Origin of the sequence: Clostridium sp. NSJ-49 (genome assembly GCF_014287725.1) — a bacterium.
GTDB lineage: Bacteria > Bacillota > Clostridia > Clostridiales > Clostridiaceae > Clostridium > Clostridium disporicum_B.
The window spans coordinates 1-55274 of sequence record NZ_JACOOP010000024.1; the positions used below are offsets into that span (position 1 = coordinate 1).

Here is a 55274-nt window from a genome sequence, read left to right on the forward strand (position 1 = left end):
AGAAATGGTATATTATTGCATGAAAAGAAAATAGCGTAAAGGTATATTTTTACAGAGAATAGGAGGCTTATAACCTCCTATTTGTCGTGTCAAAAAACTTGTTCATTTAGAAATAATTTCATATAAATATATGAATAAAAAATAAAAAGACCGTCTACTGAAATGATTTTAAAAATCATTTCAGAGACAGCCCCTTTTTCTATTCTATAGAGAGAAATTCTTTATAAAAATTAAATTTTGCTTTTAGTAATTTATCAGAGTATCTACCATTTCTAGGGGTAAGGTCTTTGTATTTATTCAATAATAATTCAGCTCTTTTCTTTTTGGCTGAAATGATTAAGTAAGGATAAATATCTGAAATGAGATTTAATGCTGCATTATATTTAATAGTATAAGTATAGCAATTTTGATGTTTCTCAGGGTTATAATTCTTTTTATTTATAATAGTGCCTTTTCCTACGATTAATTTAATCCACTTTAATAGTTCTAAAGTAGTAGAAGCTATGGATACACAAGGAGAAGGATATTCATTTGAATGAAATTTTTGAAGCATTATGCACTTTCACCATCAATAATTCCTGCTATATATACTTTTTCTATTTCGGTCATAATACACCTTCAAAATAGAGCTTATATGAAAAGTATAACCAATATTAATAAAAATTATGGATATATAATATGGCTTGTCTCTACCGTGAAACCCACTAAGATCTAAATTGATTTTAATGGGTTATTTATATTGTTTTGAGATTTAGATATAGTAATATATAATTAAAGGATAAAGCTAATAAGGAAGTATGAAAAACTTATGAAGAAACGTGAAATAAAGTATCCAATAGAATTAGTAGTTTCATTATTGTGTGATAAATGGAAATTTATAATCTTGTGTAAGTTAAGAAAAGGTACAAAGAGGTTTGGTGAACTTCAAAATGAAATTGGTAATATAAGTGCAAAAGTTTTAACATCACAATTAAAAGAATTAGAAAGAAATAGATTTATAAAAAGAGAAGTTTACTCAGAAGAAGTACCAATAAAAGTAGAATATTCGCTAACAGAATTAGGTCAAAGCTTATATCCAATAATGAAATCTATGTTTGATTGGGGAATGAAAAATAAAGATAAATTTACAGAAGAATATAATATTATTATTGATGAAAACTTGAAATTTTCAAAGTAATAAGAAATTAATCCGTATCATTAAAAGTTTTATACGGATTAAATTTTAAGCTAAGAATATTTCAGGACTTTTTTCATTGTGAGCAAAATTAGTAATAAGCATATTCTGCATATTTTTATAAGGTTCTGAATTCATTACTTTAGCAGTTAATGGACATCTCTTAACACAGCTATTGCACTTTATACATTTAGAAATATCAATAGTTCTGCAGTCTGAAAAGTCTATAGCACTAGTTGGACAGTGCTTTGCACATATACCACAAGTAACACATTTTTCATTAGTTTCAGGAGCAAATGGCATAGGTGGAATATTCTTTTCTACATATGGTATGCTTCCAGGTAGGGTTAAAGAATTTAAATCTGATAATGAATTAATTTCTTTTAATCTTTTTATAATTTCACATCCAAAATCGGAAGCAGTTTTTAAATCTTCAGCATGTGGTCTTCCAGTAGCTAATTTACTTGTTGATGAATGTTCTGTAATAAAGGTAGCTGCACCTAATCCTATAAATCCCTTTGAGGTAAAAATATCATATTGTTCTAATAAGGCATCTTCATAATCTCTGTTACCATAAGTAGTTATAAACACCCCTAGTGTATTGTTAGCAGTAATCGTATCTATATAATTATGTAGTAATCTTGGAAATCTTCCAGCATAAGTTGGCATACCTATTATAACTAAATCATTACTGGAAAAAGTTATGCTATTAGTTCTGTTTTGTGGTAATGTTATATCAAATTCCTCATAGTTTGAATCAATAGATTCAGCTATAGCTTTAACAATTTTTTTAGTTCCACTAGTAGGACTAAAATATAATATTTTTAAATTTTTATCCATATAAATCATTCTTTCTATTTTGATAAAGTTACTATATCAAATAGGTGGAATATTAACAATAATGCACTTTTCAGTAAGTTACTTACTAAAAGGTAAGTAAGCTATTAGTCAATTTTTTTAATGTTTCTTCAGATAATTACTATATATAGCCATTACAAAATAAACTTACAATGAATGTAAAAGTAAGTTATAATAAAAGCCAATTATTTAGTTATTTACAAAAATGAATAAATTATTAGAATAAGGATAAAGTATTGACAAATAAATTCAAAATATATAACTATTATAGTATCTAAAAACATGGGAGGATGCTCATAGAGATGAAGATAGCAGTATGTGAGGATAAAGCTAAAGAAATTGATTTTCTTAATATTAAAATTAAAAAATGGGCAAAAGAAAAAAATATTGACATATCAATTGATAACTTTACAACAGCAGAATTATTTTTGTTTGAATGGTCTGATTATGATAAATATGACATAATATTTTTAGATATAAAATTAAGTAAGATGTCAGGAATCGAGTTATCAAATATAATAAGAGAAAAAAATAATAAGGTTGATATTGTATTCGTAACAGGATTTTTTAAATATGCATTACACGGATATAGAGTTGGTGCATTACAATATCTAATAAAGCCTATAGAAAGTTCTGATTTATATTTCTGTTTGGACAAGTCCCTAAATAGAATAACTAATGAATTTAAAGAATCTATACTTATTTTAGAGACAACTAAAAAACTATTAAATTAGATTATAATGATATAAATTATTGTATAATGTTCTCACCTTATATAGATATTCATACAAATTCAGAGAAAATAACATTAAGAAAGAAAATAAGTGAAATAGAAAAGATATTACCTAGTGAATATTTTATAAGATGCCATAGATCGTACATAGTAAATGTAAAGTACATAAAGGCAATAATAAAAAATAACGTATTGCTAGTAAGTGGTTTAAAAATACCAATAAGTAGAGGAAAGTATAAAGAGGTAAATGACGCTTTTATAAATTATATATGTCAATAAAGCTTGAGGTAATTATATGATTGATTTGTTTGTAATGGAAGTAATTGGTGACTTTATAAATGTTCTTATTATGATGTATTTTTTTAATAGGGTTATGCCACCTAAAAATAAAAGATATGGTCAAGTATGTACAATAATTATGATAATTATTTATACATTAATACCATCCAATTACACCAATAACGTAATTTTTAATATACACGGAAATGGAATATTTTTATTTATTTTTGGTTATTATATTTTACTATTAATATACCCTATTCTATTTAGGAAAGGGAGAATGGCAGAAAAATTTTTTTTATCATCAGTTTATATTACTATTATGTTAATAATTTCTTTTATAGTATTAATAGCAGTTGCAGAAATATTCAATACAACTATAGCTGAAATAGCTTTTTACGCTAATTATAAGAAAAGTATAGCAATATTTATTAATAGATTTATTCAATTTATATGTATTAGTATATTGTCAAATAATATAGGTTTTATAAAATATATAAAAAATAAAACTTTATATGTAGGAGGAACTATTTTAGTTTTTCACCATATATTAATATTTATAAAGGAAAGAGACTTAGTTGAAAGATTAGATAGAATAAATATAAATATTATAATAATCGTGTTTAGTTTATGTATAATTCAAATATTATTAATATATGTTTTAAATACATTCTCAAAAGAAACTGAGGAGAAGTTTTTGCTAAAAATGGAATTGGATCGTAAGATACATGATGAAGAAATTATAAATATGTATACAAGAATGATAAGATGGAAGCATGATGCTAGAAATCATATAAGTATGATTTTAGGATTATTAGAAGCAGGTACAAAGGAAGAAGTTATTTCATATATAAATGAAATAACTAGTAATATTACTAAGCTTGATAAAAATATGTATTCAAATAATATAGCTATAAATTCTATATTAATGAGTAAAATGAAAATGGCAGAAGAAAAAAATATAAAGGTAAATTTAAATCTGAAAATAGATTCAGAAATAAAAATTTCTAATGTAGATATATGTATTATTATGGGAAATATGCTAGATAATTCTATAGAAGCTTGTAATGTTATTGAGGGAGATAAATTTATAGATTTAAAAATAGCTTCTGAAATGAATAGATTAGTAGTTAAGATAAGTAATAATACTAATGGATATGTCAATGAAGTAAATGGTAGATTCTTAACTACGAAGCATAGTAATATGAATGGTATTGGTCTAATTCAAATTGATAAAGTTGTTAAAAAATATAATGGATATATTAATAGAAAACATGAAAATAATATATTTACTACATATCTAATGGTTTAATATAAAATTTAATTATAACATATTAAGGGATACTGATTTTAAACAGTATCCTTTTATTTTCTTATAGTTAAATTATTTAATAATACAATTTAGATACAAAAAGAGTAATTTAGTGACAAACTGAAAATAAATTAAAATAAATGAAGTAAAATAAATGAATTAAAACAATTAATATGACAATATTTTATATGAAAAATTAATGAATAGAAAACATATAAGTTTATTTGATATATTAATTAAAATATTAATCTAAATTAAAGTAGATTTAACAGTGAGAGGTTCTAATGTATGCGATATTAAAAATGTTAATTATATTTATTTTATTAAATATTTTCATGCCTATAAAATCAGTTAGAGCAATATTAAATGAGGCGAAATTTGAAAATATATCTATTGATGAAGGGCTTTCAAATGAAAATGTAACTTCAATATTTCAAGATAGTAGAGGTTATATGTGGATAGGAACAAAAGATGGGCTTAATAGATATGATGGGCAAATAATAAAAATATATAACTGTAATGCTAAGAATGAAAATACTTTGAGCTCCACTTACATAATGGATATAGAAGAAGATATTTATGGGAATATATGGATAGCTACTGATAATGGATTGGATTTTTTGATGGCTGATACAGGTGTCATTGTAAGAATGAAGGATAGAAAAGATAAGTATAACTTAGGGGAGTTAAGTATAACATCACTAATAAAGAGTAAATATGACGAAAATATTATGTGGGTAGGAACGGAAAATGGCTTAATGAAAATAGATGTTAGAAATAACTCAATTCAAGCTTTTTATCATGACCCAAATGATTTAAACTCATTAACAAATTCATCAATAACTTGTTTAGAAGAGGGGGAGAATATTTTATGGGTTGGAACTAAACAAGGGTTAAATATAATAGATAAAGATTTAAAAGTAAAAAGTAATAGAAGTAATAGTAGTAAAGATAAATTATTTATTTCAAATATGAGTATGGATAAAGATGGTAATTTATGGTTATCTACAAAAGAAGGTATTTTTATTTATAATCTAAAAGAAGAGAGAAGAGATTATATATATATAATTGATAGTGATAGTATTAAAGAATACAATATCACTAAAAATGCTATAAATAACATTTATGAATTTGGTGGTAAGAAGGTTAAATTCTACAATAACTATATTTTTAATGATAGTAATAATAACATATGGATATCTACTAGTAATGGTGTGATAAGATATTCAAGTGAGAACGAGAAATTTGATATATTAAAAAAAGATGAAATATCTAAAAATTCAATTAGTAGTAATATTATAACCTGCATTTATGAAGATTTTAATGGTACAATATGGATTGGAACGGATAAGGGAGTTAACATATTAAATGAAAATATTATATTTAAAAGTGTCAATAAATATGATAACAATGCAGTAGCTATGTTAAGGCACAATGATTATATATGGGTAGGTACTAAATTTCATGGTATATATATCTATGATTATAAGACTAGCGAACTAGTAAATATTTTATATGAAGAAGAAAATTTTAATTTAAAGGATAGATATATAAGATCTATGTTTGAAATTAATAATAAATATATTGTTGTTGTTACCAATAAAGAGTTAATATACTTTGATACCGATGAAAATTCTTATAGTGAAATACTTATTGGAGATGATTATTATTCAGAATTGAGCTATATGTATAGTGATTGGGAGGATATCTGGATAGCAACAACAACGGATTTTTACTCTTACAATATAAGTTCTGGAGAAAAGATATATTATAGCGAAAATATAAAAGAGTTTGGGATAAATCCAGGAAACATAAAATATATACTTCAAGATAATAAAGATGAAGATATTATTTGGTTAGGTGGAGTTAATATTGGGTTAATAAAATACCATAAAAAAAATGGTGTTATGGACAAATATGTAAGAGAAACTTTAAATGAGAATTCGTTAATAAATGATTATATAAATTGTATGGTATTTGACTCTAGTGATAACTTATGGATAGGCACCAATATAGGATTAAGCAAATTTAATTTAAAAACAAATGAATTTACTTCGTATACTACAGCTGAAGGATTAACTAATAACTTTATTAACTCTATTTTAGTTGATGATAATGGTGATATTTGGATAAGTACTAATAAAGGATTAAATAAATTTGATATAGAAGAAGAAGTTTTTACAAATTTCATAAAAATGGATGGTTTACATGGATATCAATTCAATTTAAAGTCAAGTTTAAAACTTGACTGTGGATATATAATGTTTGCTAGTACAGAAGGAATTACATATTTTAATCCAAGTGAGTTAAAAGAGTATAAAACATATAATAATGAAGTTATAATTGGAGATATATATGTTGGTAAAAATAAAGTTGTATATGATGGAGATGAATTAATTTTAGAGCATAATTACAAAAATTTATACATTAGTTATTTTTTACCAAACTACGAAAGGATAAATAGTATAACTTATGAATATATGCTTGAAGGGTTCGATTCAGATTGGATATATATTGATTCACGAAATCAGTTAGATTTTAAATATCTAGAATCAGGAAATTATACTTTAAAAATACGAGCTAGAGATGGACAAGGTGAAAAGACAAAGGAAACAAGTATTAAAATAAGAGTAAAAAATCCAATATGGAAAACCCAGTTAGCGTATATGATATATATATCTATAGTAATAGCATTGTTCATTTATATATTTAATTATGTTAAGATACTACGTCATTTGGTTAATCAAAAAACTATTAAGTTAAATAAACAATTAGAACAAAATAAAATATTAAGCCAGAAAATAATAGATAATGAAAAATTCAAAAATAATTATTTTATTAATTTATCTCATGAACTAAGAACACCAATAAATGTGATAAATTCAACAGTTCAATTGATAAATTCAATAAATGTAAATAAGGGTATAACATATGAAAAACTTAATCAATACATGGAGATAATAGGGAAAAATTGCAATAATTTATTGGAAATTATAAATGATATTATAGATAGTTCTAAGATAGAAACCGGAAAGTATAAAATTAATAAGAAAAACTATGATATAGTATATATAGTTGAAGAGACTGCACTGAACATGAGAAAATTTATAGAAGATAAAGGGATATCTCTTATAATTGATCCAGAAATTGAGGAAAAAATTATTTCTTGCGATGAAACTGAAATAGAAAGATACATAATTAATTTATTAGGAAATGCAGTAAAATTTACTCAAGAAGGCGGAGAGATTAGAGTATATATTAAAGAGGTTGAAAATAATATTGAGATAACTATAGAAGATACTGGAATAGGAATATCAAAAGAGGATCAAGAATTTATATTTAAAAGATTTGAACAAGTAGAAGGTACAAAAGTTACAAAAGTAAGTAGCAGTGGAATTGGACTTACTCTTGTTAAATATATAATAGAGCTTCATGGTGGATATATTAGACTTGAAAGTGAGATTAATAAAGGCAGTAGATTTACTATAGGGCTTCCAGACATAGTAGAAAAATTAGAAGATAACTAAAGAAAAATAAGCATTAGGAAATATTAAGAAAAATGTTGTAGAAATTACAGATAGATTAAAATGAGAGGCAGATTTATCTACGATTAGACAAAGTAATTGTTAGTGAAGATGCAACTAATGATATTGAAGAATTAGATGGAATTTACTAAATAGAACCGTACAGAGTTTTCTGTATGGTTCTATTTGGTATTAAAAGAAAAATATTTAATATTTAGATTGATAAGTAACAGATTAGGTTTAATAAAATAATTATTTAGGATATAATATAGCTAGAATATATAGGAAAAGGAGTAAGTTATATGGGTATTAAGATAGTAACAGATAGTACATCATATATACCTCAAGAGTATATTAAAAAATATGATATAAAAATAGTTTCTTTAAATGTTGTTATGAATGGAGATAGTAGAAGAGAAGTTGATATAGATAATAAATATTTTTATAAAGAAATGAATGAATCTAAAGAGATTCCAAAATCATCTCAACCTATCCCACAAGAAATGTTAGAAATTTTTAAAGGTATAGTAGAAGAGGGAGACTCTGTAGTTGGTATATTTTTGTCATCGAAAATGAGTGGAACATATTCTACTGCAAATATGGTAAAAGAGATGGTATTAGAAGAATATCCTAATGCTAATATACAGATACTTGATTCAAAAACTAACTGCATGCAAATGGGATTTGCTGCTATAGAAGCAGCTAAAGCTTCTAATGAAGGAAAAAGTATGGATGAAGTAATAGCTATAGCAGAATATGTATTTAATAATAGTAGATTCTTATTTACACCAGAAACTTTAGAGTATTTAAAGAAAGGTGGAAGAATAGGGGGAGCGGCTGCTCTATTTGGTAATATACTTCAAATAAAACCCATACTTACAGTAGTTGATGGAGAAACTTCTGTTTTTAAGAAAGTTAGAACTAGAAAGAAAACAATAGAAGAAATTGTAACTACTGTTTTAAATGATATAGAATCAAAAGGATTAGGTGACATTATCGTTCATCACATAAATTGTGAAGAAGAAGGGCTTAAGCTAGCTAAGATTCTAGAAGAAAAATTATGTAGAAAAGTGAGTATACAATCTATTGGACCAGTTATTGGGCTTCACGTAGGGCCAGGAAGTATAGGAATTGCATACTATACTAAAGAATAATAAAATAAATATATAAATTAAATTTAGAAAAAATTACTTTAAAAAAGATTCTCTAACATTTTTGTTAGGGAATCTTTTTAGTTTTGAATTATATATAGAGAATTTATATAAATTAATAATCTTTAGAAGTAAGATTATATAAATCTTACATATTGTAAATATTAATATTGATTGAATTTATTATTAAGGAGACGTATGTATGAATTTTAATATGGATAGGTTTAGATATGAATTTACTAGGAATCAAGCAAGTAATGAAGAAATATATGCAACTATATTAGAAGGGATGAATGTACATGGGTCTAACTTTATAATATTAATGTGTGCAATAATTATTGCTTCTATAGGTTTAAATATGAATTCAGTAGCAGTGATAATAGGAGCTATGCTTATATCACCATTGATGGGATCGATAATAGGTATAGGATATGGCGTTGGTACATACAATACTAAGCTTTTGAAAACAGCATTTAGAGTACTATCTATTTCTATTATTATAAGTGTAGTTACATCTACTGTATATTTTAGTATAACTCCTATAACTACTGCAGGTAGTGAAATTTTAGCTAGAACAAGTCCTACAATATGGGATGTAATAATTGCTTTTGTCGGTGGTGTGGCTGGAATGATAGGTTTGACACGGAATAAGCCAAGTAATGTTATACCAGGAGTTGCTATAGCAACTGCTCTTATGCCACCATTATGTACGGCTGGTTATGGTATAGCAACAAAGCAATTGAATATTTTTTTAGGTGCTGGATATTTATTTTTTATTAATGGATTTTTTATAGCTATATCAACATTTGTAGTTACAAAAGCATTAAAACTTACTACTAAGAGTAATATAGATTATGAAAAAGAAAGTAAAGTAAGAAGATTTATACTTATATCATCTATTATAGTGATGATACCTAGCATGGTTTCTGCAATTTGGATGATTACAAAAACTATAGATGAAAAAGATTTGAATGATTTTATAAGTAATGAGCTAAAAAATCAATATGTATTAAGTAAAAATATAGATTATAAAAATAATATTATTACATTAGTTACAGTTGGAGATAGTATAAATAGTACTGAGTTGAATTTTTTAAATGAAAAAATGGTTGATTATGGATTAAAAAATAAAAAGCTTATACTTAAGCAAGAAGGCATTAATATGTCAAATCTAGAACAGTATATAGATAGTATAAAAAATAATCAAAGGTATATTACGTCCAATAATACGGACACTAATAATAAAGAGAAGATTAATAGAAATGCTATATTTAATGAACTTAAATCTATATATCCAGAAATTAATAAATTATATTTAGGATATATATATGGTGAAAATGACGAAGAAAATAATATAGAAATACTTATAATATATAGCGATGTTGAAGATTTTAGTAAAAATATTGGAAATATTGAAAATTGGTTTAAAACTAGAATTAATTCGAATAATGCCAAAGTTTATATTGAAGGTAAAACTAGTTAGTTTATATTAAATTTTTGTAAATATTATATTTATAAAAATTATAATAGATTATAGGAAATGTATACCTCATAAATTATATAATATGGTTTAATGTAGGCCTCGTGTTATGCGAAGGTCTATTTTATTGAAAATAAATTATAGTATTAAAACTATTATATTAATATGATAAGTTTAAAATTTATCTAAAATTAAACAAAAGAAACAATTTAAAGATTAGTTTGCTTATATTAAGTTTCACTATGAAATAATTGTAATAATAGGGAATTTAGAATTAGTAATCACTAAAGTGGGGAGGTATTAAATGTATTTGTTGAATCAATTTTGGGCACCAAGAAAGGTATATAATCCTTGTGGAATGTTTACATATGGGCATATAGTATTACTACTAATAGCTATGCTTATATTAAGCATTTTACTATTAAATTCAAGGAAAATAACTAAATCACAAATTAAAAATCTAACAAAAGTATTATCGGTATTTATCACAATATTAGAAGCGATTAAAATTTATTTTAATTTTTACCATGGATATACTTGGATAAATGCGTGGTTTCCTATGTCATATTGTTCTTTATTTATATATGCATTATGGCTAAGTGGATATGGAAAAGGAAAGTACAAAAAGATGGGAGAAGTTTTTATTGCAGGAGTAGCTATAGTAGCAAGTGGGACATATTTATTAATACCTTCTACGTCATTGACAATGTATCCTATGTGGCATTACTTATGCATGTATAGTATGTTATTTCATACTTTAATGGTTTATATGGGAATATTATATCTTTGGAAAAAAGAAATAAAATTAGATATAAAAGGGTATAGAATGTATTCTATATTTTTCTTAGCTTTTTCAACTATAGCAATTATATTAAATAATGTTTTTAAAAGTAATTTGATGTTTCTAAAAAAGCCATCTACTATTCCAGTTCCTTTACTTCATACATTATATAATAATACTAAGTGGGGATATACTTTTTTAGTTTTTAGTGTATATCTGTTTATACCTTATGGTGTAACAAGTTATTTAAGCAGAGCTATAAAAAAGGCTAAATTAAATAGACAGAATGACTGTGATAAAGAAGTGATTAAATTAAGTTAATAGTAAAAAACAGTTTAGTTGCACACTCAATATTATGATGATATATTAGTATAGTTATGCAAAAAAAGATAATTGTAAAAAATTTGAAAGTTGATAAAGGGGCAACAAGAATAAAGCTAAGAACTTTCTTGAAAAAGTATGCAAAGATATAGATAAACAAAAGAGGAGGAGAAGTATGTCTAAGGAAAATGATGTATTAGGGACAGAATCTATAGGGAAATTATTAATAAAGTATTCAATACCAGCTATTATTGGTATGATGGTAAATGCTCTTTATAATGTTGTTGATAGAATGTTTATAGGAAATATACCAGGGGTTGGACCAATGGCTATAACAGGGCTAGGTGTTACATTACCAATAATGACTATACTAGTTGCTTTTGGTACCCTTATAGGAGTAGGGGCAACTACTAAGGTTTCAATAAAGTTAGGTGAAGGAAAAAGAGATGATGCAGAAAAAATTATAGGAAATTCTTTCACATTAACGATAATACTTAGTATTATAATCACATTATTTGGATTGTTGTTTTTAAATAATATATTAACTATATTTGGTGCAAGTGAAAATACTATTGTATATGCAAGAGATTATATGATTGTAATTTTAGCAGGTACAATATTCAATATGTTTTCAAGTATATTTGGTAACATAGTAAGAGGTGATGGTAACCCTAAGCTTTCAGCTATTATTATGTCAGTAGGATGTATTACTAATATAATATTAGATGCGGTATTTATATTTGTATTTAATATGGGAATACAAGGAGCTGCAATTGCAACTGTAATAGCGCAAGCAATTTCAACAGTATTAGGAATGATTTATTACTTAGGTGGTAAATCTAATGTAAGGTTTAAAAAAGAAAATTTAAAATTATATAAAGCTAGTGTTGCTGGAATTTTAATAATTGGAGTATCTCCTTTTGCAATGCAATTAGCAACTAGTGTAGTTCAACTTATATATAATTTCTCATTAAAAACATATGGTGGGGATTTAGCGATAGGAGCTATGGCAACTGTAAACTCAATAAGCATGATATTCGTAATGCCAGCTTTCGGATTTGTACAAGCTATGCAACCTATAGTTGGATATAACTATGGAGCTAAGAGATATGATAGAGCTAGAAAAACATTAAAAATAAGTTTAATTGCTGCTACGTTTGTATTTGTAATGGGATTTTTATTAACTCAATTTGCACCAGAAATGTTAGTAGGAGTATTTAATAAAGCCCCTGAATTAATGGGATTAACAATAAATGGACTAAGAAAATATACGCTTGCAATGCCAGTTATAGGTATATCAATAGTTGGAACTTATTATATCCAATCAACAGGAAAAGCAAAGATGTCTATGCTGTTAAGTTTATTAAGACAAGTAATAATCTTAATACCTTTAATTACAATATTGCCTAGATTCTTTGGAGTAAATGGTGCTTGGTTTGCACAGCCTATTGCTGATATTATAGCAGCAGTTGCAACTGGAGTAGTTTTATTTAACGAAGTTAGAAAATATTCCAAAATTAAAGACGATGAACTAAGTGAAGAAGTAAAAATTGCATAATAAAAATCGACTACATCAAAGTTAAGTCAATTTTGATGTAGTCTTTTTGCAATAACCTTTAACTATAAAATATTAACAAATAATATAAGTGGATAAGAAAAAATAAGACTGATATAATATTGCAGAGAATGTTTATTTAAAGGAGTCACCAGATGAAATTTTATTTAGCACCAATGGAAGGTATAACAGTACATATATATAGAAACTCATTTGAAAAGTATTTTGGAGGTATTGATAAGTACTTTACTCCATTTATAGTTCCTAATAATAGTAAGAGTTTAAAGACAAAGGAATTGAGAGATCTTTTACCTGAAAATAATAGAGGATTAAATATAGTACCTCAAATACTTACCAATGACGCAGAAGGTTTTATTACTACAGCTAGAAAGTTACAGCAATTAGGATATGATGAAATTAATTTAAATTTAGGTTGTCCAGCAGGTACAGTTGTAGGAAAAAATAGAGGTTCAGGATTTTTAGCATTAAAGGATGATCTTGATAGATTTTTAGATGAAATATATAAAATAGATGATATGAAGATTTCTATAAAAACTAGACTTGGTAAGAATTCGCCAGATGAATTTTATGATATTATAAATATTTATAATAAATATCCTTTAGAAGAGCTTATAGTACATGCAAGAACAAGGGATGATTTTTATGGAAATAAGCCAAACTTTGAGGTGTTTAAACACGGTGTTGACGTAAGTAAAGCACCTATATGTTACAATGGGGATATTTTTAAAGTAGAAGACTATGATAAATTTGTAAAAGATTTTCCAAATGTAAATAATATAATGATTGGAAGAGGTTTACTAGCAAATCCAGGCTTAGTTAATGAGATAAAAGGAATGGCCGGTGTTGACAAAAAGATATTAAAAGAGTTTCATGATGAAGTATTCAATACATATAGAGAGGTATTCCAAGAAGATAAAAATGCTATGTATAGAATGAAGGAAGTATGGGGATATATGATTTATATGTTCTCAGATAATAAAAAATATGCTAAGAAGATTAAAAAAGCTCAAAAAGTATCAGATTATAATCATGCAGTTGAAAGTTTATTTGCAGAACAAGAAATAGTAAATGGAGCTGGATTCTTTAGGGATTAATATTAATCAGAAAAACCGAGTTAGTATAATTAGTGAATATATACCTAACTTGGTTCTTTTTTATTTAGGAATTTTAATTACTTTTTCTTAGAACAACTTTTGGGAAGTATAATTTATTTAATAATTCTATTATAATAAATTATGTTTTACTAATAATATTAAAATTGGAGTTAAGATATATGGATAATAAAATAAATATCTCGAAAATATCAGGTTACGATAAGTTTAAATGTATTGCAGATAAATGTAAATTTACATGTTGTGAGGGTTGGGATATTTCAATAGATTCAACTACTTATGATAAGTGGAGGAGTATAAATGATAAAAATCTTTTTAGCAATGTTAAAATAAACAAATGCAGAGGTCAAAAAGACTATTTAATAGATAAAGAAACTAATGAAGTATGTCCATTTCTAGATAATAGAGGATTATGCAACATAGTGAAAAATAATGGCGATGAGTATTTATCTTTAACATGTCGCACTTTCCCAAGAATATATAATGAGTTTGAAAATATAACGGAGATATCATTATCATGTTCATGTCCAGAAGTGGTTGAAATTATTAATAATATTCCTGGAGAAATAGACATGGTTACTGAAAGTGATATTGAAGTAACTGAAGAATTATTAGAGCTTAAAATTAGAAAAAATATTATTAATATAATAAATAAAGAAAATATATCATTAGATAAGAAACTTATTATAAGTTTTCAAATGTTATTAAATATTTTAGATAATGAAGAAATTACAGAAGATATACTGCTAAATGAGTTTAAAAGATTTGAAGATAATAAATATATAAATGAGCTTGTAAGTATTTATAAGCAAATAAATTTAAATAAATATGAATCAATTGAAGAGCTAAATAATTTATTTTTAGATATTATAGAAAATTATAAAGATGTTTCAGGATTGGAAGTTCTTTTAAGAGATATTTCTGATTATGCAGAAGAAGTTGATTTAGAAGAGGTTACTGAGAATTGGAGTAAATTTAAAAAGAAGTTTGAGGAACATAATAGAATAATAAAGAATTGTATAATTGCTAAGGTGTTAAGTAGTTGTATTAGTGATGATGTTGAAGAATTAGCACTTTCTCTTGAAATGATAATAATAGAATATTTATTAGTTAGATATGCTGTATTTTTAAAATATTCTATAACAGAAGGTAATGATATAAATACTAGTGATATTAAAGATTACATTGTATGTTTTTCAAGAGTTATAGGAAATAATTCTGATTCAGTTATAGAGTTTTTTGAAGAGGGATTTGGTGATCCTATTTTAGAAATTGGATATTTATGTTTAATAAGTTTATTTTAAAAATAAGGCAGTATCTAAATTTTTAGATACTGCTATTTTAGTATTTAGATATTTATGTTTGCTTATATTTAAGTGGTGATACGCCAACATGCTTTTTAAATAACTTACTAAAGTAATAGTAATCTTTATATCCTACTTTTTCAGCTACTTCCGAAAGCTTTATATCATCATTTTTAAGGAGAGATTTAGCTTCTGTTATACGTTTTTTAGTTATATATTCTACTAGGCTTTCACCAATAATTTTCTTAAATGTAGAACTCAAATGACAGCTATTAATATAAAAATGAGATGATAAGTAATCTAAGTTTATATTATCAGAATAATAATTTTGGTCTATATATTCTTTAACTTTTATTATAGTTTTTGATGATATTGAATTTTTAGTATTCCTAGTTGTAGACTTTTCTTTTGATAATCTGTCATAACAATTATAACAATAGCTTTTAATAGAATTTAAATCTTTACTAGTATATAATAAATTAGTTATAAGATGGTCAAGATTTATTGGAGATAAATATTCACCATTACCTTCTAAAAAGACATCTTCTATAGATGATAAAAAACAATTCACTAATAATTTAAGAGCATATATGTCTTTAATATCACTGACTTTATCTATATAAAATTCAAAAGTATTTACTAAATTATTTGATGTGTTAGAACGAGCTAATAGCTCAAAGTCAAGCTTAAGGGTATTTGGAAGTGTACAAGCTTTATATTTGATATCATTAAAAGTAAATATTGAAAATTTATCAAAAAAAATCTTAGCAGGAAATAGTGTAATACATTCAAAGAAAGAATCTTTTAATTTTTTTATATCTTTGGAGTCTTTATTAAAATAGCAATATGATAATATTTTGTTTTCAATAAGAGAGTTAAATCTAGCTTTTATATTATCCGAATATATGCAGTTAACAAGTAATATTTTATTTTTTTTAGAAAGACCATATATAACATCAAAAGTTTCAAAATTTTTTTCTAAAAAGCTATATAGTTTGTTTAGATAAGATTCATGAAATAATTCTACTGATATAAAAATATAGTTATTATCAGTGATAGTAAGTGGAGAATTTTTTATGTCTAGATCATTATAAATAGAATCTACTATATATTGATATTTGGATTTTTCCTCTAATTCATGGATAGCCACTAAATTCTGATCTGACTTTTCTATTAATGATATACACTTTTCTATAGCATTATATAGATCAGATTTTTTTACAGGTTTAAGTAAATACTCGACGGTGTTATATTTAATAGCTTGTCTAGCATATTCGAACTTTTCAAAACCGGAAAGAAATATTATGTTAGTTTTATATAATTCAGATCTTAAGGTTTGAAGAAGTTCAATACCTGTAATCTTAGGCATATGTATATCAATTATTGCAATATCAATAGAATTGGTTCTAATAATTTCTAGTGCTTCTAATCCATCAGAAGCCTCATAAATATTGTTAAATTTAAATGTACTATCTTTTAAGTATTTTAAAAGCTTTGCTCTAATAAGATATTCATCATCAACTAAAAGTATATTCATCGCTGTATACCTCCTTTTTTATTGCTGGTATTACTATAGTAATAGTAGTTCCAATGTTTTTTTGACTTTTTATATTAAAAATACAGTTATTATGATAAAACAACTTTAAACGCTCTATGGTATTTTTTACGGCAAATCCACCTTTTGCCGAAGAGGAGATGTTACCAGTAATTACTTTTTGTAATTCATCTTCTGTCATTCCTATACCAGTATCCTTGATAGTAATTTTAAGTTCCTTATTAAAAGATTCAATACAAATAATTACTTTGCCTGTATCATCATAATTTTTTAGGCCGTGATATATGGCATTTTCTACTAAAGGTTGAATTAAAAGTTTTGGACAAGAGAACTGTTCTAAGTTATAATCACTAAGTATTTCATAATCAAAAACATCATAGTATCGTAACTTCATGATTTTTAAGTAACTTTCTGTTAGAGAAAGCTCGTCCTTTATTGAAATAATGTTATTCCCTTTGCTTAATGCCCCTCGATAGAAAGTAGAAAGGTTTAAAATCATATCTACAGCTTCATCATTCCTTTCAAGTTCAACTAAAGCTGAAATATTTTCTAGTGAATTATATAAAAAGTGTGGTTTTATTTGTAATTGAATTAATTCAAATTCAAATTCTTTCTTTTTTATTTGTTCAAGGGTTATTGTATCTAGCAGGTTTTTTATGTAAAATATTAGATCATTAAATTTTTTTGAAAGTAATCCTATTTCATCATCAGATAAAATATCTATCTCTGTTGACCAATTGCCTTTTTCAACTTGATTTATAGCTAAAGATAAGTTGTTAATTGGCTGTATAATTGATTTAGCAATAGTCTTAGAAAGAACATAAGATAATAATAAAGCTATTAAGGATAAAATAATTAGAGATAAAATAAGTGCTTCTTTATTTTTAATTAAATCTTTTAAGTATATATCAGCAACTATGTTCCAATCTAAGTTACTATGATATAGCATAAGAGTTAATTTATCCTCTTTTCTATTTTCTATTATTTTTATAGGATCATTTGAAGTAGCAAATTCTAAATTTTTTCTAAGTTTAAAAATGTTATCAGAAACTTCATTTTGATTAGAAGATGAAGTAATTACTCCATCGTTATTAATGAGAAAAAAATTAATGAATTTATTATATTTAGTGTTAGTATAATTTGCTGACAAAGTACTTTCATCAACAAAGACTTCTAAGTAACCAATTAGTTTTCCGGTATTCATATTAAATATCTGTTTTATTGTATATAGATAAGGATTTCCTGCTATGTTTGAAATTCCACCATACCATTTATTAAACTCCATATTATAATTAGCAAAGCTAATAAGTTTACTGTTTGTCTGAAAAGTAAAGTTATTTGTAGAGTGTAGTATGACTCCAGATATAACAGATTCTTTATACATACTATTATCTATAGCTCTTTGAACTTTTAACACATCTTTAGGGGTAGGATAAATGTTGTTTACACTGGAATTAGTTAGTATATTTTGAACATCTGAATCAATAATAATTCCAGTTGAACTTGATTCAGCAGAATTTAAGACCAAGTCAGTTTGATTCGCTATAAGTTCTAATGTATCTAACTCTCTAGAGATAGAGGTATTTTTTATATTATTGTAAGTAATGAAATATGCAATAAAAATAAGTAGTAAGATAATTGATAAAGTTACTAAGAATGAGAAATAGAACACTTTATCTTTAATAGATTTAAAGTTAAAAAAATTAATATCCATAAAATATACTCCAAATAAATTCTAAAGAAAATACAATGTACATCAAAGAAAATACATTTTGTACCAACAATGTAAATGTTAACATAGAATTAGAAAAAATGAAAGATGGGGGAGAGGATTTTATGAGAAAAAAAATTATAGGATTACTTCTAGCAACAATGACTATGACTTCATTAGTTGGTTGTGGAAGTAGCAGTGCAAACAGTACAACTGAAGAGGGAGGAACAATAACTATAAAGATGCTATCTAGATATAGTAGTGACCAAGGGCCAGATGATATAACTATTAACAAAAGAATTGAAGAATTTATGGCTGAAAATACTAATATCATTGTTGAGCATGAAGCTATAGGTGATGAATCAACATACAATAATATGTTTAAGACATCAATAGCAACAGGGGATGCACCAGATGTATTTGTAAATTATGGAGGAACACAATTTAAAGAATATGTTGAAAGTGGATTATTTTATGATTTAAGTAAAGTTGCTGAAGAAGATACTGTATGGGGAGACAAGTATATAGAAAGTATGTTGGATGCTTGGAAGTATGAAGGCGTAGAAGGATATTATGGGGTTCCATTTTCATGTTTTGCTACAGGACTTTATTATAATAAAGAATTATTTGAAGAAAATGGATTAGAACCACCTACAACTATAGAAGAATTTGAAAAAGTATGTGATGAATTCTTAGCAAAGGGAATTACACCATTTGCTTTAGGTGATAAAGATAATTTTAGAGGAGCTCACCTTTTAGCTAATTTAGTTTTAAAGAGAGATGGATTTGATTATACAAAATCAATTATAGATGGTGAAACTAAATGGAATGATACAGCTATGAAGGAAGTATTTGAATTAATGAATTCATGGAGAGAAAAAGGGTATTTAGGAGAAAATATAACTACTCTAGATTCAAGTGGAGAACAATCTTTATTTTTAAATGGAGATACTCCAATGCATTTAAATGGTTCTTGGTTCATGAATCAAGTAAATGATTCTGATAATCCAGAAAGAGTTGGATTTATAGCATTCCCTTACTTTGAAAAATATCCAGAAAATAAGAATAATTGGCACTCAGGTACTTCAGAAGGATTTAGTTTATCTGCTACTAACGGGGAAGAAAGATTACAAGCTTCAATAAAGTTATTAAAGTATTTAACTGATGAAGAAGCGTACAATGAGTCTCAAGCTTTATCTAAAGGTGGAATTTATCCAGTAACAACAATGAAAGAAATTGATGATATAACTCCAATAGCTAAAGAATTCCAAGCTGCATTTACAGATGTTAATGAAGCTAAATTAGAGCCAGGTGATTATGCTGCTAAAGCACAATTAAGGGAAGAAATAAGAGATGCTATTCAAGGTATGTTTGCAGGAACTAGTGTAGATGATACTTTAGCTAGAATTCAGAAAGTAACTGATATGGAATAAAAATATTAAATAGAAGTTGTGGTATTTAATATAAGAGCCGCAGAATTTTGCGGCTCACTTTAATTAATACGGGAATTAAAGGAGGTTAAAATAAAATGAAAAATTCAGCTACAGCAGAAGTTGAAATAGATGAAATTGAAATAAGAAGTAAAAAAAGCCTTAATCCAGTACCTAATAATATACGAAAAAAATCTAAGATTAAGAAAATGATAAAAGAAAATATAGTATGCACACTATTTGTGCTACCGGCGGTTGCTATATATACCTTTTTTTATATATCATCAGTAGTTAAGTCATTATACTTATCTTTTGTAAAATGGAATGGTATTCCACTTATTGAAAAGAAATTTGTAGGTTTAGATAACTTTATAAATATATTCAAAGATCCAGCGTTTTATAGTGCATTAAAAAACGTAGGGGTATTTATGCTGGTAAGCTTTTTAGTAATAATGCCATTTGCGTATCTTTTAGCATTGCTAGTTAGTAGTAAATATATAAATGGAAAGAGATTTTTTAAGACAGTATATTTCTTGCCATCAATATTACCAACAGCAGCTACAGGGTTAATGTGGACATTAATATTATATAAATCTGGTGGAGCTCTAAATACACTTTTAATGAAAATAGGAATGGGAGCAGCACAGCAAGACTGGTTAGGTAATCCAAAACTTGCAATTTTAACAGTTGCTTTAGTTAATGCATGGATATTTATAGGATATAATATGCTTATTTTTGTGGCTGGATTAACTAATATTCCAGAAGAATTAATAGAAGCTGCTAAAATCGATGGAGCTAATGGCTTTAAAGAGCAAATACACATAGTTTTACCATTAATGAAAGAAAGCTTTAAGATATTCTCAGTATTAGCGATAGTAGGTTCTTTCAAAGTATTTGATATTATCTTTATTATGACTGGTGGAGGACCAGGGGGAGCTACAGATGTTCCAGTAACATTATTATATGATCAAGCGTTTAAATATAATAACTTTGGATATGGTAGCTCTATAGGGATGTTAATATTAGTGGCATCAATAATTTGTACATTAATATTAAATAAAGTATTTAAAGGTAATGATGATTAGAAAGGAGGAGTAAAATGTTAGAAAATAAAGAAAATAAAATAATAAAAATAGGTATGTACATTTGTGCTATATTCTGGGCTGTACTTAGCATTGCACCATTGATATTTACATTAATGTCATCATTCAAAAGTACTAATGAAATATATGGAGATGCATTTTCACTTCCTAAAAATTTTAGTTTTGCTAATTATGAAGCAGCACTTAGTAAGGCTAATATAGTAACAGCTATATTTAATTCATTTTTCTTAGCTATATCAACTACTATATTAGTAGTAATACTTGCTACACTAGTTGCTTATGTAATAACGAGAACAGGATTTAAACTTAGAAATTTACTTTTAACATATTTTGTAATTGGATTAACTATTCCAATGCATACAACATTAATTCCTATTGCAGATATTATTAATAGATATGGATTTAAAAATCAACTAATACCACTTATCTTTTTATATGCAACGTTTCAATTACCATTTGCTATATTTATGATGTCGGGATATATGAGAGGAATAAGTAAAGAAATAGATGAAGCAGCAATAATAGATGGATGTGGACGATTAAGATTAGTATTTGGAATATTACTTCCGCTTGCTAAACCAGCTGCAGCAACAATATCAATATTTACTTTTATGTCAGTTTATAATGAATTTATATTTGGACTTATGTTCTTAACTGATAAAACTAAATATACCATTTCAGTTGCGCTTATGAGTTTGAACGGAAGATATTCATCTGATAAAGGAGCAATATTTGCAGCTATAAGTATGTTTATAATACCGATAATAATTATATATGTATTATGTCAAAAGCATGTGGAAAAAGGTATTACATCAGGAGCAGTAAAAGGATAAATTATTATATGTTTAAGATTAGAGGAGAATTAATATGGGATATAAGACAAGAAGCAGACAAATACATTTAGATTTTCATACAAGTCCATTAATAGAGGGTATAGGAAAAGATTTTAATAAAGAAGAATTTGGTGAAGTGTTAGAAAAGGCTAGAGTTAATTCTATAACATGCTTTGCTAGATGTCATCATGGATACTTATATTATGATTCAAAGATTAATAAAGAAAGAGTTCATCCACATCTTGCTAATAAGAATTTGTTGAAAGAACAAATAGAAGCTTGTCATGAGAGAGGAATTAATGCGCCAATATATTTACCAGTTCAGTGGGACAAGTTCACTTATGATGAACATCCAGAATGGGTATCTAAAGATATAGATGGTAATATCATAAAAGGTGAAGGTGGAAAGCCTGGATTTTATGAGTTCTTATGTGTAAACAATGAATACAGAACATTTTTAAAGAATCATGTAAGAGAAATATTAGAAATGTTCCCAGAGTGTGATGGGTTATTCTTCGATATAGTTATGGTAGTGCCATGTGCTTGTGAAAATTGTAAGAAGAGTATGGAAGACTTAGGGATTGACTATACAATAAAAGGAGAAAGATTAAAATTCTCTGAAAAGATGCTTACTGAATTTAAGAGAGAAATGAGTCAGTTTGTTAAAGAGATAAATCAAAATGTAACTATATTCTATAATGGATCCCATATAAGCCCTCAACTTAAAGATGGACTAGATAATTATAGTCATATTGAAATTGAGTCATTACCAAGTGGTGGATGGGGATACATGCACTTTCCTACAACTGTTAGATATGCTAGAAATTTAGGTAAAGATTGCTTAGGTATGACAGGAAAATTCCATACTTATTGGGGAGATTTTCACTCATTTAAGAATTTAGCCGCACTTCAATATGAATGTTTCCACATGTTAGCACAAAATACAAAATGCTCTATTGGAGATCAATTAGATCCTAATGGAAAAATATCTAAAGAAGTTTATGATTTAATTGGTAAGGTTTATAGTGAAGTTGAAAAGAAGGAGCCTTGGTGCGAAGATGCAAAAGCAGTTTGTGAAATAGGAGTATTTACTCCGGAAGAATTTATAGACTATAAAGCAGAGAGACCGTTTGGATTAAAACCTTCAATAACTGGAGTAACTAGAATGTTACAAGAAGCTTCGCTTCAATTTGATATTATTGATAGTTCAATGGATTTTAATAAATACAAACTTTTAGTATTGTCAGAAGAAAGAGTTATTGTAAATGATGAATTTAGTTGTAAAATAGAGAGATTTATTCAAAATGGTGGTAAAATAATAGCTGTGTATGAAGGTGGATTAAATGAAGAAAAAACAGAGTTTAATATCCCATCTTTAAAAGTAAAATATGAAGGTAAAGGAGAATTTACTCCAACATTTATAATACCAGAAGGTCAATTAGCTAAAGATTTATATAACACAGAATATGTTATGTATGAAGATTTATCTAAAGTCTCTGTTGAAGAAGGTGGAGAAGTACTATGCAACTCAATAGAACCTTACTTCAATAGAACACCAGAACATTTTTGTTCGCATCAACATGCACCAAGTAGTGGGAAAATATATGAACCAGCTATTATAAAGGGAGATAATACAATATATATTGCTCATAAAATATTCTCTCAATATCATAACTATGGATCAGTTTGGTGCAAAAAGTTATTTATTAATGCTATAGATGCATTATTAGAAAATAGATTAATTAATCATAATGGACCTAGCACTATAATAAGTACTTTAAATGAGCAAGAAAATGAAAATAGATATGTACTACACCTACTTCATTATATACCTGAAAGAAGATGTCAAAGAATTGATGTAATCGAAGATGTGATACCTCTATATAATTTAGAAGTGAAAATGAATTTAGAAAAATCACCTAAGAGCGTTACATTAGTTCCACAAAATGAAGAGGTTAAGTTTAATATTGTAGATGGAATTTTAGAATTTACAGTAAATAAGGTAGATGGTCACCAAATGGTGGAGATAAATTATTAAAGGGAAGTAATAAAAATGAGAAAAATAATTTCTATAGATGTAGGTGGAACTTTTATAAAGTATGGGTTAGTTGATGAAGCTGGTAATGTTTTATGTAAAAATAAGATGGAGACTATTCAAAAAACAGCAGAGGGATTTGTAAATGAACTTTGTGAAATAGCTAATCTATATAAAGAACATAAAGATATTTTAGGTATAGCAATTAGCATGCCTGGATTTATAAATAATATAGAAGGTATTCCATTAGTTTGTAGTGTTTTAAGATTTATAGAAGGTTATAAATTACAAGAGGAACTATCATTAAGAACTAATTTAAAAGTTAGGATAGAAAATGATGCAAACTGTGTGGCCTTAGCTGAAAAGTTTAGTGGAAATGCAAGAGAGTGTGAAGACTTTATTTGTATAACTATTGGAACTGGTATAGGTGGAGGAATTTATTTAAATAATAAATTAATAAGAGGTAAACAGTTTAAGGGTGGAGAGTTTTGTTATATGATAACTAAAGATAAAGCGGGTTATCAGAAACTTAATGAAAATTCATCAATGACGGCTCTTATAAAAATGTATAAAGAATATAAAAATATAAGTGCTATGGAAAAAGTTTTAGGTTCAGATATTTTTAAAGAAGCAGAAAAAGATGAAGATATTAAAGCTATTATTAATGAATGGTATGGAAATATAGCAAGGATGATATATAATGTTTCATCAATGTTAAACCCTGAAAAAATATTAATAGGTGGAGGGGTTAGTGCAAGAGAAGAGCTGATTTCAGAATTGCAAAATGCACTAAATGAAATTCCATGGTGGAAGCATGTATCATGCACTATAGAAAAATGTAAGCATGAAAATGATGCTGGTTTAATAGGAGCAGCGTATAATTTCATAAATCCTTAATGCTAAGAATAAAGGTAGAGAGTTGTATAATACTCTCTATCTTTATTTTATTATAAAAAATAATACTTTCATTTTATGAAAATAATAAAGTGATATATGTAATAAAATAAAAAGTAGCAGAACTATTACATAAGAATTTATTATGTAAATAGATTAATATCTTTAAGTTATATAAATTATATTTAGATAAAAGGAATATAGAATGAATCAAAAAGAAAGAATGTTAGCAGGATTACCATATAAGGCATGGTTAGATGGATTAAAAGAAGAAAGAATGGAAAATAAGTTAAAAATATATGATTATAATTTAACTCGTCCAGATAATAAGAAAAAGATGAAAGAAATGATAAAAAATATACTTGGAAAAACAGGAGAAGAGGTGTTTATAGAACAACCTTTCCGTTGTGATTATGGTAAAAATATTGAGGTAGGTAATAATTTCTTTGCTAATTACAACTGTGTAATATTAGATGTTGCTAAAGTAACGATTGGAGAAAATGTTATGTTCGCTCCTAATGTATCAATTTATACAGCAGGTCACCCAATACATCCTGAATCAAGAAATTCAGGATATGAATATGGAATTCCTGTTACTATTGGTAACAATGTATGGGTAGGAGGTAATGTTGTAATTACTCCAGGAGTTACAATAGGTAATAATGTTGTTATTGGAGCAGGTAGTGTTGTTACAAAAGATATACCTGATAATGTTATAGCTGTAGGTAACCCTTGTAGAGTAATAAGAGAAATAACAGAAGAGGATAGAAAGTATTATTACAAAGATAAAGAATTTGATGTTGATGACTATTAAAACTATTTAAATCAAATATATTGACTATCAAAATAAATCTTATTAAAATAAATATCATATACTATGTAAAGAGGCATACATTTAGGAGGATGTTTATGAGTAAGAAGAAAAAGATAGTTATATGTATTATTTCATTTATATTAGTAGTATTAATTGGTGGATTAGGATTTGTAGGTAATTACTTCTTTGAATATGCTCTTCTTAGACAAGAAGGAATAGTAACTGCAGCAAATGTAGACCCAAATGCACCTCAATCAATAGAAACTATGGCTGAAGTAGCTAATAAAGAAAAAGCTAGAGAAGAAGTGGACAAGTGGTTAGAAGATGTAAAAACGGAAGAGACAACTATAGAGTCAGAGGATGGATTAAAGCTTTGGGGTAAGATGTATTTCCAAGAAGAGCAAACTGATAAGTGGGTAATAATTGCTCATGGTTATACTTCAAGCCATGAAGATATACAACCAATAGCTCTAAATTTCTACAATCAAGGATATAATGTTTTAACTCCAGATATGAGAGCCCATGGAAATAGTGAAGGTAAGTACATTGGTATGGGATGGCTGGATAGAAAAGATATTTTAAAATGGATAGATTATGTACTAAGTATAGATGCAGATTCTCAAATAGTACTATATGGAGAATCTATGGGGGGAGCTACTGTTATGATGACATCAGGTGAAGAGCTTCCATCTAACGTTAAAGCTATAGTAGAGGATTGTGGATATACTTCAGTTAAGGAGATGTTTGAAGCTCAATTATATGAAAGATTTAATCTTCCATCATTCCCTATAATAAATGTAGCAAATATAGTTACTGAAATAAGAGCGGGATATGATTTTGAAGAGGCTTCAGCTTTAGAGCAGGTTAAAAAGTCTAAGACTCCAATGTTATTTACTCATGGAGGCAATGATACTTATGTACCTACTGAAATGATTTATAGATTATATGATGCAGCTACTTGTGAAAAAGATATGCTTGTAATTGAGGGGGCAGGACATGGTTCAGCACCAGATGTAGATCCAGAAACTTATTATGAAAAAGTATTTACTTTCTTAAGTAAGTATGTAAAATAATTTTTATATTAATAGAAAAGGCAGTTTCAAAAGAGTATTTACCTTTAGATGGTAGATATGTTTGAAGCTGTCTTATATTATTTATAAATTAGTTAATAAAGTGTAACATTTTAAATAAAAGCAAAAATATCATTTTTAAATTGTTATAATTAAATTAATAAGTTAACATAAATAAATTAATAAGCTATATTTAAAAAAGTACATAGAGGTGCAATATGAGAGAAAATTTTAAGTTTGCTGACAGTGAAGGTGTTGAATTAAACGTATATAAATGGAGTCCAGAAGGTGAAGTTTTAGGTGTAGTGCAAATTTCTCATGGAATGACAGAGAATATTTTAAGATATGATGAATTTGCAAAATATCTAAATAATAAAGGCTTTATAGTATATGGACATGACCATAGAGGTCACGGATTAACTGCAAAATCTAAAGAGGAGCTTGGATATATAGCAGATAATGAAGGCTTTGATTGGTTAGTTAGAGATTTATATGAATTAATGATGATGATAAAAGAAGAGAATAATGGGCTTCCAATTTATTTATTTGGACATAGTATGGGGTCTTTTGTTAGCCAAAGGTTTATAGAGTTACATGGAAATGAAATAGATGGAGTAATTCTTTCAGGAAGTAATGGTGAACCAACAAAATTAACACCACTAGGAATATTACTATCAAATATAGAAATAAAATTATTTGGAAGAAAACATACAAGTAAAATGATGGACAAGCTTTCTTTCGGGGACTTTAATAAGAAGTTTAAACCTAATAGAACTCCTTATGACTGGTTATGTAGTGTAGATAGTGAAGTTGATAAATACATTGCTAATGAATATTGTGGATTTGTATGCTCTGCATCATTTTATTATGATTTATTAAGAGGATTAAGAGCAATACATAAGGATGAGAATTTTTCGTCTATACCTAAAGACTTACCGATATATATACTAGCTGGTGATATGGACCCTGTAGGATTCTTTGGTAAAGGAATAGTTAATTTATATGATAAATTAAAATTAACTGGAGTTAAAGATGTTGAATATAAGCTTTATAAAAATAAAAGACATGAAATTTTAAATGAAGATAATAAGCTGGAAGTTATGAATGACATATCCACTTGGTTATTTAATAAAGTAGTAAATAGAAAAAATGGATTAAAAGAAACAGTAGTATTATAGATTGAAAACTTTGAGGGGAACAAGGGTGAAACTTGTTCCCTTAATTTATTTTGATATTAAATATATGTATGGAAGAAAGTTAGTTTATATAAGTTTTGTATATAAAAAATTATTAGTCAAGTTTTTATTGAGGAAGGAAAAACTAATAATATAAATAGATACAAAATAACAAATATAAGTTATAATATAATGTCATACACTAATTGTTTACATAGTGTATTGTATATAAAGCAAAAGAGAAGATTAATAAGAAATAAACTTAAGAGGAGTTGTTTATAGAATGGTTTTAAAAGATAAGAAAACAAAGATTACTTTCCATAGTGGAGTTTTAACAATTGGAGGAACTATTATCGAGGTAGCCTATGAAGATAGTCATATATTCTTTGATTTTGGTTCAGAATATAATCCAGCGGCAAAGATTCAGCCAACAGATTTACAGGGACTATTAGATGAGAATTTAGTTCCATTTTTAGATAATATGTTTGACCCTAAAATTCCTTTAAAAGGATATGAGTCTAAAGAAAATAAGTTTGACAATACAGCAGTATTTTTATCACATATGCATTTAGACCATTCTAAGATTATAAACTACTTAAATCCAGAGGTTCCTCTATATACATTAGAGGGTACAAAGTCTTTATTAAATACTTTAAATATAAATAATGATTTTATCTTCCCACTTTATGAAAATGACGGAAATAAAAATACTAGAGATATTATTGGAGTTAAAGAAAATGAAGTTGTACAAGTTGGAAAAATAAAAGTTAAGGTTATGCCAGTTGACCATGATGCTTATGGAGCTTGTGGGTTATTTATTGAAACTCCTGACTTAACTATAGCTTATACTGGAGATATAAGACTTCACGGATATAGAAAAGATGATACATTAAATTTCTGTAAGGAAAGTGAAAATTGCGATGTATTATTAATTGAAGGTGTAAGTGTATCATTCCAAGATTTTGGAGATTCTTTAAGAGAAGGAGAGCCAAAGAATGAACCAGAATTAATAGATAAAATTAATAAGATAGTAAATGATAATAAAGGTAAACAAATAACATTTAATTATTATATTTCAAATGTTGAAAGAATTTTAAATATATTAAAAACAAACCCAAGAACTGTTGTCTTAGATGCATATAGTGCATATGTAGTAAAGGAAGCAGCTGGATATGAAGCACATTACTATCAGTTAGATGATAAACAATACGGTTTAAATCCAGAGTTAAAGATAGATTTTGAAGAATTATTAAATGATACTGAAAAGTATTTATGGCAGATAGATAAACTTGCTCTTGAGCATTTTAATAAATTAAAAGAAGGCGGAGTTTATATTCACTGTGATGCACAACCATTAGGAGAGTTTGATCCAGCATTTGCACCTTTTGTAAAATCTTTTGCAGATAAAAATATTGAATTTAATAGAGTAGTATGTAGTGGGCATGCACGTCCATATGATTTAATAGAAATAATAAACTTAATAAAACCTAAGTTATTAGCACCTATTCATTCATATCATCCAGAAAAACTTTATAATGAAAATGGAGATATGATATTAGTAGAAAAGGGACAAACAATATAAAGTAGTTGTACTTTATATGAAAGGAGAGCAAATATGAAATTAGCTATATATCAGACAAGTGATTTGCATGGATATGTTTATCCTACTAATTATGTTAAGGATATGCCTCTTGGAATTCTTAAGATTGGAAGTTACATATTAAAAGATGAGAAAAATTATGATGCATCTTTAAAGATAGATTGTGGAGATTTAATTCAAGGCTCAGCTTTAGCACATTATTTATCTAAGGGAAAGATAGATAAAAATCCTATTATTCAAGGATTAGAATTTATAGGTTATGATGCTTATGTCATAGGTAATCATGAATTTAATTATGGACAGGATTATTTAAATGCTTCTTATAAAGAAGTAGAAGATAAAATAATAAATGCTAATATTGAAGGGTTAAGTCTTAATACAAAACCATATAAAATATTTGATTTTGATGGATTTAAGATTGGCTTCATCGGAGTTACAACATCATTTATACCAAATTGGGAGCATGAAAAGAATATTACTGGATTAAGCTTTTTAAATCCTGTAGAGGTATATGGAAAATATGAAGATGAGCTAAAAGAAAAAGCTGATTTTATAGTTGTTTGCTATCATGGAGGATTTGAAAAAAGTTTAGATGGAACTAATACCCCAACAGAAAAACTAACTAAGGAGAATCAAGCTAGTGAATTATTAGAAAAGTATGATTCAATAGATATGGTTCTAAGCGGACATCAGCATAGATCATTTATCATAAAGATTAATGGGATTATTTGTGCTCAACCACTTCATAATGGTCAAACATTCACAAAAGTTGTATTAGATACTGAAAGTAAAGAAGCATCTTATGAATTAATAGATGTATCTAAGTTAAATGATGAAATTAATCAAGATATGGAAAAGATATTTAATAATGTTCAAGCAGAGCTGCAAGATTATTTAAATAATGAGATTGGTGAATTTGATAAAGATATATTAATGGATGATATTTTTATAGCAAGATTAAAGGGACATCCATTTATAAACTTCTTACACCAAGTACAGCTAGATGTTTCAGGAGCTGATTTCTCAGCATTATCATTATTTGATTCAGCTATTGGATTTAAAAAGAATGTTTCAATTAGAGATGTATTAATTAATTATCCATATCCAAATACATTAATGGTCTTAAAAATAAATGGACATAAATTAAAGGAAGCCATAGAAAAGGCTGCTACATATTTTGTTGTAGAAGATGGAGAAGTAAAAATAAACAATGGATTCTTGGTTCCTAAGGTACAAAACTATAATTATGATACTTTTGGTGGATTGACATATGAAATAGATTTATCTAGAGAATTTGGTGATAGAGTTGTATCTATGAAGAAAGATAATGAAGAGATTGATTTAGATAAAGACTATACTGTAGTTTTAAATAATTATCGTGCAACTAATACTTCGATATATCCAGCATATGAAAATGCAAAAGTAGTTAAGGAAATAAATGTCGATATAAGTGAAATAATAATAAATTATTTCCAAGGAAATAAAAAAATTAAAGTTATTGATGAAAGCAACTATGTAATTAAATAAAAAAATAATATACATTAAAGAGTAAAATGATAGTCGATAATAATTATTTTTATATAAAAAAGAATAATTATTATCGACTTTTTTATACTTATATATTATTGAAGATAGAATACCTTTCGATATTTCATAAAAAGTTTGAAGCATATTATTTTAGCAATAATATTTTAAGAAGTTTAGGGAATTATATTTATAGAAAATATTAATCGGAGGTATAAGCTATGGAAAATAATATGGCATTAGAATATCCAATGTTTTGTTATCAATGTGAGCAAACTGCAGGGGGAAAGGGTTGCACCAAATTAGGTGTATGTGGTAAGACACCAGAAGTTGCAGCACTACAAGACTTGCTTATATATCAAATAAAAGGGATAAGCTGTTATGCAAAAGAAATAGTTGAAAAAGGTGAGAATGTAGATAAGGATATAGTGAGCTTTGTTGAAAATGCATTATTTACAACTTTAACAAATGTAAACTTTGATGCAGATGTTCATGTTGAAATGTTGAAGGAATCTCAAAAAATAAAAGAAAGATTAAGAAAACAAGTAGGGAAAATAAAGAATGATACAGAGCATGCTACATATAATTTAAGCAATACTAAAGCAGAAATGCTGGATGATGCAAAAAAAGCTGGTATAATGTATGATCAAGATTTAGACCCTGATATTCGTTCATTAAGACAAACTATAGTTTATGGATTAAAAGGAATAAGCGCTTATGGACATCAAGCAAGAGAGCTTGGATATTATGATGATCAAGTTGATAATTTTTATATAAGAGCACTTGAAGCTACAACAGATGATACTTTAGATGTAGAAGAATTAATAAGATGGACTATGAGAACTGGAGATATGAGTGTAGCAGTAATGAAAAAATTAGATGAAGCAAATACAACAGTTTATGAGAATCCATCACCTCATAAAGTAAATGTACATATTAAAAAAGGACCTTTTATTATAGTATCAGGACATGATTTAAAAGACCTTGAAATGTTATTAGAGCAAACTGAAGGAAAAGGAATTAATATTTATACTCATGGAGAAATGATACCTAGTCATGGATATCCAGGACTTAAGAAATATTCTCATCTTGTAGGAAATTTTGGTGGTGCTTGGCAAGATCAACAAAAAGAATTTGATGATATACCAGGATGTATACTTATGACTACAAATTGTCTTATGAGACCAAGAGAAACATATAAGGATAGAATTTTTACTACAAGCGTAGTAGGTTGGGACGGAGTTAAACATATAGGAAAAAATAAAGATGGTAAGAAAGACTTTACTGAAATCATAAATAAAGCCCTAGAGCTTGGGGGATTTAAAGAAGATCAAGAACCACACGAAATATTAGTAGGTTTTGGACATCATGCAACATTGAGTAATGCAGAAACTATAGTTAATGCAGTTAAGGATGGTAAGGTAAGACATTTCTTCTTAATTGGTGGATGTGATGGAGCAAGACCAGGAAGAAATTATTATACAGAATTCGCAAAGAAGGTTCCAGATGACTGCATTATACTTACTTTAGCTTGTGGAAAATACAGATTCAATAAGTTAGACTTTGGAGAAGTTGCAGGACTTCCAAGACTTTTAGATGTAGGTCAATGTAATGATGCATATTCAGCAGTTAGAATTGCAACAGCTCTTGCTGATGCATTTGGTACTGATGTTAATGGGTTACCATTATCAATAATATTATCTTGGTATGAACAAAAAGCAGTAGCAGATTTATTAGCTTTATTATCACTTGGAATAAAGGGAATGTACTTAGGTCCAACACTTCCAGCATTCTTAAGTCCAAATGTACTTCAATATTTAGTAGATACCTTTGATTTAAGATTGATAAGTACTCCTGATGATGACTTGAAAACTTGTTTAAAACAAGAAGTTTAATTTAAGCAATAAGTTAAATTGATTTGAGGAAAATAATTATAGCAGTATGGGAGCGAGAATGTTTCTTGCAGTTAGTTAAAATTAAATAAGTTTTAGTTTATTCTAATAATAAAGAGATAAATAAGATACATCTGATTACAATTGGATGTATCTTATTTTATTTAGATATAATAAAATTAAAATGTATAAATAAAATAAATATTTTTAATTTTAGTAACAGTTGTTACAGAACTTAAATACAAATTGATATATCATATGAAATGTAGTCGCTAGTAAATTAAAAAATGATTTTCAAGTTAAGATAAAAAGTTATTTAGCAGTTAATATAAATATTAAAAATAGAGAAGGTGAAGAATTAATATGAAAGCTATATTAATAATGAATGAAGAGCATAAGAATATTAGCCGTATGCTTAAGGTAGTAAGAGCATGTTGTTCTAGAGTTTTAAAAGGTGAAGATATTAATTATGATGATTTTGATAAAATATTAGAATTTATAGTAGAGTATGCAGATAAGCACCATCATAAGAAAGAGGAAGATATACTTTTTGATAAGATGGTTAAGCATTTAGGAGGAACTGCAGAAAAAGTAGTTAAGACTGGGATGCTTGTAGAGCATGATTTAGGAAGGCTTTATATCAAGGATTTAAATAGAGCATTAGAAAAGGTTAAAGATGGAGATGAAGATGCAAAGCTAGACCTTATTGCAAATGCTATTTCATATACTCATCTTTTAGAGAGACATATTGATAAAGAGGACAGAGTTATTTATAAATATGCTGAAAGAGAATTAGACATAAATATTTTAGAATTAGTTAATAAAGAATGTAATGATTTTGAAGATAAAAATAATTATGTTAAAGAAAAATGCTTATCTATATTAGAAGAGTTAGAAAAAAAGTATATTATGGAGGGCTAAGATATGAAAAAATTAAATCTTAATAGAATAGAAGCTAATAGAGAAATAGTAACAGAAAATGATAGATTTAAAACTGTATATTTTAAGTTTGATGAAGGTAAGGGATTACCTAACCATAAGCATAACGGATTTGCAACAATACAAGTTATTAGTGGAGAAGTTGATATGGAGTTTGCTAATGGTGAGAGAATTGAATTAAAAGTTGGTGATTTTTTACCTTTTGATGCAAGAATAGAACACAATGTTGTAGCTAAAGAAGTAAGTAAAGTATTAGTAACAATAGCAAAAGCACCAATGATTAAGAATTTAAAAAGATAAGGAGTGAATTGATAATGATAAATAAAGATATGACAATAGGTGAAATTTTAGATATAAATTTTAAGGCAGCAGATGTTTTAATGGGATTTGGTATGGGGTGCTTAGGATGCCCATCAGCAAGAGTTGAATCATTAGAACAAGCTTGTAGCATTCATGGATTAAATTTAGAAGAAGTATTAGAAAAATTAAATAATTTATAAAATTTAAAATGCGTAACAAATGTTACTGAAAATTATCAAAATAAAATGTAAAATGTGCATGTAAAATAAATATTTAAACTTTGGAGGAATAAAGATGGAAAATAAGATGTTTTGCTTTCAATGTCAAGAAACAGCAGGATGTACTGGATGTACTCAATTTGGAGTGTGTGGTAAATCACCTGATTTAGCTAGAATGCAAGATTTATTGATATATACAACTAAAGGATTATCAGAGGTAACTACGAGATTAAGAGCTGAAGGTAAGAAAATAGATGGACAAGTTAACCATTTAATAACTATAAATTTATTTACAACTATAACTAATGCAAACTTTGATGATGAAGTTTTCTATGAGAGAGTTAAAGAAACTTTAAGAACTAAAGAAGAGTTATTAGCTACTTTAGAAAATAAAACTAATTTATCAGAAGCTGCATTATGGAATGCAACTTCAAACAAAGAAATTGATAACAAGGTAGGAATACTTTCTAAGATTAAAAATGCTGTATTAGGAAGTGGAACAGAAGAAGTAAATATAGATAAGATATTTGATGAGAAATCAATTACTGTAGGTGTACTTGCAACTAAAGATGAAGATATAAGAAGCTTAAGAGAACTTATCATATATGGACTAAAAGGTATGTCTGCATATATGAAACATGCGAATGCTTTAGGATATGATAGTGAAGATATAAATGCATTTATGCAGTCAACTTTAGCTAAAACTTTAGATGATTCATTAAGCATAGACGAGCTTATAGCTTTAACTTTAGAAACTGGTAAGGTTGGAGTAGACGGTATGGCTCTATTAGATTCGGCTAATACTGGAACTTATGGACATCCAGAAATAACTAAGGTTAATATCGGTGTAAGAAATAATCCAGGAATACTTGTATCAGGACATGATTTAAAAGATTTAGAATTATTATTAAAGCAAACTGAAGGTACAGGAGTTGATGTATATACTCACTCAGAAATGTTACCAGCTCACTACTATCCAGCATTTAAGAAGTATTCACACTTTGCAGGAAACTATGGAAATGCATGGTGGAAACAAAAAGAAGAGTTTGAAAGCTTTAACGGACCAATCCTTATGACTACTAACTGTATAGTACCACCAAAGGATAGCTATAAGGATAGATTATATACAACTGGAGCAGCAGGATTTGCAGGTGTTAAGCATATTAAGGGAGAAAGTGAAGATAATAAAGATTTCTCAGAAATAATTGAACAAGCTAAGAAGTGTAAAGCTCCAACAGAAATTGAAAGAGGAGAAATAATCGGTGGATTCGCTCACAACCAAGTATTTGCATTAGCAGACCAAGTTGTTGAAGCTGTTAAAACTGGAGCTATAAAGAAATTCTTCGTTATGGCTGGATGTGACGGAAGAGCTAAGTCAAGAAACTACTATACTGATTTTGCAAAAGCATTACCAAAAGATACAGTAATCTTAACTGCAGGATGTGCAAAATATAAGTATAATAAATTAGATTTAGGAGATATAAACGGAATTCCAAGAGTATTAGATGCAGGACAATGTAACGATTCATACTCATTAGCTTTAATTGCGTTAAAATTAAAAGAAGTATTTGAATTACAAGATATAAATGAATTACCAATAGCATTTAATATTGCATGGTATGAACAAAAAGCTGTAATAGTATTATTATCACTATTATACTTAGGAGTAAAGAATATTCACTTAGGACCAACTTTACCAGCGTTCCTTTCACCAAATGTAGCTAAAGTACTTGTTGAAAACTTTGGAATCGGTGGAATAACAAATGTTGAAGATGATTTAAAAATGTTTTTAGAATAAATTATACTTCGAATTTTACGTTTTGGTAGGAAAATTTTCATATCAGATTTAAGGATATTTAATTATATTGTAAAAAAAGAAGTCATCTTAAGGATGGCTTCTTTTTGTATGAATTATTAAGTATTTATTTTATCTTTACTAGAAATAGTATAACATAAAGGTTAAAATTTTGTAAAAAAACAATAAAATAGTGGAAAATTCATCGAATTATGCTATAATAATGCTGAAAAAATTAGACAGCATGAGGAGAAGCAAAATGAAAAAATTATTTGCATTACTTACAGTATTAGTATTAAGTATGTCAATGTTAATTGGGTGTGGTTCAAGTGAAGCATCTAATGACGAATTAGTTGTATACTTTGTACCATCAAGAAATCCTGAAGAAATCCAAACAGCTACAGCACCTTTATCAGAAATGTTAAAGACAGAATTAGCTGGATTAGGATATGAATTTAATAATGTTAAAATTGTAGTTGGGACAAGCTTTGAGGCAGTTGGAGAAGCTTTATCATCAGGAACAGCTCAAGTTGGATTTATACCAGGTGGGACTTATGTATTATATGATGATGGTGTAGATGTTGCATTAACAGCAACTAGATTTGGTTTAAGCCATGATTCAGAGAACGCTGCAGATTGGAATACAGCTCCAACAGAAAATACAGATGAGCAAGTAACTTATTATAGAGCACTAGTAATTGCTGGACCAAGTGAAAAAGGTCAAGAATTAGCTGCTAAAATAAATAATGGTGAAGAGTTAACTTTAGAAGATATTCAAAGTGCTACATGGGGAGTTTCATCAAATACAACTTCACCAGCAGGATACATATATCCAAGCTTATGGCTACAAGATAACTTTGGTATATCAATAACTGATTTACAAAGTAAGGTAGCATTAGATAATTACACTACAGCATTCACTCAATTAGCAAGCGGACAAATTGACGTAATGGTAACATACGCAGATGCTCGTTTAGACAATGTTGAAAAATGGACTTCTGATTTTGGAAGAACAGCTTCAATCTGGGAAGAAACAAACATAATAGGTGTAACTGATGGGATATATAACGATACTATATCAGTAACTAAAGATGCTTCAATGACTCCTGAATTAAAGGAAGCTATACAACAAGCTTTCATTAATATCGGTAACACAGAAGAAGGTCAAGAAATTATTTCTATTTATAGTCATAAAGGTTATCAAATAGCTGATGATGCTAACTATGATGGAGAAAGAGCTGCGCAAGAATTAATTAAATCTATGCAGTAATAATTAATAAAAATGAGTTCATGCTAGCATGAACTCATTTTGTGTATAAAGAGCAAACAAGAAAAATATTCATAAATATCATGAAAATGGGAAAGAGGGAAACTAGTGATTAAGTTTGATAAGGTAAATAAATTTTATCCAAATGGATTACATGCATTAAAAAATATATCGCTTGAAATAAATCAAGGTGAATTTGTGGCAATAATAGGTTTATCAGGAGCTGGTAAGTCAACATTATTAAGAACAATTAATAGAATGCATGATATTAGTGAAGGATCATTAACTGTAAATGGACAAGAAGTAAATGATTTAAAAGGAAAAGAATTAAGAAAATTTAGACGTAAGGTTGGAATGGTTTTCCAATCATTTAACTTGGTAACTAGAACTACAGTAATAAATAACGTATTAACTTCAAGAGTGCCAGATATGCCATTATGGAAATCTATTATAGGATTATACTCTAAGGAGGATAAGGTTATAGCATTAGAAGCTTTAGACAAAGTTGGTATACTAGATAAATCTTATGTTAGAGCAGATCAACTTTCTGGGGGACAGCAACAAAGAGTAGCTTTAGCTAGAACATTAGCGCAAAAACCTGAAATAATTCTTGCAGATGAACCAGTTGCAGCTCTAGACCCTATAACTGCAACACAAGTTATGGATGATTTTAAAAAGATTAATAAAGAATTAAATATGTCAGTATTAATTAATATCCATCATGTAGATTTAGCATTAAAATATGCAGACAGAGTTATTGGAATAAAAGCAGGGGAAATAGTATATGATGGACCAGCGAAAGATGTTGATAGTGAAATCTTAAAACAAATATACGGCCGTGAGTTAGCTGAAGATGAAGTAATGGGGGCTTAAAAGCATGTTAGAAAAGATTAAAAGTATATTTAAGCCTAAAAAAATAGTTTTAAATAATGGGAAAGAAATGCAACCTCCAACACCAATAGCACCTTTTGTGATAATTGGACTAGTAATAGCTTTAATTATTGCAGGTGATGTAACTGGATTTAAGTTTGAAACTATAGTTAAGAGGGGAAATGAATTTTTTGTAATCTTAAAAGATATGTTCCCACCAGATTTTAGTTATATAAAGTCAGTTATTCCTCCTTTAGTGGAAACTGTTAAAATTTCTGTTTTAGGATCGATGATTGGTAGTTTTATAGCAATCCCATTTGCGATGATGTGTTCTGTAAACATTAATAAATCTAAGATAGTTTTAAATTTAGTCAGAGTTATAATGAGTATTACAAGAACATTACCAACATTAATTATTGCTTTAATATCAACTTATATATTTGGTTTAGGTACTTTTGCTGGTACTGTAGCTATATCAATTTTTACATTTGGTATTGTTACTAAAATGTTATATGAAAAAATAGAAACTGTTGATATGGGACCTTTTGAAGCTATGGAAGCAGTGGGAGCAACAAGAGTTAAAGCTTTTGTTGGTTCAATAATGCCTCAAATAATGCCATCATACTTATCAATTTGCCTTTATAGTTTAGAAATAAACGTTAGAGCAGCTGCAATACTTGGATATGTAGGTGCTGGTGGTATTGGTCTTATTTTAAATGAAAAGATTGGATGGAGAGAATATGATAAGGTAGGGATGATCCTTGTTATGTTATTCATTACAGTTGTAATTATAGAAAATGGAAGTAAATACATAAGAGAAAGGTTAGGGTAATATGGAGTTAACAGTTAAAAAACAATTAGAAAAACAACCAAATATGTGGATACACAAAGCCCTAACTGTATTATTTGTTGTACTTGTAATAGTATGGGCTTCTAAGGGAATAGCTTTTAGTGGAATAAAGGGAAATGGTATTGAAATTGCTAAAAATGTAGTTTCAGGTATATTACACCCTGATATGGAGATGTTACTTGATTTTAAGGCAGGGGTTCCAGCTTTATTATTAGAAACTGTTTGTATAGCGCTAATTGGTACATTAATAGGAACAATATTAGCAATACCATTAGCTTTTATATCAGCTAGTAATTTAATGCCTAAGTGGATAAGTAAAATAGGATTATTTACTATAGCAGCACTTAGAACATTCCCAGCATTTGTTTATGGATTAATGTTTATTCGTGTAACTGGGCCTGGTGCATTTGCAGGTGTTCTTACAGTATCAGTTATATCTATTGGAATGATATCTAAGCTATTTATTGAATCAATTGAAGATTTAGATATAAAAATTTTAGAATCTTTAGATGCTGCAGGATGTAATACTTTTGAGAAAATCAGATATGGTATACTTCCACAATTATTCACTGATTTCATATCTACAGCTATATATAGATTTGAAATAAATATAAAAGATGCCTCTGTATTAGGATTAGTTGGAGCTGGAGGTATAGGTGCACCATTAATATTTGCAATGAATGCATTTAACTGGGATGAAGTTGGAGCTATTCTTTGTGGATTAGTAATTTTAGTATTAATAGTAGAGATACTTTCAACTAAGATAAGAACTAAGCTTACTAGAGGATAAGTAAGTTAAAAATTAAAGATAAAGAGTTAAAAATTAGTACGAAATAATAAATTTAATATTTGTTATTTATACAATTTTTAACTCTTTTTACTTTTAACTAAATAATAGTTTTTAAATATGTAGATTTATGTACCTTTACGTTTGAATTACTTTTGAAGTAGTTAATAATTACTTCAGGCATTTCAACTAAGATTTCTTTAAGTACGGTACAGTTTTGATAGAAATCATATCCACCAGCACCACTTGCTCTATAGTTATTCATAACTAAGCTAAGTACTTGTCCATCTGATAATTCTTGTCCTTTATATTTAATAGAAGTAACTCTATTATTTATTTCTTTATTTAAATCAAAAGTATACTCAATATTTGCAAAGTAATCATAGTTATAATGCTCAACTTTTGGCTTAAGGAAGCTTTCTGATATTGTTACACAACCATTATTATTATCAAAATAACTAGCAGATCTCTCTAATGCTGATTTTAGAATATCTCTATTTACTTCAAGAATAACTAATGTATTTGGGTAAGGATAAGTTGACATAATATCTCTTACGGTAACATTTTTATCAAAACCTTTTATCACATTTGCAAAAGATGTACATGATATATCTGCATTACTAGTTTCAAGTTGAATTTGATTTATAAAGTTAGCTAAGGCACATCCGTTTAAAGCCATATGTAACTGATCCGTAGGTTGTAGTTCTGTATCTAAGAAACCTACAGGTGTATCTAGCCACTCTTGAACTTTATTTTCTAAAGATAAGAATTTTTCGTACATATCTTTATTTGGATTAAGAGTTACAGCTTCTAATGATGATGTAATTTTAGTTATATTATTATCATCTATAGTAAGATTTAACTTTAAGAATTTACTTCCATTATGAGGAGTTTGAGCTATATGAGTACCATGAAGATTCATATTAGCTATAGACATATGTTGATGTCCAGTAAGAAGGATATCAAAATCAAACTCAGCACAAATTTTGTAAGCAATGTTTTCTTTTGTATTACTTAATTTTTTATGAGAGTCTAAATCATTTTCAAAACCACCATGATAAATACCTATAGTTAAATCACACTGTTTTTTCACAACATCAAAATATTCTTTTACTGAGTCAAAAGTATCTGTAATATTTATGCCTTTTATATTTTCAGGACGCTCCCATCTATTTATAAAGTCAGTAGTAAATCCAATTATACCTACTTTTAATCCATTTTCCATAGTTTTAATTTTGTATGGAAGTATAGGTAGGTTTCCTGTTTCATCTACTACATTGGCACAAAGACATGTAGCATTTAAATTGCTTAAATAGTTTTTTAAGTAATCTAAACCATAATTAAAATCGTGGTTACCTAAAGTTATAAAGTCATATCCACCTTCATTCATAATAGAAGCTATTGGATGTACTTCAAACTCTGTGTTACTTAAATAATTTGTAAATGGTGAGCCTTGTATAGTATCTCCACCATCAATTATTAGAGTGTTCCCATCTTTATCGAACTGATTAATAATATTTAATAATCCAATGTTTTTTTTAGATTTTTCAATGTAATCTGTTGGATAAATATAACCGTGAAGGTCAGATGTAAAATAAATCTTTAATTCTTTTATCATAAGTACCTCTTTTAAAGTAAATTTATAATTTATAAGCATATAAATTATATCATATCTTTAATGATTAGTGGATAAAGAAAAGGATTAATAAAATATAAGAATAGGTATTAATAATAACAGGATATATATGATGGAATAATAGAAACTTTAGATTATTCTTATAAGGAAGAAGGTATTTATATTGACGATAATAATATAGATATAATAATAGCAACATGTGCATAAGATATATCTGTTCAAGCATAGGCTACAGAATTTTTGATTAGTAGTATTAGAAAATATATAAAAAATAGACTTTATTAAAAAAACATAATATAATTTTATTGTAGATAAATATTAATATTTTCTATATTTAATAAATTAAGGATGTTAATTAATGAGAGGTGGAAGTTATGGAGAGAAAATGGTGGCATAGTTCAGTGGTATATCAAATATATCCAAGAAGCTTTAATGATAGCAATGGTGATGGGATAGGAGATATAAATGGAATAATAGAAAAGCTAGATTATCTTAAGGAATTAGGCATAGATGTAATATGGCTTAGTCCAGTATATAAATATCCAAATGATGATAATGGATATGATATAAGTGATTATTGTGATATCATGGATGAATTTGGAACTATAGAAGATATGGACAGGCTTTTAAATGAAGCTAAGGAAAGAAATATTAAGATTGTGATGGATTTAGTTGTTAACCATACATCTGATGAACATAAATGGTTTATAGAAGCTAAAAAATCTAAAGATAATGAATATAGAGATTATTATATTTGGAGAGATCCTGTTAATGATAAAGAACCAAATGATTTAGGCTCAACTTTCAGCGGTAGTGCATGGCAATATGATGAAGAGTCAGGGCAATATTACTTACATTTATTTAGTAAAAAGCAACCTGATTTAAATTGGGAAAATGAAAATGTTAGAAAAGAAGTTTATGATATGATGAATTTCTGGATTGATAAAGGTATTGGTGGATTTAGAATGGACGTTATTGACCTTATCGGTAAGGTGCCTGATGATATGATTACTGGTAACGGTCCCAAGCTTCATGAATACTTACAAGAGATGAATAAGGCAGCTTTAGAGGGAAATGATTTATTAACTGTTGGAGAGACTTGGGGAGCAACTCCAGAAGTAGCTAAGCTTTATTCAAACCCTGAAAGAAAAGAATTAAGTATGGTATTCCAATTTGAACATATAGGATTAGATCAAATTGAAGGTAAGGATAAATGGGATGTTAAACCTTTAGATTTATTAGAACTTAAAAGGGTATTATCTAAGTGGCAAACAGAACTTGAAGGTGAAGGATGGAATAGTTTATTCTGGAATAACCATGACCTTCCAAGAATAGTTTCAAGATGGGGAAATGATAAAGAGTATAGAGTAGAAAGTGCTAAGATGCTTGCAACTATTCTTCATGGAATGGAGGGAACACCATATATTTATCAAGGTGAAGAGATTGGAATGACAAATATAAGACTTGAAAATATTGATGAATATAATGATATAGAAACATTAAATATGTATAAGGATAGAATTTCAAAGGGATATAGTCACGAAGAAATAATGAATTCCATATACATTAAAGGAAGAGATAATGCTAGAACTCCAATGCAATGGGATGATTCAGAAAATGCAGGATTTACAACAGGAAAACCATGGCTTGCAGTTAATAAAAATTATAAAGAAATAAATGTGAAAAAAGCATTAGAAGATAAAAATTCAATATTCTATCATTATAAAAAACTGATAGAAATAAGAAAGAATAATGATACTATTATCTATGGAGATTATAAATTAGTATGTCCAGAAGATAAAAATATTTTTGCTTATATAAGAGAGTTAAATGGAGATAAAATATTAGTAGTTTGTAATTTCTATTGCGATACAGTTAATTTTAAATTTAATGATGATTTTAATTTTGCAGAAATTTTATTAAGTAACTATGATGATTCTAGTACACTTCTTGAAAATTTAACTTTAAGACCATATGAAGCTATAATGTATAGATTAAAATAATAATAAAGCTCTATTAGACTAAGTTGTTTAATGGAGCTTTATTATTTTTAACAATCATTGTAATATTGGAAATAATTAAATATAGATTATTACATTGCATGATTAGAAATTTATGATTAAAATATAGAGAAGCAATTAATATAGATAAGATATTAGATTATTTAAAATAAAATATATTTGGAGTTTATTATGAAGAATAAATTAAGTAATAACTTTCTTTTTAAAGGAGTAAGTGATGAGGAGATAGAAAGTATTTTCTCGTATATAAAATACTCAGAAACTAGCTATAATAAGGGACAAATATTATTTCAAGAGGGAGATATTTGTGAAAATATTGGAATAATAGAGGAAGGCCTAATTCAATTAGAAAGAATTTATTCAAGTGGAAAAAGTATAGTTTTAGCTAAATTATCAGAAGGAGATGTTTTTGGGGAAGCACTTGTTATATCGAGCAAATCTTTATATCCAGCTACAGTTATTGCAAAAAGTGATTGTAAGATTATTTTTATAAATAGAAAAGAAATATTAAAATTATGTTCTAAAAGTGAAAAAATTTTAGAAAATTTTATTACTCTTTTAAGCGATAAAGTAATTATGTTAAATAAAAAGGTAAAAAGCACTTCATTAAAGTCTATTAACCATAAAGTAGTTGATTATATTTTAGAAAAGAGTAGCATAGCAAATTCTAATATTATTATGTTGAATGAAAGTAAGGAAGATATAGCTGCTTACCTAGGTATACCTAGACCTTCGTTATCTAGAGAGTTGATAAACTTAAGAGATGAAGCTATTATTGATTTTGATAGAAAAAGTATAACTATTTTAAATTATAACAAGTTAGAAGAAAAGTTGTTTGATTAAAAGCTTGTAGTTTAACTAATCAAAAGATAAGAGGTAAATATGAGAGAAGATAATATAACTTTAAATAAAAGAAAAAAAGTAAGAATAGATATATGTACAATAAGAGATTTTAAAGAAGCTTCTCTAAAAGAAGGTTATAGACTAAAGGAAATAGAAGATAATAACTTAAAAAAAGAAATTATAGATGTATTTAATGTAGATGAAAAAGTAGCTGATAAATTATATAGTTTTATTAAAGATGAAGAACATACCTTTAGAGCTGATAACATAAATAGTTTTATTGATTATATTGAGAAAATAGTATTATTTGAAGATAATCATAAAAAATTATGTAGACAAATAAAAGGAATAAAGAGATTACATATAGATAGGGAAGAATATGAAAGAGAGCCATCTATTCAAGATGATGTAGATGAAATTATAAATATTATTGAAACTTTAAAATCTAAAATATCTAGTGTTATTGATAAGAGTGGAATAGATAAAATAGATAACATCGAAAAAGAACTAAGTAAATATTATGTTTATGCTAAAGATATTGAGTTATTAAAAAGAATGATATCAAATAAAAATGATAAAATATTTGAAAATTATAATGTACAAAAAAGAGTTAAAACATTATCCATAGATATTCCAAAAGAACTTAATAAAGATTATATTAAAGCAACAAAAGGAACAGTAGAATATCATCAACATTTAAATAATAATATACCTAGAATGGAAAGGTTAATAAAAAATTTAAATAAATATATGAAATCCCATGAAAGTGAAATAAAATCTTTTAAGATAGACCAAAGTGAAGCACTTCAAGATACTATAAATATTGCTATAGCTTCATTTAATGGTAAAGAGTTTAAGGCTATAAGTGGTAAAAATAATATAAGAGGTTATTGCAGTGCACCTTATTTAGGAAAAGCTGCTTTTGAAGCTTGTAAGGTTAATAAATTAGGTAAGTTAGGAGTAGGATATAAAAGAGTTAATGATAGTGAAAAAAAGATATTTGAAGAAATACATAAGCAAATTTCAGGTGGAGAATTAAAGGATAATGGTGAACTTATATTGTATAGTAAATGGGAACCGTGTCCAAGCTGTTACTATGTAATTAGTCAGTTTTGTGAAATGCATCCTAATATAAATGTAAAAGTTAAATATCACAAGAAATATGGTGAGTAAGTATATACCTGTGGCATAAAGATATTAAAATATCTGCTACAGGTATATTTATTTTGCAATTTTAGCTGAACTTGTTTATATCAAGTATAATTAAGTTTTAATGGTTTAAATTTGAAATAATAAAAAATGTAAAAGGAATATATTTACAATTAAGTCTATCAGTGATAGAGTAAACCATATAAGGTCTATTATCGATAGACTAAGGAGGGGAATGGGATGAAAGAGTATAAGTTAGCAGAAGGAGAAATGAAGTTTACAGAGATTATATGGGATAATGAGCCTATAAAATCCGGTGATCTTGTAGCTTTATGTGAAGAGAAATTTAATTGGAAAAAATCCACTACATATACTGTACTTAAAAAACTATGTTTAAGAGGGATATTAGAAAATAATAATTCAATAGTTACTTCACTTGTATCAAAAGATGAATATTTTAAATATAAAAGTGAGGAATTTGTTGAGGATACATTTGGTGGATCTTTACCTAAGTTTTTAGCTGCATTTATGGGAAATAAAAAGTTAAGTAAGAAACAAGCTGATGAATTAAAAGAGTTGATTGATAAATATGAGGAGGAATAATTATGGATAAATTGTTCTTAACAGTTCTAAAAATGAGTATAACCTCTTCCTATGTAATCTTATTTGTATGGCTTTCGTTTATATTAATGTCAAAGGATATGGAAATGTCATGTGATGAGACGGTAGTAAAAGAATTGGGAAGTAAAATAAAAAAAGAGTATTCTATGTCTCTATTATTATTTGCAACTGACAAGAATAAAGTAGGTATAGCCCCTATAGCATTTGGAGAAGGTGAGGTTAAGAGCAGAGTGAAAAATGTTCTTAACTATAAGAAACCAAGCTTTTGGGGAGTTTTAGTATCGGTAATAGCATTAATTACTGTAGCTATAGGGCTTATGTTTAATCCAATAAATAATGAGGAAAGTAATAAATATTTAGAAGATAATAATTTAAAAGGAATATCTTTATTAGAGAGAGGATATGATGAACCTGATAAGGTGATTCATTTAACAAATTAAATAAATAGTAGCAATATTAGATGGTATTAGTCAAAAAGGGGAGAATATTATGAATGGTGTTACATATGAAAAGGTTAATTTAAACCCTAATATACCGGCTATGTTAGGATATTGGGGAAAGGAAAATATTGATGCGAAAAGTGCTTTTTATATAGGTCCCCATTGGCATAGGAGTATAGAGATTACATTTTTAACAGAAGGGCAAGTAGAAGGGGTTATTAACGGTAGAAGTATTAAAGTTAATTGTGGAGATTTTATTTTTGTAAATAGCGGAGATGTACATGAGATAGAAAAAAAGCAAGGAAAATTATGTGGTGGAATCATTTTAGTTTTATCTTATGACTTTATAAAAAGCGTATATCCTAATATTGATAATATTAAATTTGATATTTATAAGAAAAGTAATAGCAAAAAAAGATTAGTAGATATTTTTTTGACTATTAAAGATATATATTTGAATCCAAAAGAATTAGATTATATTAAGATTAATTCATATATTTATGAAATATTATATATTTTATTATCTGATTTTACAGTTGAAGATGATAATTCTAACTTAGAAAATTATTTTAAATATAGAGATAAACAAAAGGAAATTTTAATGTATATAGGTGAAAATTACAGAGAAGAATTATCGTTAGATAAAATTTCTAAACAATTCTATATGAGTAGTGAATATTTTTCAAGGAAATTTCATGAGTGGTTTGGAGTTACGTATAAAATATATTTAGCCAATTATAGACTTTCAAAAGCTTATGAAGATTTAATTAATAGCGATGATAATATTCAGGATATAGCACTTACACATGGCTTTTTAAATGTAAAATCATTTATAAATATATTTAAAGAAAAATACAATATGACTCCATCAAAATATCGTCAATTAATAAATTGTCAAGAAACAGCTGAAAAGTGGACAAGAAATTACAACAATAAATTAATTAAAAATGATAATATCTAATTAATAAATTAAACGCACAGATTTGAATATAAGCAAAATGTGCGTTTAAATTTTATTAGTTATGTAAAGGTTTTATTAAAATCAGTAATGGGTAAGGAGAGGAAAAATGAGTAGAAAATATTCACAAGATTTATTAAATAAGATAGTGGAAAGGCAAGAATTGATAAATATAAAAGGAGTAGAAGTTTTAGTTAAGAATTTACCAGATAGTGATGAAAAAGGTGCTATGGATCCACGTCTTTATAAAGATATGAAAAAGCAAATGACAATAATGAGATTTATGCCTAAAAGCATGACAAAGATGGATACATCAGCAAAAGGGATTGAAAAGTTAAGAAAGATGTTTGGAGAAATTAAGAGTATTCCAATAGTTGAAAAAAAGATAGATATTATAAATAAAACTGTTAAAGCTCATGATGGATATGAGGTACCAGTACGTATTTATAAGTCTGAGACTATTAAAGAAAATGCACCTATTTTATATTATATTCATGGAGGCGGATTCTTTGGAGGATCACCAGATGTTGTTGAAGAACTTGTAAAACTAATAGTTGAGAAAACAGACATATTGGCTTTTTCAGTAGATTACAGATTAGCTCCAGAAAATCCATATCCAATAGGGCATACTGACTGTTACTCTGTACTAAAATGGATTTATGAAAATGCAGAAGGATTTGGCGGAGATAAAAATAATATATTTGTAGCAGGAGATAGCGCTGGAGGAAATCTGACTCAATACTGTACAACAAGAGATATGGAAGATAACTTAGGAATGGTAAAAGGTCAGCTATTACTTTATCCTACAGTAAATATGGCTGGTATTGAAGATGAGTATTTTAAATGGAGTATGGATGAATATGAAATGGTTCCAAAGCACAGAGCAGGACTTGAAATGATGTTAGATATGTTTGGGGGTATGACTGGAGGATTAGAAGATATATTGGGTACAAATGATGTTAAGAATGAATATTTGACTCCATATATAAGAGAAGCAAAGGGGCTACCGCCTACCTTTATTACTGTTGGAGAACATGATTATTTAAAGGTTGAATGTTTAGCTTATGCAGCAAAGCTTACTAAAGCTGGAGTTGATACAACAACTGTATTATACAAAGGTTTTGGACATGCTTATGGAGATAATATAGGGGTATATCCACAAAGTGAAGATTGTGCTATAGAAATGGGGAAATTTATTTTAAAGTATTCAAAATAAATATATGAGGGTATGAATGTATGAGAAAAACTTATAAATATACGTTATTAGTTATTAGTGTTTTATTAGTAATATTTGCTTTTACTGATTTACAGATTTCAAATGCAATCTATAATTCTAATAGTAGTTTTGGGATGATATTTGAAGCTATTGGAGAATTCCCAGCTGCAGTTATAGCAACATTTTACACAGTTAGTTTAATGTTAACTAGAAATAAAGAAAAGTCAGTAAAATATAATTTAAGAACAGGTGGATATATTATATTATTGCTCCTATTTGCACTGATGGCAGCTATGCTACCAGTAAAATATTTTAATGGACCTACAGTGCTTATTCCTATAATTGCTACTTTATATATAGTTATTTCTTATATAATTGCTAAAAAGTATTCCTCTACTAATAGAGAGGAATTACGTAACGCAGCAATTGTAGGCATATTGACTTTTGTATTTGTTGTTATAACTTTTAATTTAGTTAAAATGGGATGGGGAAGAGAACGATATAGGCATATGATTGCAACAGGCTCTTTTGAAGGTTTCTCTCTTTGGTTTACTCCACAGAAGTTAACAACAGATAATGAATTTATGTCATTTCCATCAGGACATAGTGCAAATGCAGCTATTATGATTTGGATTACATTAATTCCAACATTTATTACATCTTTAAGAGAAAAGAAAAATTGGTTTATAGGTTTTTCTTTATTATGGATATTAGTAGTTCCAATAAGTAGAATAATGGTAGGAGCTCATTTTGCATCAGATGTTACAATGGGAGTAACAATAACTTTAATAATATTTGCTATTTTGGAAAGCAGATATATTAAAAAAGAGGATATAAAATGTGAGGAAAACATTGGTAGGGTAAATACTTGATATAAGTAAAACATTAGAAGATAGTGATTGTATTATAGATGAATAGAAAGAACTATATAAAAACTACTTATTATATAAGGAGATTTAAATATAGTTCTTTATTTATTCTTAAAATTAAAGTGAATAAGCTTACATAAAAAGCTTATTCAATATTAAAATAGTTAAAAATGGAACTTGATAACAGAATCATATTATATATTAATATAATAATACTATGAATTTATTTGAAAATTATCACTATAATATTGACGAAAAAAGGAATTTTTTGCTAAAATATTGATTTAATTATTCGGGGGGAAAATGAGTAAAAAGAGAAAATATATAATATTTTTACTATTTTTATTTATTATAGTACTCGGAGGTAATCAAATCGTATACTCCGATGATAAAGTTATATATGATAATGAAATAGTAAAAAATGATGCTGTTAATTTTCAATCGTTAACAGTAAAAGATGGGATTTCCAATGATTATATAACAAAAATTTTACAAGATTCTAGAGGATATATGTGGATTGGGACGGCAGATGGATTAAATAGATATGATGGAAGTGGAGTCCGAATCTATAATTATTCCTATGAAGATGAAAAGAGCTTAAATTCAACATATATAACAGCTTTAGCTGAAGATTCTAATGGTAATATATGGGTTGGAACTGGTGGTGGTTTAAGTATAATAAATATGAAAACTAACGAAGTCACCAGAATAGGAAATAATTATAATAGTGATTATTCGATATCAAACTATCACGTGACCGCTATATTTAAGGATAATAATAATACAATGTGGGTTGGAACTTCTGATGGGCTTAATATGTATGATGAGCAAACAGGGAAATTTAGAAAGTATTATGCAGAAGAGGGTAATAGTAACTCTTTAACTAATAGCTATATTACAGATATTAAAGAGTTTAAAGATGGTAATATAGTAGTAGCTACTAAAAGTGGAGCAACATACATAGATATTAATACATTTGAAATTAATCAAATGAAAGATATTCATGAAAATAATAAATATATATATAGTATAGATTTTGATAACGATTATAAAACTTGGTATTCAACAAAAAGTGGGATTTATTATATTAATGATAATAAGATACAGAGCGTTTATTTTGATGTAGATATAGGAGAAAGAATTAATACAGATATCAGCTATATATTATGTGATTCACAGGAAAATATATGGTTTGCAAGCTCAAATGGATCAATAAAGCATGAACAAAAAGATCATATAACTAAAGTTTATAAAACTGATAAAGAAGTATCCAATAGTTTATTAAGTAATTATATAACTTATGTATATGAGGATAGGAATGGAGTTATTTGGATAGGGACAGATAACGGAGTGAGTATATTAAATAATACTCAACAATTTAATAAAAAATATAATTATTTATTACATAACCTAGGTATTTCTGAAAGCAGTGTTACATCAATATTAGAAGATAGTCATGGAGATATATGGGTAGGAACTAAATATAATGGAGTATTTTGTTTTAACGAAGAAACAAATGAGACCATAAGATATGTTCATGATGATACAATGGAGCAATCTTTAAGCAGTAATTCTATAAACCATTTACATGAGGTAGAACCCGGTAAAATTATGCTTTCTACAGATGAGTCTGTGGATGTGATATTAAAAGAAGATGGGACTATACAAAACATTAATAAAAATCGCTTAGGAGAAGCGGCTAATAAAAATTATTTGAAATTCTATTATGATGGACAATCTACATGGGTTGGAAGCAATGAAGGTTTTTATATACATAAAAATGGTGGAAATCTTGCAAAAAGTTATAATAGTCACTTTGAGGAATATGGCTTATCTAATTATAGGGTAATTGATATCTTTCAGGATGAAGAAGATGAAAATATATTATGGTTAGCTGGTGGTAGATATACAGGGTTAATCAAGTTTCATAAAGAAGAAGGGATAATTAAGAATTATACAAGTGATGATAATAATAATGACTTAACTTATGATACTATAAACTGTATTCAAGGTGATGGTAATGGTAACTTGTGGATAGGTACCAATGCCGGTTTAAATAAATTTAATATAGAAACAGAAACATTTACTAATTATTCTAAAAAAGATGGACTTGCAAATGATTATATAAACTCTTTATTAATTGATGATGAAGGAAACTTATGGATTGGAACTAATAATGGTTTAAGTAAGTTTAACATAAAAAAACAAAAGTTTACGAATTACTCTGAAGCAGATGGTTTACAAGGAACTCTTTTTAATAGGGGAGCAGCCTATAAGACAAAGAGTGGTAAAATGTTTTTTGGTACAAATAAAGGTATTATTTCATTTAATCCAAGTGAAATAAAAGAAGAAATATATAATGAAGATAAGGTTGTATTAGGTAATATTAGAGTAAATAATCAATTAATAGATTATGATGATAATGAGATTATCAAACTTAATCATAATGAGAATAATATAGAGATTAAATATTTTTTACCTGACTATGGTAGAATAGGTGGAGTTTCATATACCTACATGCTTGAAGGGGTTGATAGTGACTGGCAATATCCTGAAAATAGAAATAATGCTATTTATACTTTGTTATCGCCAGGGAATTATACATTTAAGGTTAGGGGCATAAAGAGTAATGGAGATATAACTGAAGAAACTTCTCTTAACTTTATTGTAAAAAGTCCTATATGGAGAACTAAAACTGCATTTATACTTTATTTTATTATAATAGTTGCTATAGTTATTTATGTTAGAAATCATGTTAAAATATTAAAAGCGATAGTTGATAGGCAGACTAAGGAAATAAATGCTCAGATGGAAACAAATAGGAAGTTATATGAAAGAAACATTAAAAATGAGAAGTTTAAAAATGATTACTTTGTAAATCTTTCTCATGAGTTAAGAACACCAATTAATATTATTATAGCAACAGTACAGCTAGTACGGACATTAGTTGGAAAAGATAATTTATATAATGAAAATAGAGAAAAATATCTGAATATTATTACGAAGAGTTCTAATAATTTATTGGGAATTATAAATGATATTATAGACAGTTCAAAGATAGAATCAGGTGCATATAAGATAAAAAAACAAGAAGGTATTGATATCGTATATTTAGTTGAGGAAACTGCACTAGGAATGAGTAGTTTGATAAATGAAAAGGGAATTGAACTAATTGTAGACCCTGATATTGAAGAGAAAATAATATGTTGTGATCCTAATGAAATAGAGAGATGTATTATTAACCTTATAGGAAATGCTGTTAAATTTACTGAAGAGGGTGGAGAAATCAGAGTATTTATTAAAGATTATGGTGATTTAGTAAGTATTTCAGTAGAAGACACGGGACTAGGAATATCATTAGAAGACCAGAAGTTTATATTTAATAGATTTGAGCAAGGGAAAAATATGAATTCAACTCAGGTAAGTAGTAGTGGTATAGGGTTAACATTAGTTAAATATATAGTGGAGCTACATAACGGAAAGGTTACGTTAGAAAGTGAATTAAATAAAGGAAGTAAATTTACAATAATATTACCAGTTTAATGTTTCATATATAATTTAGATTATATAAATATATATTAATTAAAAGAGATTACCTAAAAACTTTATAGGTAATCTCTTTAGTATATATTTAGAAAATCTTTGAGTACGAATTACTTAATAATATGAAATTAAATTTTGACAAGGTATAGTCATTAAATTAAGTATACTTATTAAATATAGATTTTAATTTTTAATTATAGTAAAATGAGCCTATACTTAATTGTTAGAAGAGGAATGAACTATGGGGAAGAAAGTTAAAAGTATATATCCAGAATATTATAATGAGTTTAAATGTATAGGTGGTTCTTGTGAGGATAGCTGTTGTATTGGATGGGATATAGATATCGATAAGGTTACATTTAGAAAATATTATAAAGTACAAGATTTAGAGATGAAAAGAATGTTTCAAAAAAATGTACATAATAATGAAGAAAGTTTTAGTGATGATGTAGATTATGGAAAGGTAAAATTAAAGGATGATAAAAGATGTCCTTTTTTAGATTGTAATAATTATTGTGTAATACATTCAAAACTTGGGGAAGATTATCTTTCAAATGTTTGTACATGTTTTCCAAGGATAACAAACTTAGTTGATGGATGTTATGAAAGATCCCTTGATGTTGCTTGTCCTGAAGCTGCAAGAATTTTATTATTGAATGAAGAGGGAATTAAATTTAAAGAAAGCGAAGAGGAGATAGGTAAACATATATTATCAAACCAAGTTGATACTAAATCTAAAGAATTAAGCAATTCACTTGCAAAGTACTTTAAAGAGATAAGGAAAGTCTGTATTAAAATAATTCAAAATAGAAAATTAGAATTAACTGAAAGACTTTTCGTATTAGGTGAATTTATCAATAATTTAGAAGATGAAAGTGAAAGTAATTTTAATAACATAGAAAAGTTTATTAATAACTATGATATAAACAGAACTCAAGGTTTTTATGAAAAAAATAGTTTGTATTTTATGCTTCAAATAGATTTCTTTAAGAAGATGGTATCTTTATTAAATATAGATAAGGAAGTAGATAGTGATTTGTTTAAGAAATATACAAAGCAAATTATAGATTCGTTTAATTTGAATAGAGAAGATGCTGATAATAGAACATATATAGAGGTTTTTGAAGAATATAATAAAGAATTTCTTGATAAGTATACATATATTTTTGAAAATTATTTAGTTAATTTTATTTATAATAATATGTTTCCGTTTAATGAAAGAGAGTCTATTTTTGATGGATATATTATGTTATTAATGAGATATTCCTTTATTAGGTTTTATCTAGTTGGAAAATATATAAAGGAAAGAAATGATTCTAAAGAGGAAATAGTTAGGTTTATTCAAGTATTCTCTAAAACTATTGAGCATCATAGAAGTTATTTAACTAAATCTATAAGGTATATAAAAGAAAAAGAATTTGATAATATAGAGTTTGCTAAAACACTTTTATAAAGTAATTTATGTATATATAAGATGTTTAGCATTCTAAAAATAGATTAATTGTGTGTTTTAATGTGGGGCTGTCTCTGAAATGATTTTTAAAATCATTTCAGTAGACGGTCTTTTTATTTTTTATTCATATATTTATATGAAATTATTTCTAAATGAACAAGTTTTTTGACACGACAAATAGGAGGTTATAAACCTCCTATTCTCTGTAAAAATATACCTTTACGCTATTTTCTTTTCATGCAATAATATACCATTTCT

Annotated in this window: 44 protein-coding genes; 39 read left to right on the forward strand and 5 right to left on the reverse strand. The window is 27.1% G+C overall.

The window, feature by feature from the left end:
• Positions 1-199: 199 nt before the first annotated feature.
• On the reverse strand, positions 200-553 hold the full coding sequence (locus H8S10_RS09810) for a hypothetical protein (RefSeq protein WP_347707675.1): 354 nt from the start codon (positions 551-553) through the stop codon (positions 200-202).
• A 255-nt stretch (positions 554-808) separates the two neighbouring features.
• Between H8S10_RS09810 and H8S10_RS09815 the strand changes: the two genes are divergently transcribed.
• Positions 809-1177 carry a helix-turn-helix domain-containing protein gene (locus H8S10_RS09815; RefSeq protein ID WP_186838740.1) on the forward strand — a complete coding sequence of 123 codons (369 nt, stop codon included), beginning with the start codon at positions 809-811 and terminating at the stop codon, positions 1175-1177.
• Between the two features lie 45 nt (positions 1178-1222).
• On the opposite strand, the gene H8S10_RS09820 is transcribed toward H8S10_RS09815, so the two are convergent.
• Positions 1223-2014 (reverse strand): EFR1 family ferrodoxin, encoded by a 792-nt coding sequence (locus H8S10_RS09820; RefSeq protein WP_186838741.1) that lies wholly within the window; start codon positions 2012-2014, stop codon positions 1223-1225.
• A gap of 320 nt (positions 2015-2334) precedes the next feature.
• Between H8S10_RS09820 and H8S10_RS09825 the strand changes: the two genes are divergently transcribed.
• From H8S10_RS09825 to fliB (H8S10_RS09870), 9 genes are all read left to right on the forward strand, one after another.
• A complete protein-coding gene (locus H8S10_RS09825; protein ID WP_186838742.1) occupies positions 2335-2766 on the forward strand; it encodes a response regulator in 432 nt (143 codons plus the stop codon).
• A gap of 294 nt (positions 2767-3060) precedes the next feature.
• Positions 3061-4356: a sensor histidine kinase gene (locus tag H8S10_RS09835; protein ID WP_186838744.1), complete on the forward strand. Its 1296-nt coding sequence runs from the start codon at positions 3061-3063 to the stop codon at positions 4354-4356.
• A gap of 284 nt (positions 4357-4640) precedes the next feature.
• Complete coding sequence (locus H8S10_RS09840; protein WP_186838745.1) at positions 4641-7883, forward strand: sensor histidine kinase; 3243 nt, start codon at positions 4641-4643, stop codon at positions 7881-7883.
• A gap of 299 nt (positions 7884-8182) precedes the next feature.
• Positions 8183-9034 (forward strand): DegV family protein, encoded by an 852-nt coding sequence (locus H8S10_RS09845; protein WP_186838746.1) that lies wholly within the window; start codon positions 8183-8185, stop codon positions 9032-9034.
• A gap of 199 nt (positions 9035-9233) precedes the next feature.
• A complete protein-coding gene (locus H8S10_RS09850; protein WP_186838747.1) occupies positions 9234-10514 on the forward strand; it encodes a DUF389 domain-containing protein in 1281 nt (426 codons plus the stop codon).
• 301 nt (positions 10515-10815) lie between these two features.
• On the forward strand, positions 10816-11613 hold the full coding sequence (locus H8S10_RS09855; protein WP_186838748.1) for a YwaF family protein: 798 nt from the start codon (positions 10816-10818) through the stop codon (positions 11611-11613).
• A 175-nt stretch (positions 11614-11788) separates the two neighbouring features.
• The gene (locus H8S10_RS09860; protein ID WP_186838749.1) at positions 11789-13171 is read left to right on the forward strand and encodes an MATE family efflux transporter; all 1383 of its coding nucleotides are present in this window, start codon (positions 11789-11791) and stop codon (positions 13169-13171) included.
• A gap of 152 nt (positions 13172-13323) precedes the next feature.
• A complete protein-coding gene (locus H8S10_RS09865) occupies positions 13324-14283 on the forward strand; it encodes a tRNA-dihydrouridine synthase family protein (protein WP_055268466.1) in 960 nt (319 codons plus the stop codon).
• Between the two features lie 179 nt (positions 14284-14462).
• A complete protein-coding gene (gene fliB, locus H8S10_RS09870; protein ID WP_186838750.1) occupies positions 14463-15605 on the forward strand; it encodes a flagellin lysine-N-methylase in 1143 nt (380 codons plus the stop codon).
• 52 nt (positions 15606-15657) lie between these two features.
• Here fliB (H8S10_RS09870) and H8S10_RS09875 read toward each other — a convergent pair whose 3' ends face one another.
• Together H8S10_RS09875 and H8S10_RS09880 are read right to left on the reverse strand one after the other, a co-directional pair.
• Complete coding sequence (locus H8S10_RS09875; protein ID WP_186838751.1) at positions 15658-17142, reverse strand: response regulator; 1485 nt, start codon at positions 17140-17142, stop codon at positions 15658-15660.
• Positions 17123-18874, reverse strand: coding sequence for a sensor histidine kinase (locus H8S10_RS09880; protein WP_186838752.1), 1752 nt, complete (start codon positions 18872-18874; stop codon positions 17123-17125). Before H8S10_RS09880 ends, H8S10_RS09875 begins: the two co-directional genes overlap by 20 nt.
• Positions 18875-18996: 122 nt before the next feature.
• Between H8S10_RS09880 and H8S10_RS09885 the strand changes: the two genes are divergently transcribed.
• From H8S10_RS09885 to phnE (H8S10_RS09975), 19 genes are all read left to right on the forward strand, one after another.
• On the forward strand, positions 18997-20304 hold the full coding sequence (locus tag H8S10_RS09885) for an extracellular solute-binding protein (RefSeq protein WP_186838753.1): 1308 nt from the start codon (positions 18997-18999) through the stop codon (positions 20302-20304).
• Between the two features lie 95 nt (positions 20305-20399).
• A complete protein-coding gene (locus H8S10_RS09890) occupies positions 20400-21386 on the forward strand; it encodes a sugar ABC transporter permease (protein WP_231074251.1) in 987 nt (328 codons plus the stop codon).
• Between the two features lie 14 nt (positions 21387-21400).
• Complete coding sequence (locus tag H8S10_RS09895; RefSeq protein ID WP_186838754.1) at positions 21401-22237, forward strand: carbohydrate ABC transporter permease; 837 nt, start codon at positions 21401-21403, stop codon at positions 22235-22237.
• A gap of 34 nt (positions 22238-22271) precedes the next feature.
• Positions 22272-24275, forward strand: a complete 2004-nt coding sequence (locus H8S10_RS09900) for a beta-galactosidase trimerization domain-containing protein (RefSeq protein ID WP_186838755.1) — start codon at positions 22272-22274, stop codon at positions 24273-24275.
• Positions 24276-24290: 15 nt separating this feature from the next.
• Positions 24291-25169: an ROK family protein gene (locus H8S10_RS09905; RefSeq protein ID WP_186838756.1), complete on the forward strand. Its 879-nt coding sequence runs from the start codon at positions 24291-24293 to the stop codon at positions 25167-25169.
• A gap of 202 nt (positions 25170-25371) precedes the next feature.
• On the forward strand, positions 25372-25980 hold the full coding sequence (locus tag H8S10_RS09910) for a sugar O-acetyltransferase (protein ID WP_186838757.1): 609 nt from the start codon (positions 25372-25374) through the stop codon (positions 25978-25980).
• 95 nt (positions 25981-26075) lie between these two features.
• Positions 26076-27053 (forward strand): alpha/beta fold hydrolase, encoded by a 978-nt coding sequence (locus tag H8S10_RS09915; RefSeq protein WP_186838758.1) that lies wholly within the window; start codon positions 26076-26078, stop codon positions 27051-27053.
• Between the two features lie 215 nt (positions 27054-27268).
• Positions 27269-28228 (forward strand): alpha/beta hydrolase, encoded by a 960-nt coding sequence (locus H8S10_RS09920; protein WP_186838759.1) that lies wholly within the window; start codon positions 27269-27271, stop codon positions 28226-28228.
• A 280-nt stretch (positions 28229-28508) separates the two neighbouring features.
• The gene (locus H8S10_RS09925; protein ID WP_186838760.1) at positions 28509-29807 is read left to right on the forward strand and encodes an MBL fold metallo-hydrolase; all 1299 of its coding nucleotides are present in this window, start codon (positions 28509-28511) and stop codon (positions 29805-29807) included.
• 33 nt (positions 29808-29840) lie between these two features.
• Positions 29841-31352, forward strand: a complete 1512-nt coding sequence (locus H8S10_RS09930) for a bifunctional UDP-sugar hydrolase/5'-nucleotidase (RefSeq protein ID WP_186838761.1) — start codon at positions 29841-29843, stop codon at positions 31350-31352.
• A gap of 218 nt (positions 31353-31570) precedes the next feature.
• Positions 31571-33244: a hydroxylamine reductase gene (hcp, locus tag H8S10_RS09935; protein WP_186838762.1), complete on the forward strand. Its 1674-nt coding sequence runs from the start codon at positions 31571-31573 to the stop codon at positions 33242-33244.
• A 360-nt stretch (positions 33245-33604) separates the two neighbouring features.
• Positions 33605-34162, forward strand: coding sequence for a hemerythrin domain-containing protein (locus H8S10_RS09940; RefSeq protein ID WP_186838763.1), 558 nt, complete (start codon positions 33605-33607; stop codon positions 34160-34162).
• 3 nt (positions 34163-34165) lie between these two features.
• Entirely contained in the window at positions 34166-34480 is a 315-nt protein-coding gene (locus H8S10_RS09945) for a cupin domain-containing protein (RefSeq protein WP_055263888.1), read from the forward strand.
• Positions 34481-34494: 14 nt separating this feature from the next.
• Positions 34495-34680 (forward strand): DUF1858 domain-containing protein, encoded by a 186-nt coding sequence (locus H8S10_RS09950; protein ID WP_055263886.1) that lies wholly within the window; start codon positions 34495-34497, stop codon positions 34678-34680.
• Between the two features lie 94 nt (positions 34681-34774).
• Positions 34775-36496, forward strand: a complete 1722-nt coding sequence (gene hcp, locus H8S10_RS09955; protein WP_055263884.1) for a hydroxylamine reductase — start codon at positions 34775-34777, stop codon at positions 36494-36496.
• A gap of 256 nt (positions 36497-36752) precedes the next feature.
• Positions 36753-37763 carry a PhnD/SsuA/transferrin family substrate-binding protein gene (locus H8S10_RS09960; protein ID WP_055263882.1) on the forward strand — a complete coding sequence of 337 codons (1011 nt, stop codon included), beginning with the start codon at positions 36753-36755 and terminating at the stop codon, positions 37761-37763.
• A gap of 105 nt (positions 37764-37868) precedes the next feature.
• Positions 37869-38633, forward strand: coding sequence for a phosphonate ABC transporter ATP-binding protein (phnC, locus tag H8S10_RS09965; RefSeq protein WP_055263880.1), 765 nt, complete (start codon positions 37869-37871; stop codon positions 38631-38633).
• A gap of 4 nt (positions 38634-38637) precedes the next feature.
• Complete coding sequence (gene phnE, locus H8S10_RS09970; protein ID WP_186838764.1) at positions 38638-39462, forward strand: phosphonate ABC transporter, permease protein PhnE; 825 nt, start codon at positions 38638-38640, stop codon at positions 39460-39462.
• Position 39463: 1 nt separating this feature from the next.
• Positions 39464-40270 (forward strand): phosphonate ABC transporter, permease protein PhnE, encoded by an 807-nt coding sequence (gene phnE / locus H8S10_RS09975; protein WP_186838765.1) that lies wholly within the window; start codon positions 39464-39466, stop codon positions 40268-40270.
• 97 nt (positions 40271-40367) lie between these two features.
• Here the strand turns inward: phnE (H8S10_RS09975) and H8S10_RS09980 are convergent, their stop codons facing one another.
• A complete protein-coding gene (locus H8S10_RS09980) occupies positions 40368-41885 on the reverse strand; it encodes a bifunctional UDP-sugar hydrolase/5'-nucleotidase (RefSeq protein WP_207731869.1) in 1518 nt (505 codons plus the stop codon).
• A gap of 392 nt (positions 41886-42277) precedes the next feature.
• Between H8S10_RS09980 and H8S10_RS09985 the strand changes: the two genes are divergently transcribed.
• The 10 genes from H8S10_RS09985 (at position 42278) to fliB (H8S10_RS10030) (ending at position 55016) form a co-directional block, all read left to right on the forward strand.
• Entirely contained in the window at positions 42278-43906 is a 1629-nt protein-coding gene (locus H8S10_RS09985; protein WP_186838766.1) for an alpha-glucosidase, read from the forward strand.
• A 189-nt stretch (positions 43907-44095) separates the two neighbouring features.
• Positions 44096-44767, forward strand: a complete 672-nt coding sequence (locus tag H8S10_RS09990) for a Crp/Fnr family transcriptional regulator (RefSeq protein WP_055263872.1) — start codon at positions 44096-44098, stop codon at positions 44765-44767.
• Positions 44768-44806: 39 nt separating this feature from the next.
• Entirely contained in the window at positions 44807-45940 is a 1134-nt protein-coding gene (locus tag H8S10_RS09995) for a deaminase domain-containing protein (RefSeq protein WP_186838767.1), read from the forward strand.
• A gap of 216 nt (positions 45941-46156) precedes the next feature.
• A complete protein-coding gene (locus tag H8S10_RS10000) occupies positions 46157-46519 on the forward strand; it encodes a BlaI/MecI/CopY family transcriptional regulator (protein WP_186838768.1) in 363 nt (120 codons plus the stop codon).
• A gap of 2 nt (positions 46520-46521) precedes the next feature.
• The gene (locus H8S10_RS10005) at positions 46522-46977 is read left to right on the forward strand and encodes a M56 family metallopeptidase (protein ID WP_186838769.1); all 456 of its coding nucleotides are present in this window, start codon (positions 46522-46524) and stop codon (positions 46975-46977) included.
• Positions 46978-47026: 49 nt separating this feature from the next.
• Positions 47027-47938: an AraC family transcriptional regulator gene (locus H8S10_RS10010; protein WP_186838770.1), complete on the forward strand. Its 912-nt coding sequence runs from the start codon at positions 47027-47029 to the stop codon at positions 47936-47938.
• A 106-nt stretch (positions 47939-48044) separates the two neighbouring features.
• The gene (locus tag H8S10_RS10015; protein ID WP_186838771.1) at positions 48045-49151 is read left to right on the forward strand and encodes an alpha/beta hydrolase; all 1107 of its coding nucleotides are present in this window, start codon (positions 48045-48047) and stop codon (positions 49149-49151) included.
• Positions 49152-49171: 20 nt separating this feature from the next.
• Positions 49172-50023, forward strand: coding sequence for a phosphatase PAP2 family protein (locus H8S10_RS10020; RefSeq protein WP_186838772.1), 852 nt, complete (start codon positions 49172-49174; stop codon positions 50021-50023).
• 300 nt (positions 50024-50323) lie between these two features.
• The gene (locus H8S10_RS10025; RefSeq protein ID WP_186838773.1) at positions 50324-53563 is read left to right on the forward strand and encodes a two-component regulator propeller domain-containing protein; all 3240 of its coding nucleotides are present in this window, start codon (positions 50324-50326) and stop codon (positions 53561-53563) included.
• 241 nt (positions 53564-53804) lie between these two features.
• Positions 53805-55016, forward strand: a complete 1212-nt coding sequence (gene fliB, locus H8S10_RS10030) for a flagellin lysine-N-methylase (protein ID WP_186838774.1) — start codon at positions 53805-53807, stop codon at positions 55014-55016.
• The last annotated feature ends 258 nt before the right edge of the window (positions 55017-55274 follow it).

Bases quoted from the DNA above. Each gene is read 5' to 3' on its own strand.
- hcp (WP_055263884.1), top strand. From the start codon at position 34,775: ATGGAAAATAAGATGTTTTGCTTTCAATGTCAAGAAACAGCAGGATGT.
- H8S10_RS09980 (WP_207731869.1), bottom strand. From the start codon at position 41,885: ATGATAAAAGAATTAAAGATTTATTTTACATCTGACCTTCACGGTTAT.
- fliB (WP_186838774.1), top strand. From the start codon at position 53,805: ATGGGGAAGAAAGTTAAAAGTATATATCCAGAATATTATAATGAGTTT.
- H8S10_RS09910 (WP_186838757.1), top strand. From the start codon at position 25,372: ATGAATCAAAAAGAAAGAATGTTAGCAGGATTACCATATAAGGCATGG.
- H8S10_RS09860 (WP_186838749.1), top strand. From the start codon at position 11,789: ATGTCTAAGGAAAATGATGTATTAGGGACAGAATCTATAGGGAAATTA.
- H8S10_RS09835 (WP_186838744.1), top strand. From the start codon at position 3,061: ATGATTGATTTGTTTGTAATGGAAGTAATTGGTGACTTTATAAATGTT.
- H8S10_RS09985 (WP_186838766.1), top strand. From the start codon at position 42,278: ATGGAGAGAAAATGGTGGCATAGTTCAGTGGTATATCAAATATATCCA.
- H8S10_RS09885 (WP_186838753.1), top strand. From the start codon at position 18,997: ATGAGAAAAAAAATTATAGGATTACTTCTAGCAACAATGACTATGACT.
- H8S10_RS09990 (WP_055263872.1), top strand. From the start codon at position 44,096: ATGAAGAATAAATTAAGTAATAACTTTCTTTTTAAAGGAGTAAGTGAT.
- H8S10_RS09825 (WP_186838742.1), top strand. From the start codon at position 2,335: ATGAAGATAGCAGTATGTGAGGATAAAGCTAAAGAAATTGATTTTCTT.
- H8S10_RS09920 (WP_186838759.1), top strand. From the start codon at position 27,269: ATGAGAGAAAATTTTAAGTTTGCTGACAGTGAAGGTGTTGAATTAAAC.
- H8S10_RS09875 (WP_186838751.1), bottom strand. From the start codon at position 17,142: ATGAATATACTTTTAGTTGATGATGAATATCTTATTAGAGCAAAGCTT.
- H8S10_RS10015 (WP_186838771.1), top strand. From the start codon at position 48,045: ATGAGTAGAAAATATTCACAAGATTTATTAAATAAGATAGTGGAAAGG.
- H8S10_RS09840 (WP_186838745.1), top strand. From the start codon at position 4,641: ATGTATGCGATATTAAAAATGTTAATTATATTTATTTTATTAAATATT.
- H8S10_RS09905 (WP_186838756.1), top strand. From the start codon at position 24,291: ATGAGAAAAATAATTTCTATAGATGTAGGTGGAACTTTTATAAAGTAT.
- H8S10_RS09815 (WP_186838740.1), top strand. From the start codon at position 809: ATGAAGAAACGTGAAATAAAGTATCCAATAGAATTAGTAGTTTCATTA.
- H8S10_RS10010 (WP_186838770.1), top strand. From the start codon at position 47,027: ATGAATGGTGTTACATATGAAAAGGTTAATTTAAACCCTAATATACCG.
- H8S10_RS09950 (WP_055263886.1), top strand. From the start codon at position 34,495: ATGATAAATAAAGATATGACAATAGGTGAAATTTTAGATATAAATTTT.
- H8S10_RS09895 (WP_186838754.1), top strand. From the start codon at position 21,401: ATGTTAGAAAATAAAGAAAATAAAATAATAAAAATAGGTATGTACATT.
- fliB (WP_186838750.1), top strand. From the start codon at position 14,463: ATGGATAATAAAATAAATATCTCGAAAATATCAGGTTACGATAAGTTT.
- H8S10_RS09960 (WP_055263882.1), top strand. From the start codon at position 36,753: ATGAAAAAATTATTTGCATTACTTACAGTATTAGTATTAAGTATGTCA.
- H8S10_RS09915 (WP_186838758.1), top strand. From the start codon at position 26,076: ATGAGTAAGAAGAAAAAGATAGTTATATGTATTATTTCATTTATATTA.
- H8S10_RS10020 (WP_186838772.1), top strand. From the start codon at position 49,172: ATGAGAAAAACTTATAAATATACGTTATTAGTTATTAGTGTTTTATTA.
- H8S10_RS09940 (WP_186838763.1), top strand. From the start codon at position 33,605: ATGAAAGCTATATTAATAATGAATGAAGAGCATAAGAATATTAGCCGT.
- H8S10_RS09850 (WP_186838747.1), top strand. From the start codon at position 9,234: ATGAATTTTAATATGGATAGGTTTAGATATGAATTTACTAGGAATCAA.
- H8S10_RS09890 (WP_231074251.1), top strand. From the start codon at position 20,400: ATGAAAAATTCAGCTACAGCAGAAGTTGAAATAGATGAAATTGAAATA.
- H8S10_RS09930 (WP_186838761.1), top strand. From the start codon at position 29,841: ATGAAATTAGCTATATATCAGACAAGTGATTTGCATGGATATGTTTAT.
- H8S10_RS10025 (WP_186838773.1), top strand. From the start codon at position 50,324: ATGAGTAAAAAGAGAAAATATATAATATTTTTACTATTTTTATTTATT.
- phnE (WP_186838765.1), top strand. From the start codon at position 39,464: ATGGAGTTAACAGTTAAAAAACAATTAGAAAAACAACCAAATATGTGG.
- phnE (WP_186838764.1), top strand. From the start codon at position 38,638: ATGTTAGAAAAGATTAAAAGTATATTTAAGCCTAAAAAAATAGTTTTA.
- H8S10_RS10005 (WP_186838769.1), top strand. From the start codon at position 46,522: ATGGATAAATTGTTCTTAACAGTTCTAAAAATGAGTATAACCTCTTCC.
- H8S10_RS10000 (WP_186838768.1), top strand. From the start codon at position 46,157: ATGAAAGAGTATAAGTTAGCAGAAGGAGAAATGAAGTTTACAGAGATT.
- H8S10_RS09995 (WP_186838767.1), top strand. From the start codon at position 44,807: ATGAGAGAAGATAATATAACTTTAAATAAAAGAAAAAAAGTAAGAATA.
- H8S10_RS09865 (WP_055268466.1), top strand. From the start codon at position 13,324: ATGAAATTTTATTTAGCACCAATGGAAGGTATAACAGTACATATATAT.
- hcp (WP_186838762.1), top strand. From the start codon at position 31,571: ATGGAAAATAATATGGCATTAGAATATCCAATGTTTTGTTATCAATGT.
- H8S10_RS09945 (WP_055263888.1), top strand. From the start codon at position 34,166: ATGAAAAAATTAAATCTTAATAGAATAGAAGCTAATAGAGAAATAGTA.
- H8S10_RS09880 (WP_186838752.1), bottom strand. From the start codon at position 18,874: ATGGATATTAATTTTTTTAACTTTAAATCTATTAAAGATAAAGTGTTC.
- H8S10_RS09810 (WP_347707675.1), bottom strand. From the start codon at position 553: ATGCTTCAAAAATTTCATTCAAATGAATATCCTTCTCCTTGTGTATCC.
- H8S10_RS09900 (WP_186838755.1), top strand. From the start codon at position 22,272: ATGGGATATAAGACAAGAAGCAGACAAATACATTTAGATTTTCATACA.
- H8S10_RS09855 (WP_186838748.1), top strand. From the start codon at position 10,816: ATGTATTTGTTGAATCAATTTTGGGCACCAAGAAAGGTATATAATCCT.
- H8S10_RS09820 (WP_186838741.1), bottom strand. From the start codon at position 2,014: ATGGATAAAAATTTAAAAATATTATATTTTAGTCCTACTAGTGGAACT.
- H8S10_RS09925 (WP_186838760.1), top strand. From the start codon at position 28,509: ATGGTTTTAAAAGATAAGAAAACAAAGATTACTTTCCATAGTGGAGTT.
- H8S10_RS09845 (WP_186838746.1), top strand. From the start codon at position 8,183: ATGGGTATTAAGATAGTAACAGATAGTACATCATATATACCTCAAGAG.